This is a genomic window from Vibrio sp. CB1-5 (assembly GCF_059412285.1).
In genome coordinates this window covers 1-56215 of the sequence record NZ_JBJHPB010000010.1, presented here as the reverse complement: position 1 = coordinate 56215, position 56215 = coordinate 1, and the positions used below count along the sequence as shown (strand labels likewise).

Genomic DNA, 56215 nt, shown 5'->3' with positions numbered 1-56215 from the left:
GTAAAGGCACAGCAACTCCCAGTTACTGCCGTCTTCGGGATTGTTGGTATGATCGTGATCTTTATGGTGAACCGTGAGTTCTCGTAGATTGGAATAGACAAACTCGCGCGCGCAACTGCCACATACCCAAGGGTACAACTTGAGCGCTTTCTCTCGGTAGTCACTCTCTTTGCGTGCATAAGCGGCACTGGTACCAAAATAGTCAGAAGACATGATGTTCCTTACTCTTTTAACGTATGAAAGCCAGAATAAATACGTGTAAACGTGGTAAACCAACAGGCAATGCCAAACACAATTGCTATTGGGGCAAAGTACTGCGGAAGCAGGCAAAGTAGCACGAAACAACCAATCGTTTCTGTGCCTTCGGTCAAACCACTCATGTAATAGAGTGATTTGTGTTGATAGACAGGGTTCTCAATGCCTCGTTTGCCTGCCATGACGGCAAAGGCCAAAAAACTGGTGCCAGTCCCGATAAAAGAAAAAATTAAAAATGCACCTGCTACTGCATTCTGGTCCGGGTTCGCCACCACAAAGCCAAAGGGGATCAATGAATAGAACAAAAAATCTAAGCTGATGTCTAAAAATCCACCTGCATCGGTAATTCCTTGTATTCGAGCCAGCGCGCCGTCCAGTCCATCACAGATACGGTTCAGCACAATACACACCAAAGCAAGGTCGTAATGAGCATAGGCAAGGGCAGGGAAGGCTAGGCAACCCAGTACGAAGCCGAATAAAGTGGTTTGATTGGCTGTCACCCCTGCACGGTCGAGCAGTTTGGCGGATTGAGCCAATGGCCAGCGAATAACTTTGATACTCAGTCGATCAAGCATGTGGGTTCTCCCATGGCCATGTCAGTACTTGGCTACCCGGAGGGATGTCATCTTCATCATGAGTCACCATTAGGGTTGGAATATTCGCATTCGCAAGCTGTTCCATTACCCAATCACGAAACTGCATTCGCAGCTCTTTATCGAGCTTGCTAAAGGGTTCGTCGAGGAGGGCTACTTTGGGCTTTGCCAGCAGCATACGAGTCAAACTGATACGTGCTCTCTGTCCTCCAGATAGCTGCTCGGGATAATGATTGGCGACAGGTGAAAGACGAACTTTATCCAGCGCTTCAAGCGCCTGTTGTTTACGTGCCTCACCTTTAACGTCATTGGGAAGAGCAAAAGCGAGGTTTTCCCACACGTTTAAATGCGGAAACAGTAAGTCATCTTGAAACAGGATGCCAACGTGTCGCTTGTGGGGAGCAATGGTATCGATACGTTTATCATCAAGACGAACATGGCCAGTATAGGTAAAGTCAGGCGCTAGATGACCCGCGATCACATCGAGCAAGGTCGACTTACCACAACCACTCGGCCCCATAAGAGTGAGTATTTCACCGGGGTTGATGGTGAAGTGACATTCAGAAAACAGCACCTCGCCATCGCGCTTACAGATGGTGAGGTTTTCTAGCGAGAGTGTCATTCAATAACAATCCTTTTATTTTAATTCGACGATAGCGAGTGTGATAGCGATTAACAATAACCGCGAAAGTGAAAAATAATAGCGGCAATAGTGCTTGGAACAGCGCATAAATGGCGGTGACTCGCCTGTCAAAGCCACTCGATAAGGCAACCGCTTCGGTGGTGACTGTGGCTATTCTACCTGCACCGAGAATAAGGGTAGGTAAATACTGCGCCAAAGAGACACTGATACCGATAGCCCAAGCAAAAACTATTGCAGGTAGCAGCTGCGGTAATTTTACATGTAGCCAAGTGTATATCGGGCTTTTACCAAGACTCAAAGAGAGCTGAGTAAACTTATCGTTGTAGCCACGCCATGGCCCATCTAAGGCGAGATAAACGTATGGAAAGGCGAAGAATACGTGCGACCAACATACCCACAATAGATAGTGCCCATCACTTAGCATTAACGTCGCCACTTGTAACCCAAACAAAATACTGAGCTGAGGGACGAGCATCGGAATAGCAATGACATAGCCTGGCACTTGAAAGCGATACTTAATCCGGTATTCGTGACCAATGACAGCAAGTAGCAGTGCGATGGTCGCAGAGATAAGCGCGATAGTGAGACTTTGTGTCATCACCGACGTCATCCCTTCCCACTCATACTCCCAGAAACGTAATGTATATCGAGAGGGAAAGAGATCAGGAAAGCGCCAGCGTTGGGCAAATGTCCACAAAATTGTAAGTGGTAGCATCGCGGCGACAACGGTAATCAGCGCAATGAATAGTGACTTCCCTGGCAGACGAACGGTGGTGCGCCCTGAATATTGCCAACGATTGGCGAAGTTGATTGCACCAAACTCAATGCCACGAGCGATACCAATTAATATTGATGCTATCGTAAACAACACGACTGCTCCGGCGCTCGCGCGTGGCAGCAACTCGAGATCCGGATCGTTAAACCACTGCCAAACCAAAACCGCAAATGTGGGTGGATTGGTTGGACCAATAATTAGCGCAACATCTACGACCGATAAGCTGTAGGCAATCACAGCGAGCATGGGGAAACGTAGTTTATTGAACCATTGAGGTAGAATGACTTTCCACCAAGCTGCGGAATGTGAATAGCCTAGGGAGGTTGCGATCTTTAAAGATTCGTTAACCTTGAGTTGTCGTAGAATGGGAATACTCATTAGCAGTAGGAAGGGGACTTCTTTCATAGCCAACATGAGTGTTAGTCCTAAACCGTAAGGGTCTTTAACCAGCCAGACCATCTCTTCAATACTGTTTGTCGACTCGATACCCAATAGCTCCACTAACGCTCTTACGCCAAATCCTGTTGGCGCAAATAGGAACGCGAAACCAATAGCAAAGGCGACATGTGGAAGAGCCAGAAGAGGCGACAACGTCAACTCAATTTTATTCCACCAGCGACCGTTCCAACTGCTGGCAAGGATGGCAAAACAGACAAGGCAAGCGAGATAACTGCTCACAAGTGCAGTGCCAATGGTGAGCGTGATGGACATTCCGACGCCTCGCCAAGCGAAGACTTGTTCAAACCCTTCCAGGGAGAACTCAGTCATACTTAGTGGGGGGATGTATCCAAGAGAGGCCACTACCACTCCAAGTAGCCCTGGAATGGTAGGGAGAATGCAGACAACAACCAATGTGGCGTACAACAGTCTTAGCATAATATACGGCTCAATCTCCGGTTAGCTGCCGTAGCGCTTGAGCCATTCTTGCTCGAGCGCGCTTTGCCAGCTCGGATGTGGCTCAGCGACTGACTTAAATTGTTGAGTCTTGGCTGCACTTCCTTTTAGATACTGTTTATTGAGCACCGATGGATCGCCCCAAATATTGATGTCCCCTTTACGAGACTGTGCTTCTGGACTCAATAAGAAGTTAATTGCCACCAATGCCCCTTCTTTGGCATTAGCATTCCATGGTATTGCAAGGAAATGGATGTTGGATAGTGCGCCGCTTTCCATGGCATAAGCACTTGTCGTATCGCTCAGATTTCCACTAGCTTGAGCGGAAAAAACCGCGTTAGGGTTGAATGTGATCGCAAGGTCTAATTGGCCATCATCAAGTAATTGGATGGTTTCTGCTGTGCCTGCTGGGAACTGTTTTCCACCGCGCCAAGCGACTTTATGAAACTCGTCTAGATAGTTCCAAAGAGGCTGGGTAACAATGTCAAAATCCGCCTCTGAAACTGGCTTAGCCAAAGAGGGATCGTTGTCGGTGAGTTCGATTAATAGCGATTTTAGGAAACTGGTACCATGAAACTCAGGTGGTTTCGGGTAACTTAGTTTGTTCGGATAGGCTTTTGCATAGTTGAGCATCTCGGAATAGGAGACCGGCGGGTTATTTAGACTTTGTGTGTCGTGGATAAATACCAACTGACCGACACCCCATGGGGCTTCCAATCCTTCAGTTGGCTCAGAGAAATCGCTGTCAACAGGTAGCGATTTGTCTACATATTGCCAGTTTGGTAGCGTTGAAACGAATGGTCCGTAAAGTAGGGCGTTATCCTTCATCGATTTAAAGTTTTCGCCGTTAATCCACACCATATCGACGCTGCCACCGTCGCTCTTACCGGCCGCTTTTTCTGCTAATAGACGTGAACCTGTTTCTGAGATATCGGTCACTTTGACGTGATTGAAGTCTACGCCATATTGAGTCTTTAGCTCTTTACCTGCCCACTGAAGGTAGCGGTTGATCTCTTGGCTACCTCCCCATGCGTGGAAGTAAACGGATTGACCTTCCGCTTGTTTGACGATGTTTTCCCAAGATTTTTCTTCAGCGAAAGCGTTGGATACGCTGAGAGTTGCGGCGATTAACGCGGCGGAAGAAACCACTGACGTGTTGAACATAGAATTTTTCATGTTGGTGTCCGTATCTTTATAGTGTGTGGCTAACCTTGCCAAAAATGGATGGAACCATTTAGGTGTAAGTAAATGATAGTAAAGGTTAGAGCACGTTTATCAATACCCTTTGCTCTAACAATAGGGCTATCACAAAATTAGAGTCAACGAACGAGACCGTTGCATGATGAACAAAATTTCAAGGTTTGTTGAAAAACCCCTGAAAACAACAATTAATCGGGTTTATTCTGATGCGATTCGTGGGGGACATTGAGATAGGCATGGTCAACTATTGCCAATAATGATGCAGGAGACGTTCGACTCTCGTTTTTGAACTGGTACGAAACGATGAAGCAGAAATACAAGACCAGAGCTATAGAGAAAAAATTTCAGTGGATGGTAGTTGATGTGTCGGAGTAGTTATTTTTCAATAATTCCATTGCGTACTAGACCACGCCTCACGCTACTACATAGTTTAGCGAAGCGGCGAAACTGCTCAAAGTTTGGTGCTATGCCGCGAATCAATGCACTTTCCCAGTAACTGACATCGGTTTCCACCAACTCCATTAATTTCTTAGGGCACCCAATACAGGTATTATTGGGTCCACAAACAAAGGTGTCTTGGTCATACAAAGGCAGTTCTTTTTTGACTTGTTGAATCAGCAGCTGTGTCGCTTCTGCTAGGGTTGGTTTGCGACTCATACGGAGTAACCGAGAAGAAATAGGGGCGACATCATAGGCGATCGACGCTGATGAAAATATTCTCCTTTGGAGTTAAAGCGAACAGTTGTTTTAGACTGTCTCAATTTTGAGTATTTAATTAATAACGGTTATGTTGAGTGGGAGAAGCTTTTGAAACTGATGCAATATGTAATGGAATAAAGATGTGGAGATACACGAATGTCGTTTCGGAAAGTGCAATTCGGCCACTATGATTGCAGTCCAGGTGCGGTAAGGAGGGGAGCTCATGGACAAGCCTATTGCGAGACTCGATGAGTCTATATCGCGTTTGTTCGACGTGACGCCGATTCCAACCGCAATTACCTGCCCAAAAGGCCGTTTACTCTATACCAACCCCGCACTTTGCCAATTTCTTGGATATTCACGCAATGAATTAATGTCTAACGACGTGGTGATGACTCACCCTGATGATTTAGACATTAATCAGCGCATTCGCAGTCAATTGCGTCAAGACCCGTTCACACCCATCCAAATTGAGAAACGTTATCGCCACAAACAAGGCTACACCCTAATTGCTCAGCTCAACATTGCTGCTGATGTTAATGAAGTCGGAAGGGTGCATCATTTTGTTTCTCAGATTGTTGATATGACAGCGATGAGGAAATCTCATGCGGCGGAGCTACTCTTAAATCATATGGTTAAAAAGTGCTCAGATGCAATCTATGTTGCTGAAATAGAATACGGTCATATTCTCAATTGTAACGAGCTTGCCTATAAGAGACTCGGTTACAGCAAGGAAGAGTTGCTTCAATTGTCGGTGATTGATATTAACCCTCGATTTTGCAAAGAGACCACCTGGAGTGAGCATGTTCGTCGAATGAAGCTTCACGGAGAGGCGTGCATTGAGGCAACACACAGACGAAAGGATGGAAAAGAAATTCCTATTGAAGCTAGCGTGAATATGGTTGAATTTGATGGGCAACAGTACTTCTTAGCCATAGTTCGTGACATTTCCGAGCGAAAAGAGAAAGAGCTTAAAACCATTGAAGCACAAAACCTTGACCCACTCACTAATCTACCAAATCGGCGCTTGTTGGAGTCTCAACTCAAGCAGTTAGCCGGTGAGTGCCGTAAAAAGGGCGAGAAAATAGCCTTCATGTATGTAGACATTGATAACTTCAAATCTTTAAATGATCAGCATGGTCATATAGTGGGCGACAAAATATTGACCGAGTTTGCCAAACGGTTGCAAGGTTTTACTCGACAATCTGACTTGGTCGGCCGTTTGGGCGGTGACGAGTTTTTGATTGTATTGCCCGGGCTTAACAGTCGCGAACATGTGTTAAGCATTGCCCGCCACATTCTACAAGTTACTTCACACTCTATTGATGTCGGTGAGTCTGAGCTTATTCCTATTAATGTCAGCTTGGGCGCAACCCTTTGTGATAGCAAAGAACTCAATTGCGTCCGAGCAGTGAGTGTTGCGGACAAAGCGATGTACGTTGCTAAAACGCTCGAAGGTTCCGCCTGTCACTTTCTCGATATAGAACAAGATTGAATCAAGACCGCGAGTAGTGGTGTCTCTCCCTTAGTTGCACTCTATCTCTGAGATGCAGAATTTCTTACAAAAAAACTAAGCCAAGTTGCCGCTTTTATTCTAATTTGTGGATAGAGGTTATCAATTTTTAGCTTCGCGTCCTGCTGCATTCTTAAACCACCAATTTGGCGGCGAGGCTTGACCTTTCAAGCTCGCAGAGACGGCGAAGCACTCACACTATAAGGAGTCCGTGAGATGAGAAAACCAATGTCTGTTTTGCTTGCGTCGTTAGCGCTTTGCTCATCGGCGACGGCTTTCGCGTTGGTCACACCAAACCCACCTTCATTGAATGCCAAAGGCTATGTCCTAATGGACTATCAGTCGGGAGAGATCATTGTTGAAGGCAATCAAGATGCTGCACTCGCTCCAGCGAGTTTAACCAAGCTGATGACGGCCTATGTCGTTGGTATGGAGATAGCATCTGGTCGCACAACCTGGGATAGCAAAGTGGCCGTAAGTGAAAATGCTTGGTCGGTTAAGTTTCCCGATTCTTCAAAGATGTTCATTAAGCCGGGCGATGACGTAACGGTTGCTGATTTGATGAGAGGGTTGATTGTTCAATCGGGCAATGACGCTGCAGTTGCACTAGCGGAGCATATTGCTGGGACAGAAAATGGCTTTGTGGCATTGATGAATCAGTGGGCCATTAACTTAGGTATGAATAGCTCTCAGTTTATCAATGCACATGGTCTGGATGGACAAGGCATTCACACCACGCCGCAAGATATGGCGATATTGATGAGACGTATCATCGAGGATGTACCAGAGGTTTATAAGCTCTACTCAGAGAAGCGATTTGTATGGGCAGACATCAAACAATACAACCGAAATAGATTACTGTGGGACAACTCACTCAATGTGGATGGCGGTAAAACAGGTTATACCTCTGAGGCAGGCTACAGCTTAGTCAGTTCGGCAACACAGGGGCAAATGCGACTGATCTCGGTAGTGATGGGTACTCCTAGTGCACAGACCCGGGTCGAAGCTTCGAGACAATTACTGAACTATGGCTTCCGTTTCTATGAAACAGATCAACTCGCAGAATCGGATGCGACTGAAGTGACGGCAAAAGTATGGAAAGGCACAAGTAGTGCGATTCCTTTAGGCTTTGAACAAGATGTCTACGCTACTTACCTTAGAGGGAATAGCCGTGGCGTTTCTAAGGAGGTCGAGGTATTCGCTCCTCTAATTGCGCCAATCAATCAAGGTGACATTATCGGCAGTGTCACTTGGAAAGTCGGCAACGATGAAATTGCCGCGGAACCTCTAGTCGCTAAGTCTACGGTGGAGCAAGGCTCAATATTCAAGCGCCTATGGGGTACTGTGGTGCTTTGGTTCAAATCGCTGTTTACTGATACCAAAGATCTTTGGGAGCAATAGACAGTTAAAATTAGAGCGGTAGTCACTCGAATTATCGCTCTATTCTTTATTTCATCTCGTTGCCTCGCTAGAATAGCGCGCTCTTTGATAGCAACACCGCAATGGTTATGAGCCCATATCTCAAGTACATCTCAGGTTATCCGCAACATCTTGTCGAGCAGATCGGTGGTATGGTGTCGTCGGGGCGTTTTATTCACTGGTTTGAAAAACGTTTTCCAGAACGTCATCAAATTAAGAGCGAAAAAGCGCTCTTCGATTACACTATGGACATTAAGCAGCGTTACATGAAAAAAACGCCGCCTATCTCGAAAGTCATCTGGGACAATAAGATCCACCTCATCAATAATGCGCTTGGTCTGCACACCTACATCTCTCGTGCACATGGTGGCAAACTTAAGGCAAAGAATGAGATCCGCATAGCGTCCGTGTTTAAAGATGCGCCTGAGCCTCTGCTGCGTATGCTGGTGGTTCATGAGCTGGCCCACATCAAAGAAAAGAACCACGATAAAGCGTTTTATCAACTATGTTGTCATATGGAACCTGACTACCATCAGCTTGAGTTCGATGCGCGCCTTTTTATGATCTACAAAGAGCTACTCAATGACTCGTCAAAATAAATCTAATCTACGATCTCGCAAGCAAGATAAGCTCTCGGCAATGGTTGTCGACAAGCGCAAAGCGAGCGGACTTCATGCAAACAATAAACACCAAGGCCGCTATGACTTTAAACGTCTGATTGAAGCGGAACCTGGATTGGCAGACCATGTTGTGAAAAATCCACATGGCGATATGAGCATTGTGTTTTCCAATTCCGAGTCAGTAAAAGTACTCAATCGCGCTCTGCTAAAAGCGTATTACGGATTGAGCTATTGGGATATTCCAAACGGGTATCTGTGCCCACCGATTCCAGGACGTGCGGACTACATTCATCGACTCAACGAATGGTTGCAACACGACTTAATGCAAGACCGCCCTGCTAAAGCTCGACTTAAAGTGACCGCATTGGATATAGGGGTTGGTGCTAACTGCATCTATCCGATTGTTGGAGCAACTCAATACTATTGGAATTGGGTTGGAAGTGATGTTGATGAAAGCTCGCTAGAAAGCGCTAGAAGCAACGTTGCGTCAAATGACAAACTGACGAGAAAAATTGAGTTAAGGCATCAAACCCAAAGTGAGCACATTTTTGAAGGTGTGATTCAACATGGTGATGTGTTTGTTGTGACAACCTGTAACCCTCCGTTCCATAAGTCAGCGGAAGATGCGCAGAAGGGGACTGATCGCAAGAACGCCAATCTAGCGAAAAATAGACAGCTGCGTGGCGAGTTGTCACAGGAAAATAGTCAGCCAGCAAAAAAGAGTGAAGGGCTCAATTTTGGCGGCCACAATGCGGAGCTTTGGTGTCCAGGTGGTGAGGAAGCATTTGTTCTGAATATGGCAAACGAGAGTAAGGAGTTCGCACACCAAGTGATTTGGTTCTCGACCTTGCTTTCCAAGAAGGACAACATTCGTCCATTGCAAAAACGTCTAGAGAAGCTGGGTGCGACCCATGTACTTATTCAAGAAATGGCTCAAGGACAGAAGAAAAGCCGCTTTGTGGCATGGTCGTTTATGAGTCACGAGCAACGTCTGACTTTGAGTGGTCATTTGTTGTAAGTAGCTATTTATTAATACTATTGGTTACATAAAGCAGCATCATCCTCGTGAAAACGAGGATCTTTGTCAGCGACTGTTGCGGTCAAATTGAGCGAGTTACTCGTTTCAAGAGATCTCCTTTTTCAAGGAGATGACGCGGCTTTGTCGTGAGCTAAGTCTACGCCTGTTAACTATCATCTCCTAAGCCATCTAACAGCGACTGGTACTTTTCCGCCAGAGCTACATTCCCCACCTTTTGCTCCAAATTACGAAGTACAGTTAAGCTCGGTTTTTGATAGCCAAACCTATGATGGAACTTTAAAAGCCGTGCTCGCGCTTTGTTGTAATTGCCGACATTAACTTCAATGGCTGCAAGCTGGATGGTCGCGTTGGGTCGATAAGGATCATGCTCTAATGATTTCTCAAAAAACGTTCTCGCTTCTGTAGGCCGTTCTGCTTTAAGGGCACACAAGCCAGCGTTCTCGTAACTTTCGGCAATTTGGTAGTAATTTGGCTGCTCTGTGGCAGCGATTAGCATGGTTTCAGCTAGATCGTATTTACCGCGTTTACAAAGAAAGGTGCCGTAGTTGTGGTAGACCTCACCATTACTTGGCGCGACTTTTAGCGCGGTTTGATAAGTATCGCGTGCTTGTTGAAACTGACCTACAGCCTCGAAATAATAAGCCATAGAAAGATGGCTTCGGTAATACCTGGGGGCGAATTCGAGCGCTTTTTCGAAGTCTTGTTTGGCACGGCTATATTGCTCTCGTTTCATGTAAGCAAGCCCAAGCTCTATTCGCGTGTCGGCGGCATCAATGGGTGCAGCACTCACCTTGGACTCCTCTCCGACGGTCACGCACCCAGATGTGAACAAAATAATAAGCATAGATAACATTGCTAAGATGAGTTTCATTCGTTTTTGCTCATAAATTAATAGTCGTGTTCATTTTAAAAGCTGGGCTGAAAGGGGGGGACGTGGCGGCATGTTGCTGCGACACACAACACAAACTCTGGCTTGCGAATAACATAATTGTTTATTAAATAAGCGATCAAATTAGAATAATAACTCAAATCTTTAGTCCGCCATCCTTCTTAGATAAAGTAGCTAGGTTGAACTATGAAGGTATGAATTTGATGAGCAATGTGAACCGCAACGGACATAAACCTTGGCTAAAGACCTACCCAAGTGATGTGCCTGAATTTGTTGATGTTGACCAGTACAGCAACATCAATGAGATGTTTAAAGCGCCTTTTGAGAAGTTTGCCGATAACACGGCATTTGTGAACATGGGGCATTCTTTGACATATCGTGAACTGAACGAAAAGAGCGATGCGTTTGCAGCCTATTTGCAAACAGAACTTCACGCTAAAAAGGGCGATCGCATTGCACTGATGATGCCAAACCTTCTGCAATATCCGATTGCTATCTTGGGAGCGCTCAAAGCAGGTCTTGTGGTGGTGAACGTTAATCCATTGTATACACCGCGTGAGCTTGAACACCAACTACGTGATTCAGGTGCCACCATCATTGTTGCCGTAACCAACTTTGGTAATAGCTTGCAGCAAGTGATTGAAAAGACCAGCATCAAGCACGTGATTTTAACCAGTATCGGTGATGCGCTTGCGCCACATAAGCGTACCCTGGTGAACTTTGTCGTTAAGTATGTAAAAAAAATGGTGCCTAAATACAACTTACCAGGTGCCATCTCACTTCGCCGTGCACTGACGGATGGCAAGCAAATGACTTTTGTTGAGCCAGAATTAACCTGTGATGATTTGGCATACTTGCAATATACAGGTGGGACAACTGGGCTCGCTAAAGGCGCGATGCTGACACACCGCAACATTATTGCCAATGTGCTTCAGGTTTTTGGACATTTTGGTCCGCGCACTGCGAAAGAGCAAGAGCGCGCAGTGACACCATTACCGCTTTATCATATTTTTGCTAACTCGGTCAGCATGATGCTGATGATGTACATGGGGGCAAGCAATCTATTGATCACTAACCCTCGTGATCTAAACAGCTTTGTCAATGACTTGAGCAAGTATCCGTTTACCATGATCTTTGGTTTGAATACCTTGCTTGCGGCGCTTAACAAGCATGAGAAGTTTAAAACGCTCGATTTTTCTAACGCAGAATTCACCATTGCTGGCGGCATGGCGACTCAAAAGCATGTTGCAGAGGAATGGCAAAGAATCACGGGAATGCCAATCATTGAGGGCTATGGTCTGACAGAATGTTCACCTGTCGTAGCGGGCGGTGTACATACTCAACAAGCCTACGTGGCAGCGGTTGGAGTGCCGTTGCCAAGTACTGAACTGCGTATTGTTGATGATCAGGGTCAGGCGCTTGGAGTGAATCAAGTGGGTGAAATACAAATTCGCGGCCCACAGGTGATGAAAGGCTACTGGAAGCAAGACGCTGAAACCCAAGCGATCCTCGCAGAAGACGGTTGGCTCTATTCTGGTGATATTGGCCGAATGGATGAGGAAGGCATTTTCTACATTGAAGATCGCAAAAAAGACATGATTCTCGTGTCTGGCTTCAATGTGTTCCCAACAGAAGTTGAAGAAGTTGCAACCCTACATCCGAAAGTGACTGAGGCGGCTGCGGTCGGTATTCCAGATGATATTGCCGGTGAGCGTGTGAAACTGTTTGTCGTTGCAAACGGCAATGTCACCGCGGATGAAATTAAGCAGCACTGCCGTAAACATTTGACCGGTTACAAAATCCCCACGTTTATTGAATTCAGAGATGAGCTGCCAAAAACCAACGTAGGCAAGATCTTAAGGCGCGAACTGCGCGATCAATAGAACTGAATTTTCAGATGAAGAGCCGCTAAACTGGCGCAATACGTACTACTAAGCCACACTTAAAATGTGGCTTTTTTTGTTTGAAGGAGATAGCGATGAGAAACGAACTTGATCCCAACAAAATTCTTCGAGCGTATGACGCAGTGATGGAGAACGGTACAGACACTGAATTTGGCAAAATTTATGAAGGCGTTGAAGCTTGTTCTGACTACGATGGGTACAACGTTTATATGCGGGGTAATGGTGTGGAACTTAAAGTGGGTTTTCACAATACCTATCACCTTGAATATGACCAAGAGCACTTACGTGATAGCTTTTTAAAGAAAGTGGCGATGTTAGCGAAGTGAAATTCCTCACGCGAAATAGCTTATGCCTCCCAGTTTAAAGGGAGGCATAGGGTATCTAGGCTATTAGTCTTTCGTAAACGCGTCTTCACTGAAGTGTTCAAGATCGTATGGCGTTTGTTGGTACACGCAGTAGTTTAGCCAGTTAGCAAACAGTAAATGACCGTGACTGCGCCAACTTGCAACTGGCTTATTGTCAGGGTTGTTGTTCGGGTAATAGTTGATTGGAATGGCAGGTTCCATTCCCTCTCCGAGATCACGCACATATTCATTATGCAGTGTATTGGAGTCATATTCAGGGTGACCGGTGACGAACACATTACGCTTGTCTTTCGTCGCAGCCAAATACACGCCTGCGATATCCGATGTGGCCAAAATATCCAGATCAGTATGAGACTCTAAGTATTCCGGAGAGAAATCAGCATATCGAGAATGGGGCGCTAAGAAGGTATCATCAAAGCCACGCAAGATAGGGTGATACGGTGAGTGAATCTCATGATGGTAGACACCAGAGAGTTTTTCTTTTCGGGTACGCTTTGGCAGGTCGTAAAGTAGCTTAAGGCCAGCTTGGGCAGCCCAGCACACATAGAGTGTAGAGGTGACGTGTTTGCTTGCCCAGTTCATGATGGTCTGAAGGTGTTCCCAATAAATCACATCTTCAAACTGAACCAAACCGAGTGGTGCACCAGTGATGATGAGACCATCGAAATTGCGATTCTTGATGGTTTCAAATTGGCGATAGAAGGTATCTAAGTGTTCAGTTGGTGTATTTTTACTTGGGCGATCATCAATGCGCAGTAGCTCTACATCAACTTGCAGTGGACTATTGGAGAGTAGCCTTAAAAACTGAGTTTCAGTTTCAATTTTCTTGGGCATCAAATTGAGGATCAACACTTTAAGTGGGCGAATTTCTTGGGTCGCCGCACGCGTTTCCGACATTACAAAGATGTTCTCTTGTTGCAATACATTGGATGCAGGCAGTTGATCGGGGATCTTAATTGGCACAGCTTTCTCCCTAAGCTCTGTTTTGGTCTTCTGGACGTCTATACATCTAAACTAACGCAAACGTTATTTCTTGTCGATAATTAATTTTAGCTTACGTCAGACTGTAAGTAAGCTACCAATGGTGGCAAGACAAGGTACAATGTCGCCTTTGCATAAACTGATAGCGGAAACGAGTTTGAAACTAACGCTCATTCGGGGCTTACCTGGTTCTGGAAAAAGTACATTAGCTAAGACTTTTAATGCGGCTCACTACGAGGCCGACATGTATTTTTTGAATGCCGATGGCGAGTATCAGTATGATGCGAGCAAAATCGCGCATGCCCATGCTTGGTGCCAAAAACAAGTGGAATCTGCGCTTGCGGACAATCAAGACGTGGTGGTCGCCAATACGTTTGTTCGCTTGTGGGAGATGAAAGCTTACAAAATACTCGCTAAGCGTTATAAGGCTGAACTAGAGATCATCGTTTGCCGAGGTCGGTATCTAAATATTCATGGTGTTAGTGATGATGTCATAGCGTCTATGCAAAAACGCTGGCAAGATTAACCCCAACCATTAGAACAGAAAAATAAAAGAAAATTTACCATGGCGAAGCGTTCACCTGTCGTAGAAATGACCTCTTATGGCATTTACTCCACTTGGGATTCAGGCTCCAAAGATCTCCCTAAAATTCAAGAATTCACAACTATCGTACCTGCGGATGAGCATATTGAGTTTGGCTTTATTGTGAACATCAAAAAGGCCAAAGGGGAGAAGGTTCGATATTGTATCTATCACCCTGGCGTGCTGAGTAAAAAAGGGCAGGTGTTAGCGCCTTTTGATGGCGATGAACACGTCGGTAGCAATGACTGGGACTTCTACCTTGGCGATACTATTCAGTTACTTGATCCTATCAATGGCTTTGAGAGTAACTTAGGCGATTGGCGCATGGTGATCGAGATGCAGGGTAAAACCATCGCAGAAAAAACCTTTAAAGTCACAGCAAGAGATGAAGGTCAGTTTTGGAAACGTCGCGGTTTTTAGTGTCGGTAAAGCTGAATAGCTTTGTTCACCGCGTTGAAGATAAAGCTATCGTCATGGCCTGTGCTGTGAAGTATGGCTGTACGCTAAAACGTATTAGACGCTCACGCAACTGGACACTGAGCGGAGAGCCTTCTGCATTATTGAAATTTTCCATCGAGGCTAATGTCGGCTGGATTTCTGTTGCGATAAATAAAGTGCTAGATGGCTACAAGTCACCCATTCAAGAAGTCCTTGAGCGGGAGCCTGAGATCACGGTCGCTGATTTGATGTATCAATCTGGGTGCACGCTGGCAGAGGCTCGCGCTGCGATTGATGAATTTGAAGATTTGTGATGATAAAAAAGCCGCTTCGCTGTGAGCAGAGGCGGCTTCTATTTTTACTGTATGATTAAGCGGTTACGTAGCTAATCACAAAGTCGGTGATCTTCACCATGTCATCAACAGCGATGAACTCTTCTGTGGTGTGCACTTTAGACATACCTGTAGATAGGTTTACTGTCGTTAAACCTTTCTCGTTGAAGTTGTTAGCATCGCTGCCACCGCCTGTATGCTTAGTGTTTGCTTCAACACCGTTTGACGCAAACACTTCTTTGATTTTCAGAACGTGAGCATCATCTTCAGCGATAACAAACGCGTCGTAAGCGCGAGTTGACTCAATCTCCACCTCTGCACCAAACTTCTCTGCTGATGCTTGGAATGTCTCAACCATGTGGTTAACTTGAGCAGTAAGTTTGTCGCTATTTAGAGAGCGCGCTTCTGCAACGACTGTTAGCTCAGGCATAACAATGTTTGTTGCTTGACCGCCGTGTACTGAACCGATGTTTGCTGTGGTCTGCTCGTCGATGCGCAGTAATTTCATGTTAGCGATAGCGTCCGCTGCAACCATAGCGGCACTGATGCCTTCTTCTGGCGCAAGACCTGCGTGAGCTGGACGACCTTTGATCTTAGCGACGATTTTTTGCTGACCAGGTGCACCAGTAACGATAGTGCCGATAGGACCGCCTGTATCCAATACGATAGCGTTTTTCGATTGAATGTAAGACATGTCGAAATGCTCAGATCCAAACAGACCACCTTCTTCATGAACCGTGAATGCAACTTCAATCGTTTTGTGTTCGCGGTTTTGCTCCTGTAAGCAACGAACGGCTTCCATCACTGCCGCGATACCTGACTTGTCATCACCACCAAGGATCGTGTCGCCTTTTGAGCGGATGATGCCATCTTCGATGATAGGCTCGATACCGATGCCCGGTGTGACTGTGTCCATGTGAGCACTGAAGACGATGCTGCCTTCTTGTTTGCCCTCTAAGCGTCCGTAGACGTTAAAGCCATTGGTGTATTGCTCTGGTACTGGCAATTTGCTTACCACAAAGCCTAGCTCACCAAGTTGCTCAGCAATCGCTTCAGCAACGGCTTTTTCGTTGCCAGATTCACTGTCGATTTTTACTAGTTCACAAAAATGGTTCACGAGGCGCTCTGTATTTACTTGAGTCATGGGGTCACTTCACGTTATGAAACAGGGAAGACCACTTTACACGTTACTGAACATCCTAAGACCTGAGGTAAATCAATAAAAGTGTCGCCTTGCAGTCAATCTGACTGTCTTTTGGACTATTTTTGTGCTGAAAATTTGTAACAAGCTGCAATCGTAGTGGTTATGACAATGAAGCACCCTAACCATTGCACTGGGGTCATGGTTTCACTTAGGAACAGGCTAGCAAACAGCAAACCAAACATTGGCTCAGTACCCATAAGTAATGATGCCTGACTAGCTGGCAAGTGTTTCACTGCGTAATTTTGTACAAAGAACGCCAGTAATGTGCAACAAAGCGCTAGATAGAGTAGGCTCGCCCAATCCTGACTATTGAGTGTTTGTAGAGTTCTTATCAGTGCGGGTCTCTCTGAATCTAATAGGACGAGACAGAAACTGATAAGCGTAACTACTGACAGTTGAATTAGGGTGATAATTTCTATTTGCAATGGTGTTTTAGTAAATGCTTTACGGCACGTAACGACCATCACGGCTCGAAGTAGGGCTGCGATGATCACCAAACCAACCCCAAGATCTATGCTCAGCTCACTAGGGCTTGCTATCATCACCAGGCCAGTAAAACCTATACTGCAAAACAGCATGATTCCTTTGGGAAGTTTGACTTTGAGCCATGCAGTTTCGAGTAATGGTGTAAAGAGCACGCATAGACTAATCAATACAGCGACTTGCCCAGCTTGAACCAGTTTAACAGCCCACGTTTCGGTTAAGAAAATGCAGCTCAAGATAAGCCCAGTGGAAATGCCGACTTGTAGGTAGCGACGCCACTGAGAAGTGAATACTCTGGTTTGTTGTTTGAAATAGATAACGCTCATTAGGACAGCACAGCTAATGACAAAGCGAACCAAAAGCAGTTCGACAACGGAAAGCTGATTCAGTATCTGTTTGGAGACACCGTAGCTTGTGCCCCAAACAATCGAGACTACGAGTAATCCTATGATTGCCCAATGAAATGAGATCTTGTTAGCGAAATTTGTTTCCATATGTGTTGTTGTAATAAAGTTCAATATAAGTATATGTTCTACTATGCTAGCTTATGAATATAAGCGTGATAATACTTCCAAACCTCATAGGACTTGTGACTCATGGACACAAATAAGCTCATGGCATTACTGCCGGACATCGTGGCGTTTGTCACGGTTGTTGATTCAGGTAGCTTTACAGCAGCGTCGCAAAGATTGGGAGTAACTCCATCAGGTGTTAGCCGTCAGATTAGTCGTCTAGAGGCCGCCTTGAATGCAGATTTGCTAGAGCGTACGACGAGAAAGCAAGTGACAACGGAAATGGGCAAAGTGGTTTACGAATTCAGTCAGAAGATCATTGATTCAGCTGACGATATAGTTCACGTGACGAGCCAAGAGTTAGGTGAGGTGACAGGCGAGTTGCGCATTGCAGCGCCTAAAGCGTTTAGCCGCCGTATCTTACAACCACTGATGCTTGAATTTTTAGCCAAATACCCAAAAGCCAAACTACGTTTGATGGTCAGTGATGAGTTTGTTGACCCGTTTGGGCATAACCTTGACTTTGTGTTTGAACTGACTCACTTCCCGAGGGAAAACCTGGTTGCGAAGTCGCTAGGGCATACTAATGCAGTGTTGTGCGCCAGTCGAAGCTATTTGCAATCGCATGGTATTCCTTTTCATCCAGACAACTTATCGCAGCATGATTGCCTGTACCTTAATGAGCAGCCAAATGACAATGTTTGGCGTTTTTCAAAGGGTGGAGAGGATGTCAAAGTCGAGGTAGAAGGACCATACTCGGTCAACCATTCAGAAATTCGCCTTAACGCAGTTAAGCAAGGGTTGGGAATAGGCATATTCCCAGAATTTGTGGTTGAAGAGGCGATTCAAAACGGTGAAGTCATTCAAGTGCTTCCAGAATGGCGAGTAATCTCACGCTATCAAGGTGAGATCACGTTGCAGTTTCCTCAGTCGAAATTCATGCCGGCTCGAAGACGCGCGTTTATCGACTTTATGGTCGCATCACTAAACCCAGAGCCTTAGATTGACCGGGAAGCGGTAAGTTAAGCTCCGCAGGATCTCGATTAAATAAAGCGCGTTGGATAGTCAGTAAAGATGGCGTCTACTTTATCTAAGTATTTGAACGATTTTGGGTTGTTTACTGTATAGCACCAAATTTCTACTTCAAGTTCACGCAGCATATTAAGGTGGTTAGCGGTTAGCCATTTGTAGTCTAAGTGGCAACTGAATGCGTTGACGTTTTGAATGCTGGCAATGGCTTTGCGGTTCAATCGTTTGGCAAGCACACCAAGACGTGTTCCCAATTTTGCTTCGAACAGTACTTGCATTACTTCAGCGCTGAAGCTGGAGATAATAAGACATTCTCTATCTATAGAATGGATATCCAGTACCGATTTGAGCAAAGAGACAACATGGTTGGCGTCGTGGCGATCGATCTTGACCTCAAGGTTGATGCACATATTGTGCTGGTGACAAAAATCGAGCAATTGTACTAGCGTCATGATGCGCTCTTGCTCAAACGCGTCTGACTTCCAAGCCCCAAAATCAAGCTTACTAAGCTGCTCGAGCGTTTGCTCATCAATGCGTCCCTTTCCGTTACTGCAGCGGTTCACGGTATGGTCGTGACAGACCACTAAAATATTATCTTTGGTTGGTTGAATATCCACTTCAATCCATTGTAATCCTAGCGCGTGCGCCTGTTGAATACTGACCATGGTGTTCTCTGGGTGAGTCCCTGCTACACCTCTATGACCAACATAAATGACACTCATAAATGAACCTCAGAAAGCGATGTCTATCGCTATATATAATAGGCCTTGTTGCAATATTGTTAATGTCGAGTTATCTTGCGACAAGGTAGTCTGACCAGTTAGCAAGGCTTATGAAAATCCATCAGATTTCAGGTTATATCCAACAGATCTATCTCGCTGAGTATCCAGATAAACTGCTGTTACTGGATGGGGCGAGCCGAGCTGATGTCGGTACAATTTTACGCTATATTCGTGACGAACTGAATCGTCCTATTTCTGATTTAAAAGCTATTGTGGTAACACATATGCATCCTGATCACGCGGGGGCGGCTCATAGACTGAAAGCGTTAACAGGCGCAAAAATTGTCTCCAGTGCCCAGCCAAAAGCTTGGTATTCGGGTGTGGATGGAGTGATGATGCATCTGACAGATTTGGTTTTAGCTTGGTATATGGCCAATCGAATGGGAAAGCCCGGACGAAACCTATGGTATCGACGCAAACTCATTGTCGATTATGCGGTAAATGATGGTGACACTGTGCCACATTTTGATGATTGGCAAGTACTCAACACCCCGGGGCATACCGATCGCGATATTTCGGTGTATCACGCTGAGCAATCGACGATTTACGTTGCCGATCTTATGGTGGAAGTGAAGAAGCGACTCATCGCGCCTTTTCCCGTTTTCCACCCTAACCAATACCGAAGCTCGATTGATAGGGTATACAAACTCAATGCTGAGACGGTGTTATTGGCGCATCGTGGGCCGGTAGCCTTCGATGATGAGGCGAGGCTGCATATCCTCGACACAGCACCAAGGAGACCTGTTACTCATTGGCGCGTGACGAAGATTAAACTCAAAAGCTTGGTCAATTCTTTGCTGACTAGGATGTCTTGAGAAATAGCTAGTTAAGCTGTGCTTTATCGTGATTTGGGAAGATCAAGTTGTCGGTAGCAAAACCCGCCTCTTTGGCGCGCTCGACATACTTTTCAAGTTGGCTGGCTTCAATTGTTGGCGTTCGAGACAGGATCCAAAAGTAATTGGAATTGTAGCCACTCACCAAAGCGACAGAGTAGTCCGGTTCTAGGTAATAAACCACGTAACTGCCGTAAAATGGACCAAAGAACGAGACCTTCAAATGAGCAATATCTTCAGACTCAACAAATTTGGCTTTGCCTTCTGCCTCAGACCATTCTTGGTCTTCTGTATCCCAGCCGCGATTGAGTACTTTTACGCTGCCGTCTTCATTGAGTGAGTAAGTGGCAGATACATTGTCTAAACCGCGCTCGAAGCTGTGATCCAATCTTGCGACTTCGTACCATTTGCCGAGATAGCGGTCGAGCTCAAAGTTGTTGACAGGTTTAACGCTCTCCGGCATGCCAGTACAGCCAAGGAGTAATACGCTGATAGAAATCAGCAAACATTGACGTAGTAGTTTCATCCTAAAACCTCTAATAGATTGGTTACTTATTGAATATACGCCATTTTGTGTTGATAAGACTACAAAGATTGCATCTATTGAATATTGCGCTTAATCTGAGCAGGTCTAGATTCTATTGCCGTTGGGTATAACGAAACACATGTTCGAGATTTTTATCGTTTTTGCGTTGCTGGTGGGCTTTTCCATGGCTGCGCTTAAATACTTTGTAAAGCAAGAGGATACAAAGTCCTATCAATACAAGGTAAAAGGACCTATTTTATCGTCCGCGCAGACCGCCTTTTACAATGCATTAAAAGAGGCCGTGGGTGAGCATGGGGTGATCTTAACCAAAGTTAGCATGGCAAACGTCGTGACACCTCAACAAATGAAGAGCAAGAAGCAGTGGTTTATCGCCAACAATGTGATAGCCAAAAGCTACTTTGATTTTGTTGTTTGTGACCCACGAACGATGCAGCCTCGAGTCATTATCGAATATGACAATGGACAAAAGCTCCATAAAGGCAAAATAGAGCGTCAGAAGCTGATAATGCAGGTATGTAAGTCTGCAAACATTCCGCTTATTGGTGCATCGGTCAAACTGAGCTACCAAGTCGGCAAAATTCGCCGTTTGCTTGCCGCTCATATCGACTTAATTGAGCCAGACAAAGAAGTGCGTTTTTGTAAGCGTTGTGGCAGCCCAATGAACATCAAAACGGCGATGCAGGGCGAGTTTAAAGGGCGACGCTTTTTCACATGTAGCCGCCAACCATTGTGCCAGTACACAGAGAACTACAATGTGGTATTCGATGACGAACAATCGGCATAACCAGTCAGTTTAGTTGTTTCATTAATTCGCCAAAGAGCTGATAGGCTTCACATTTTTTCGGCGCTTACGCATAAAAAAGAGTCGAATTGATGGCGAATAGAGCAAACGACACCAAAAACACAAAAATGTGCTTGCACAGCTAAGGTAGTCTGGTTAATATCCTTCTCGTTCCAGAGAGATGGGTCCGTAGCTCAGTTGGTTAGAGTACTACCTTGACATGGTAGGGGTCGGCGATTCGAATTCGCCCGGACCCACCATCCTTCTCTGAATGGTTATTCAGAATGGAACAAAAATTTGGGTCCGTAGCTCAGTTGGTTAGAGTACCGCCTTGACATGGCGGGGGTCGGCGATTCGAGTTCGCCCGGACCCACCAAATTTAACAACAAAGCCAAGCGTTTAGCTTGGCTTTGTTGTATCTGGTGTTTAGCCATTTCTCACCACTTTCAATAATCACAATCCCTCTGAGAAGAACCTTACTTGAGAATGCTTTGTTGCGTAATTCGGTCAGAAAACTAAATAGCCTTAGCTTGAGTGATTCTTACACAATATACTGAGTGTCAGGCATACCAAACCCTGTAAGCTTGTTCAGCGCTTTAATCATGGCGTAAATTTCACCAACCTGAGCATTGTAATTTCTCAGGCTTAACTTCCCACCAAGCAACTGCTTTACACGATACATGGCTGTTTCTGAGAGTGAACGCTTGTGACAACCATACCGCTTTTTCCACTTTTTGTTGGAGCCGTAAAGCTTTTGGCAACCCACAGCCAAATTGCGAGGGTGTCCTTTCTCCCAGAAGGCAGCCCCTTCTCTTGGTGCGCTCGTTTAATCCGTATGGAGTCATGGCAATTTCTTGTGTCGTAAGCACCATCTCCAGATATCTCCAGATATCTCGATGATTTGTAGACGTGTTTGCTTGAGCAAATTAGGAAGGATTTCTGCATCAGTGACATTTGATAAACTCAACTCTGCTGCTACTATCTCCTGAGTGCTAGTATCAACTACTAAATGCAGCTTTCTCCAGACTCTACGCTTCCCGTCAGTACCATGCTTCTACTCACGTATAGCTTCCTCATCAATCCAGAAAGTGAGTGAACCACGGTTGGTTAGGGTTTTGTTATACTGTTTCCAGTTAGTTGTTTTGCAACGAGGTTTTAGCATAAGGCTACGATGGTTAACTGACGTAGTCGATCAGATCGTAAGTTCCTGATTTAGTTCCATCGAATTATAGAAATAACCAAGCTGAGATCAAGCTTTATTTCGGCAATGATGGAAGTAAAGTTTAACTTATTGAATTTATACAAAAACAGCGCCATAAGGCGCTGTTTTGTTTGGAAGGAGTTGCCAGACTATGCGTTGGCTTCTTCGAAAGAGGCTTGTTTTTTCTTGAGTAGACGGCTGGTAATGGTACCCGCTGTCATGGCGCCTGATACGTTTAGTGCCGTACGTGCCATATCAATAAGAGGCTCGATTGAGATCAATAGGGCTGCAATCGTGACTGGAAGACCCATAGCAGGTAGTACAATGAGCGCAGCAAAGGTCGCGCCGCCGCCTACACCAGCAATACCAAATGAGCTGATGGTGATGATAGCAATCAACGAAAGAATAAAGTTAAAGTCCATCGGGTCGATACCAACCGAAGGCGCAACCATGACGGCTAGCATCGCAGGGTAGATACCCGCACAGCCATTTTGGCCGATTGTCGCACCAAATGAAGCTGAAAGGTTCGCAATCGCTGGTGGCACGTTCAGTTTTGTTACCTGCGCTTCCACGTTCAGAGGAATCGTTGCCGCTGAGCTTCGAGATGAGAATGCGAAGGTCAGTACAGGCCAGATCTTCTGGAAGTACTCTTTCGGGCTAACACCAACAAGTGAAACCAGTAGGCCGTGCACAACAAACATTAGGAAGATAGCAAGGTAAGACGCAACGATGAAACCCAGCAGGTTAAGAATATCGCCCGCGCTTGATGTTGCTACCACTTTTGTCATTAGAGCCGCGATGCCGTATGGCGTTAGTGCCATGATCATCTTAACCAAACGCATTACGATCGATTGAGTCGCTTCAACGAAAGTGCGGATTGGTGATTCTAACTCTTCTTTTTCCGCCATCACTTTACGTGCTGCGATGCCTGTTAGAACACCGAAGATCACAACGGCGATAATAGACGTTGAGCGAGACCCCGTTAGATCAGCAAATGGGTTTGTTGGAATAAAGCTCACTAACATCTGTGGAATGGTGAGATCACTTACGCGGTCAACTCGGTTCTCTAGTACTGCGATACGAGCCGTTTCACGAGCGCCTTCAGTCAGTCCCTCTGCACTTAGGCCAAATACTTGGGTAACAACAATACCGATAAGGGCAGAGATAGCTGTCGTTGCCAGAAGAATAGATATTGTCAGGCCGCTAATTTTGCCTAGTGATCCGCCTTTTTCAAGCTTCACGACCGCTGCAATCATAGAGACTAGTACAAGTGGCATTATGATCATTTTCAGCAGACCAACATAGCCGCGACCAACAACGTTGACCCACTCTAGAGTGCCACCAATAGCTGCATGACCTTCACCAAACAGAAGCTGTAGTCCAAGACCAAATGCGCTACCTAAAACCAATCCAAAAAGTACTAAGCGAGAGAGTGTGTGGTTTTTTTGCTGCTGTCCATACAAGAAATAGAGAATGCCCAAAAATACCGCGAGCGACGCGATAACCGCAATTGACATATAAAGAATCCTTTTTTTTCAACTGACGAAGTCCCAACATAAGATGTGGGAAATGGAAGTGTGGATGGCTAAAGTAACGTTTGCAGTGCACAGATGACAATAAGTAAAAGTTATTACTTAGAGGTGTAAGTTATATAGAGCGAGGTTGTTAGATATATTTTACGAGTCAGTTGGCGTATTCGCTCAGTAGATCGCGCATGTTTGCTGAGTTGTATGCGACGGATCTGGCATTGTTAGGCTGTAACACACTGTATAGCATGGCTTTTGCAACAAGCTCTGCAGGGATTGGGGTGAAGGCGCGCAGTGAGCCGAACATAATAGGGGAGATCACCGCGAACAGTTTTTGCACCAGTACTTCGTCGCTACGAATGTCGACTTCACGCCCTGCGAGTGGACCGGGTCTGACAAAGACGACATGCTCAAAGCCCATTTGATTGATGCGTTGTTCCACTTTGCCTTTGCATTTTAAGTAGTGAGAGAGTGAGCGAGGTGAAGCGCCCAAACTGGACACAATAGCGATACGTTTAACACCAATCATCTTCATGGTTTGAGCAACGTCGCAGACTAAGTCGAGGTCGATCTTCTCTAATGCGGCTTTACTGCCGGCTTTATTTAATGTGGTGCCCAAACAGATAAAACCAAGGGTTGGGGTAGGGTGGGTATCATCCCAATCGGTGATCCTAAGCGCACCGTCCATAATTTGGTGTGTTTTATTATGGGTACTTTCAAGCGGGGAGCGGCACAGTGCGTAAACGGTATCGATATGCGATGTTTCCTCAAGTAGGGAAAGCAACTTACCACCAACCAGTCCAGAGCTTCCGGCAATAATCGCATTGTAGTTGTGCTGCATAAAAAAGTCCCACTCATCAAGGTGTAGTGGGACTATAGTCAAAATCTAGCTAACATGTTGTGATTACATAGACATATAGATGAACCTAATCAATTTCCGCCGCCGTTAGATCTTGTTTTCTTAACTTCTCTCGAAGCGTTTCCATTGCCACTTTCTGAATTTGTCGCACTCGTTCGCGTGTCACGCCAACAATACTGCCCACTTCTTCGAGTGTTTTAGGCTCATCATCAAGAAGGCCGAATCGGTGATAGAGAATGGTCTTATGTTTATCTGGCAAGCCATCAACTAAGCTGACCAATTCTTTGTTTAAATTCTGTGTGACAATGTCACGTTCTGGTAGTTCGAACACGTCGTCATCGTCGATAGTTTGCAGGTGATCTTTCTTATCGCCATCGTCATCCCAACCATTGTCGAGGGACAGTGACTGCTCTGATAGCTTAAGTAACTTACTTACCTCGCCTGCAGAGCGGCCAGTTTTCTCTGCAATTTCTGCAAAGGTAGGCTCATGTTTGCCTTCTCTTCGTAGTTGATGGGCGGCCTTGCTGCATTCGCGAATTTGCTTGGTCACATGAACGGGAACGCGGATAGTGCGTCCTTGGTTCATAATAGCGCGGTCTATTGATTGCTGGATCCACCAAACCGCGTAAGTTGAAAAGCGGTAGCCAAGCTCGGGATCAAATTTGTCGACAGCCTGAATGAGACCAATGTTGCCTTCGTTAATGAGGTCATAAAAATCGAGTCCGCGATTGGCGTAGCGTTTTGCGGTTTTGATGACTAGGCGTAAATTGGCGTTTATCAAACGCTGTCTTGCTTCTACATCGCCCGTGCGAGCCTTTCGAGCTATAAGTCTTTCTTCTTCGGCGGTGAGCAGGTTGTGGTTAGATACCTGTTTAAAGTAGCTAGTACCAATATTGGCAGCATCATCCTTGTGTGTGGAGCTTCGTTGAGCACGGTTGTCTTCAAGTTTCACATTAACTCCTTACCAACTGCGTCATTGGTTTATTATTAGTCTTATAATTGATGTGAATGCATGCTCACATCAATACTGTAAATTACTATAACTTCGTAACAATGAACAGCGTACGCTTATCAAGTAATTGCACATATTTGCAACATTCGCGTGCGTGCTAGGGTGAATATTTGTTTGTTTATAGAAAATAAGAATCGTTCTTATACGGGTTGTATTTTTGACTGATAAAAATGTTGATTTGTATCATGTTGAAATAACAGCTTATTCGACTATTTATAAATATGATTATTAACTTTAAAAACCATAAAGGATGATTACTGATGCTGTTGTAAACTTGAGTTTTCGGAATTGGTTTACAGGAGGTTGAGTCGTGGTGGTTTAGGGTGTACTGTTATACACTTGAGATACGTTGGAGTAATTGACTGATTTTTTTGTGGTTAAGTCTGGTTTTTAGGTCATGAAAGTGTCATGGGTAGTGGTTTCGACTGTAATTAAAGCTATTGTTTATTTATGTGATTTTAAGTCAAAAAAGCAATGCAACAAACAGTCTGTTACTTAGTGTCTTTACAAAGATTTTACAGTCCGAGTGTAATTTATAAATTTATTGTCAAAGTCGAAAAGACGAGTCTTCTATCATTTTTCTACAATAGTGAGTGCTATTAACACATTTCATTAAACTTTAGTCTAAGCTAGCGTTAAGAATAATAAATAATAGTTTGGACACAACAGAATGAATACAGAACTCAAACAAAAAATCGAAGAATTATTGTTGCTCGCTAAGTCTCAAGGCGTTTCAATTATTGGTGTTGTTGATTCCCCCGAAAGCGATGATTGTCGTATTTTTAAGTCACTAGAGTTGGACTGTAAAGCGGGTACTCGCAATTTAGACAGTTTGTTGATGGGGCAGCACTGCAAAATGGATAAGGAGTGCTGTAAAACGTGTAACTTGGCGAAACCTCGAGTCTCTGATTACGGTTTGGCGATCCTGTTTTCAGAGTTACGCGAAGAGGAAACGGTTTAGCTTTTGATTTCGTACTCTATGTGAGTAAGCGACTAACGCAAACGTCTGGCAAACGTGCGTAGCTATGTCGTTACGATGCCAGATCTGTTGTTCGCTTACTCTTTAACTGTGAAAGTCAAACTCCTACTATCTCCCTGCTATTGAATTCTTTTCATGCACTTACAGACCTAACTTCAGTTGGTTTGAAAGCCCGATACGCGTACACTAGTAAGCAAACCATCAAGGATTAGGCGAGAGCAGATCTTGCTTGAGACCAACCTAGCGAAATGGACACCATGCTAAGCAACCAATTTGACCCTCAGATTAAAAATCACATCGAGCAAAAAACCAAACCACTCGGCGCTCTTGGTGAGTTAGAACACGTCGCCGCGCAGCTCGCCAGAATTCAAAGTCACTCCCGTGGCCAGTTTGTAAATACAATAGCCCTGTCTAACCCCAAGGTAGTGGTGTTCGCAGGCGATCACGGCATCGCAGAGCAGGGCGTGAGTATTGCGCCGAGTACGGTGACACAGCAAATGGTGACAAACTTCCTTGCTGGTGGGGCAGCGATCAACTGTTTTTGTCGAGCGAACGATATTAATTTTCAAGTGGTCGACTGCGGCATGTTAGCACCTATGGAAACCCAGTCTTCTCAGTTAATACTCAGCCGTCTTGGCTGTGGAACCGCAGACTTTTCAACTCAGCCAGCAATGAGCGCATCGCAGCTTGCTCAAGGTATTGAGGGCGGACGCGAGACTGTGAATCAGTGCGTGGAGAGCGGAGCTGATTTATTGATTTTTGGCGAGATGGGGATTGGCAATACCAGTTCAGCATCCGCTCTGCTTTCCGCGTTGACCGATCTTTCGGTTTCAGAAAGTGTTGGTCTTGGCACTGGTATTAATCCAGAACAACTGTCGAGAAAGACGGCTTTGGTTGAACAAGCGCTGTCTCGCTTTGATGAGCGAGACGTAATGACGGTTCTAGCGCAGCTAGGCGGATTTGAAATTGTCCATATGGTTGGTGCGTTTTTGGAATCAGCTAAACAGCAGGTTCCGGTATTGGTCGATGGCTTTATTGTCTCAGTTGCCGCGTTAGCCGCATGTAAGCTTGAGCCGTCAGTGCGTGACTATCTGATTTTTTCTCATGTCTCTAATGAAGGTGCGCATCGTTTTGTTTTGGATGAGCTTAACGCATCACCGTTACTGGATTTGTCTTTGCGCCTTGGTGAGGGCACAGGTGCAGCATTGGCACTGCCTCTCATTCGTTGTGCGGTTGAATTTTACAATGAAATGGCGAGCTTTGAGAGTGCTGGAGTAACGGTGTGAGTGAGCGAGTCTCGTATTGGCGCTATCAGTGGCAACTGTTCTGTTTGGCGCTGAGTTTTTTCTCAAGGCTGCCGATACCCGCTAGTACCCCATACTCTACTGAAAGAATGAATCGAGCTGGGCGCTATTTCGCTTTGGTTGGTGTGCTATTAGGTGCCTTATGCGGAGGATTTTTTACGCTTGTTAGCGGGCTTTTTCCAGTCAGTATCGCAGTCGTCATTACCATGGTGTTTAGCCTGCTGCTCACCGGTGCGTTTCACGAAGATGGGCTAGCAGACATGGCCGACGGTATTGGCGGAGGGATGACGCAAGAGCGCCGCCTAGAGATCATGAAAGACAGCCGTCTTGGCACTTATGGTGTGGCGACCTTAGTCATGTCTCTGCTTTTGAAATATACCGCTTTGGTCGAGCTGTCCACACAAGTTAACCTATTTGCTGTTTTCATTATCGGTTACTCGTTCAGTCGCGCTGTTGCCGCTTCGCTTATTTCCGCGATGCCTTATGTGTCCGATCCGAAAGGGAGCAAGAGTAAACCCCTTGCCAATACACAGACCCCAGGTGAACTGGTATTTTTGGCACTGTGTGGCGTGTTGCCTGCCTTGATGTACGACATGACGTTGGCGGCGTTACTGATTGCTTTTGCCTTGGTATTTCGATTCGTATTTACTAAATGGCTTCTGGCACGTTTAGGTGGTTTTACGGGGGACTGCTTAGGTGCCGCGCAGCAGTTGGTTGAGCTCATGACCTACGTGCTAATGTTGATGGTTTTGAGGGTGTAGAGAGATAGCGATGACGGTAGAGTTAGTGTTGGGCGGTGCCCGTTCTGGTAAGTCGCGCTTTGCAGAGCAAAGAGTCCTCTCATTATGTGAGCCGGGTGAACGTAACCAGTGTGTTATGACCAAACATTATTTAGCAACCTCTGAACCGTTGGATGAGGAAATGCAGCGACGCATTGCTCATCATCAGCAGCAGCGCGGTGATGGCTGGACAGAGTGGGAAGTCCCCCTAGAGTTGTCGGCCGCACTGATGGCATTTTCCAGTCGTGATGTGGTCTTGGTCGAATGCTTAACCTTGTGGCTCAACAATGTCATTTATTATGCACAGCAAAGCGGCGGTGACGTAGAGCGAGAGATTGAGCGTGCTATTGCATCGTTGGTCGAAAGCCTAGAACGTTGTGAGGCCCACATTGTATTGGTATCTAATGAAGTTGGCCTTGGTGTGGTGCCGTTGGGCGAAGTTTCACGTTTGTTTGTCGACAATGCCGGAAGAATGAATCAGCGCGTCGCTGCGATCGCGCAGCAAGTGACGCTGGTGGCGGCTGGATTGCCTCTGATGCTAAAGGGAGCTACTCAATGAAAGTGAACGTGTTTCTACTGCGTCACGCGAAAGTCGATGGTGACGCTGCCCTTTATGGTCATACTGATGTTGGTGTGAAGGCTGAGCAAAATAGTCAGGCGCTACAAGCTTTATTGAATAGTTCTCTTGATGTAAATCGAGTCATTAGTTCACCATTGTCTCGATGTATGAGCCTCGCAAAGCCCTTCACCGAACAATCTGGCATTGATCTTAGTATCGAACCAGCATTCGCTGAAATGGATTTTGGTGATTATGATGGCGTGCCTTTTGACCGTATGTCAGAAGAAGAGTGGCAAACGCTAGAGCCGTTCTGGTCGACCCCCGCAACGTGCCAGTTACCCAATGCAGAAACCCTTGACGATTTTCACTTGAGAGTGAGCAGGGCTTGGCATAGGCTCATTCAAACCAATCAACACGCCCTTCTTGTCTGTCACGGCGGAGTCATTCGCCAAATTTTAGCAGATGTGCTCGACCTTGATTGGCGCAATCCTAAGCTTTACGCGGCGCTTGCGATTGGTAATGCGACCGTGACACAGCTGCAGTTTGATTCGCGCTATCCGTCGATAATCAATGTTAAGGTGATTGGGCAGCCGATCGCTTCTTTTGCGTAGATGGATTGAATCTGAAGCCACCTAATCTAGTACCACAGAATCTTCCTAACTGATTGAAAATTATTAAGCATTGATAATGGGTGTGACTGTCTCCATATTAGTTCGTATATGTATTGCTATTTGCACAGTCACATAACGATCTACTAGGGAAAGCTTATGAAAAACGCGGTTTGGGATTTATCGATTGCCTATCAAGGATTGAATGACCCCAAGGTTGAACAAGACATTGAGCTGATTCAACGCTCTATTTCATTACTGACTCATCATCAAGAAGAACGCCAGCACGTGGTTGCGATGCAAAACGCGATTCAGACCATGGAAGCGGCGAGCACCTTGCTTAATACGGTAAGCACTCTGGCAAACTGCTATGCCTCGACCAATGCCCAAAACACCCAAGCTAAACAGCTGATTGGCCGATTGTCTCAATTGAGCTCGGAACTGGAACAAGCATTCAGCCCTTATGAAAATGTTCTAGCATTTGCCGACGTCGCTTTTATTCAGCAAGTCCTCGATCACGATAACCCCTCGGTAGCGGGTCAAGGTTTTCAAATTGAGCTTCTCCAGCGTAAAGCACAAACTCAACTGAGTATTGCTGAAGAGCAGTTGCTGTCAGCAATGCAGGTTGATGGTCGCGACGCGTGGGGACGTCTCTATGACAACATTACTGGATCACTCAGCATCACGATTGAAACTGAGCAGGGCACTGAAACGTTAGGCTTCTCAGCGGCGGCTAGCCTTTTGTATGGTGGCGATTTTGCGAAACAAGAAGCGGCTTGGAAAGGGATTCAAGCTGCAATGAAGGCGAACGACACTTCTTTTGCAGCCATCGTGAATGCGCTAGCTGGCTGGCGACACAATGAGGGGAAAAAGCGCTCTCACAATAGCGAAGAGCACTTTCTCGATCCAAGCCTAAGAGCGAATCGCATTCAACGTGAGACCTTAGAAGCAATGATGTCGGTGGCAAAAAGCCATCGTGCTATTGGCCAAAAAGCAGGTAAGCTGATGGCGAAAGTCCATAGCCTGCCAAAAATGACGCCGTGGAACCATCTTGCTGCTATGCCGCCATTAGGTAACGGCGAAGCCAAAGTCTACGAGTTTGCAGAAGGCATTGAAGTGATCAAATGTGCCTTTGAACAAGTGAATCCAGAGATGGCTGAGTTTGTACAAACGATGGTCGATAACGGTTGGATAGATGCTGAGCCATCAGAAAACCGTCGCCTTGGCGCTTACTGCACGCAGCTTGCTGCCACTCGTACACCTCTTGTGTTCATGACTTGGGGTGGCAGTCGCTCTGACCTACTGACGCTTGCTCACGAACTTGGCCATGCATTCCACAATTGGGTGATGCGTGATTTGCCGCTATGTCGCACTAGCTATCCAATGACCCTCGCGGAAACGGCCTCTATCTTTGCTGAAAATATCGTGCGTGATTATCTGCTGGAACAAGCAAAAACCAATGAAGAAAAGCTGGAGATGTTGTGGGAGGAGTTGTCGTCTGCTTATGCACTCACCATCAATATTCCGGTTCGTTTTGAATTTGAAAAAGCGTTCTATCAAGCACGCCAAGAGAGTGAGCTTGATGCAGAACAGTTATGTGATTTGATGTCGACAACCTGGTCGGAGTGGTACGGTGACTCGATGGAGGGTACTGACCCTTACTTCTGGGCGAGTAAACTGCACTTTAGCATCTCTGAACTGAGCTTTTATAACTACCCGTATTTATTTGGCTACTTGTTTAGTCAGGGCGTGTATGCGCAGCGTGAGCAAAAAGGGGATAGCTTCTATCCTGATTATGTGGCGCTGCTTCGAGATACGGGTTCGCATCTTGCGGAAGATGTGGTGTTCAAACATATGAACAAAAATCTTACGCAAGCGGAGTTTTGGGAACAAGGCATGCAAAGCTTATCAATGAAAATTGATGAGTTTGAAGCACTTCTTAACGAGATTGGTCGATAGCACTGCTTAGCCCTCATCAGTATTATGGTTTTACCGCTGATGAGGGCAAACTGGCTTTAAGTGGCCTGTTTTTTGAGCAGTTTGGGGTTTTTCTCCCCAAGTAACGCGACTTACTTCGATAAACGCGATCATATTCGTATAATTTTCTCTCTTGTTTCATTACCATACCGCTGTTAGATAGGGAGCAGCGCATGACGAAATCGTTTTTTCGCCAGTCATTTCTAAAAGATACTTTAGAAACCGAAACTGAATTCACCGCAATATCAAGAACGACCGACGACGGAGTAGAGTTCAATCACCGCTATCGTGGTGTCTTGGAAATCACACCTTGTGAGCTTGACGAGGACAGTGAGAACATCATCATTTCCTGTGGCATCCACGGTGATGAAACCGCGCCAATGGAGCTGGTCGATAAGATCGTTGACGATATTGAATCGGGTTTTTTAAAGCTCAAGGCGCGCTGTTTGTTTATCATCGCACATCCAGAAGCGACCAACCGTCACACACGTTTTATCGATGAGAATCTGAACCGTCTTTTCGGTAATCAAGAGGGCACTGTGAGCCGCGAAGTCGCAATAGCCAAGCACCTTAAAAAGCTTGTGAACGACTTTTATCAAGATACGGCGGTTGAGCGTCGCTGGCACCTTGATTTGCATTGTGCTATCCGCGAGTCTAAGCACTATTCTTTTGTGGTGAGCCCTAAAACTCGACATGCAGTGCGCAGTAAAGCCTTATTTGATTATGTGTCCAGCGCTCATATGGACGCTGTGCTGCTGTCTAACGCTCCGTCGAGTACTTTCAGTTGGTTCTCAGCCGAGAACTACGGTGCACAGGCGCTGACAATGGAACTAGGTCGCGTGGCTCGCATTGGCGAGAACGATCTGACCAAGCTTCTAGCATTTGATTTAGCAACCCGAGACTTGCTGGCTGCTGAGAAACCTGAACACTTGGCCAAGACACCTATCATCTATCGTGTTTCTCGCACTGTTGTTCGTCACCATGACGACTTCGACTTCTTATTTGACGATGATGTCGAGAACTTCACTGAATTTAAGCATGGGGAAGTATTCGGTCATGATGGTGACAAACCGTTGATGGCGAAAAATGATCACGAAGCGATCGTATTCCCAAATCGCAAAGTAGTGATAGGGCAAAGAGCGGCTCTCATGGTGGTTAAAGTGGCAACTCGCTATGAGGATGACCAACTGGTCTACGATTAACAGAAAATCAGTGGCGTTCTTAAGCGCGGCTGTTATGCTCCTCTAATGGAATTCAATCAGTTACTGAATCAAAACCAAAGACGCTGGCACATCCTAATGATAGTGATGTCAGGCGTCTTATTTACTTGCGCGCTACTTCACCTTTCTGTTGGCGAAGTGTTCATCAATCCTTTTTCTCCGCAATCTGCGCTAGAGTCTCGTCTTCTATACGATCTGCGTATGCCTAGGCTATTTGCCGCAGCCGCGATTGGCGCTGCGCTGGCGCTATCTGGTGCTTCGCTTCAAGTTTTATTGGGCAATGTGTTGGCCGAACCGGGTGTGCTCGGTATTTCTGGTGGTGCTAGTTTAGGCATGGTGCTGGTGCTGTTTGCTTTTCCTGCTGCAGCGACGCCGTTAGGATTTATGCTCGCTGGCGTTCTTGGGGCACTTGGCTTTACGCTTATTCTTGTCTCGATGGCAAAAACGCTGCGACTGACCACGACTCGCTTGTTGTTAGTTGGGGTGGCATTAGGTATTTTGTCCGGTGCTGTAGTGACGTGGGCGTTTTACTTTAGTGATGATTTGAGCATTCGTCAGCTCATGTATTGGCTTATGGGCAGTGTTGGTGGCGTGAGTTGGTATCAGCACACTCTCACGATTGCCATGATTCCAGTGGCTATTTGGCTATGCAGCAAAGGCGCAGCGCTCGATAAGCTTATGGTTGGGGAAATCCACGCTAAGCAACTCGGTATCGATGTACTTCGGATCCGGTGGCAATTGATACTCGCCGTCTCGTTGTTGGTGGGTGGCTCTGTCGCACTCGGTGGCGTTATCAGCTTTGTAGGTTTGGTCGTGCCGCATCTTTTGCGCTTGGCCTTCGGTACTGAGAATCGATACTTGCTGCCGCTATCAGCGCTGACTGGCGCGGCTTTATTGGTGGTCTCCGATATCTTAGCGAGAACGGTGTTAGACTCTGCAGAGTTGCCCGTTGGCGTCATGACGACGACTATCGGTGCTCCTGTGTTTATTTGGATGTTGCTAAGAAACCATGATTCAAGTTCATAACCTCGCCATTGGTACTCGACTTTTGCCCGCTAGTCTTTCATTTCCAGAAGGGCAGCTTACCCATGTTATCGGTCCAAATGGCAGTGGTAAGAGTACCTTGCTGGCTGCGCTAGCCGGTGTGCTTAACTATGAAGGGCAGGTGGACATTGCTGGCATGGACTTAGCTGGGATGTCACTCCCTGGTATGGCGACGATACGTGCTTATTTACCACAGGCTGCGCGCCCTGCCTTTAACATGCCTGTGTATCAGTATCTGTCGTTATCCATTCCTAATGAGCAGAATAGTTCTAACGGAAAGGATGGTGAAGCAGTACTGAACCAAGCCATCTCTGATATCACTGAGCTTTTAAAGCTCGATATCATGCTGTCGAGGACGGTGCATCATTTGTCGGGTGGTGAGTGGCAACGAGTCAGGCTCGCTGCATGCTGCTTGCAGATCTGGCGCCCATTGAATCCTCATTCAAAAGTCTTGATTCTTGATGAGCCGGCGGCGCCCCTTGATGTTGGGCAAGAGAAATACCTCAATCAGTTAATTGAGCTTGTGACGTCTCAAGGGCTTTCAGTGGTGGTGGCGAATCACGATTTAAATACCACGCTTAGACGTGCGGATCATGTAGTGATGCTCAATAATGGTGTCGTTGAAGCCGTCGGAACAGGCGATGAAGTTCTGACGCCAGAGAATATTGGGTCCGTATATCAAACCTCGGTCAGCAAGATAGAAGTGAACGGCAAGCCGTTATTGATCTTCAATGAATGAAGCTAAAATTGAAGTGGTTGGAGAATCGATAAGATTAAAAACGGCCTCTGTTGAGGCCGTTTCTTTAGAAGGTTTTACACAAGCGGTGACAAGTCCGCAGGGCGGTAGTAGACCGACTTTAACACTTTGCCTTTACGAATAGTCTTCGCTTCTGAAACGAAGTCTTCTGCGCATTTAGCGATAATGTATTCGCCTTTAGTCACGGCCATCAGCTTGATGCCTTGCTCAGCGTAGTGCGCTTCTGTTTCTTGGTATTCTTTTTCGTTGCGGCACACTTTACTCATGTTGCTTGAGTGAATTTCATCCCAGCATTTGATGAACTCGATGTCGCGGTTTGCTGCAACGTGCAGAAGCAGTTCAATTAGGTAGCTGATCGCAACGTTATCTTCTACTTTGCTGTCGCCAAGATGAACCAAACGACCCATCAAAACATACACTGAATCGATGATTGCGTCCGCTTGTTCAACTTTCGAGTCCGCTTCTGCAAGCTCTGTCATTTCTTCGATAGCCAGTGAGCTATGAAGCGTGTCTGCTGCATCATCTAGTGATCTAGCATCATTAACTGGAAGATCAAACGTCGTACGGAACTCGGTAATATCGCGGTATAGGTGATCAAAGATCGGTTGGGTAAGTTTGGTTAGTTTCATCGATTTTGCTGTTTGATAATTGGTGATGAGATCCTATCAGAGCAGAGGTTTATGCGCTACACCGATGGTCATTTTCTTGAGACGCGAATATCGACCAACGCGCACTCTTTTACTCTGATATTGTTTTTAGGCGCGAATAAAGGTAGCATTCTTACACAATTCAATTGGTTGACTGAATTGTAAATATCGCCAATACGTCTATTTGGGTGATGACCTAGTCGCTTGTGTCATCATGCCAACAGTTTCAAAGAGTACGCGTACTTTTTGGAAAACGTCGTTTCGGATTAGGGTCCCGAGTCGTCGTATTAAAAGGCCACCTTTCGGGGTGGCCTTTTAACCGTTTTCTTAGACTAGAGTTCTTGGAACTAGTTTTCTTGGAACTGATGATAAAACGTATCAAACTGTCCCCACATCTCAAGCAGCAGTCTAACGTAACGAGTATCGATAAACTTACTGTCGATATGATTGCGACCTTCCATAATCACTAAGTAGTGTAGGGTTACTTCTGAAGCACTGGGTATTTTATCCCAGATTTCGACTGCGTGTGTTGCAGAGGGTGCCTGATAACTTGCTAGCTCGACACCAGTTTTGCCAACGTTAGTAAATATCGTGAGCGCCAGACTCATTGGGCGTCCTTATCGCTTGGTGTGCCTCATTCTTCAAGATTATCAATTGAGCCGTAATTCTTAAAGTAAAGGAATGTAAGAGTTTCATCGATTCCCCACACTTAAGCTGATTTTGCTCGTTGTGTAGGGAAGCTGTTGAGAATCACGACTTAGCGTGAAGAGCAAATGGTGGGTAGGTAGTTTGCTCTGTGGGTGGTTACTCAGGACTTGCTTGCTTTGCTACCGTTTGTGAAACGACGACTTGCTGTTCAGCCGCTTGGCTGTGGTCGTACTGATCGATGACATCATAAATAACGACATAGCCGACCAAAAGGCAAAGCGGGATAAATTTGATCCAAGGTTTCATGGTGATGCTCTCAATAGGTGAATATCGATACCTTAGCAGCGACAGGCGCCATTGAGTATCGACATTATCGTAACCTAATATTGAGCCGATCTATTGCCATTACCCGCCATAGAGTCGATGACTTAAGAGAAAAGATACGGGAACAAGCGTTTTCTCTCGTGCTCATCAAGTTCACTGACTCTCGCAATGTTGTTGTCCGGAATTGCTTCTGGATCGGGGTAGTGCTTAAGAACACGTTCCATGCTCTCTTCACGGATAAGATGAAAGATTGGGTATGGAGAGCGATTGGTCAGATTTTCCGGATCTTCAGGCTCCGCGCCGCCGAAGCAATAGTTTGGATGGAAGGTCGCTACCTGATAAATGCCTTCCCAGTCATTTTGCTTAATAAGGGCTTCGACCCAGTCGATGAAGAAGTTGTAGTCAACAAAGTCATGCAGCATCTTAGGGACGACCACGAGTGTGGTTTCAAGATCTTTCGCATCGGTTTGTTCAAGCAGCATGAGCTCACTGAGAATATCTTCAAGAAGGCCTTCTTCTTTATCAGCAAGGCTAACAAAAGTCTTGATCTGCTTATTGCGCTCTGGCTTGGCAGCGAATGGACATAGGTTTAAACCAATGACCACATCCTTGAGCCATTGTTGAACTTGTTGTTCAATCTTTACTACTTCTTCACGTAACGACATAACATTTACCACATTTAACACAACGGCAATTATATGCTGCTATGACGTCGATAGCGAACGTAATCTTTCTGGTTTACTCTAAATCGAGGTCAAACTAAATCACACTAGCTTACTAAGACGGATGATTAATAGTTTTATCGGCAACTAGGCTGCGCTGGTCGATATTATAAAGCTTGTAGCAAAGCCCAAATAACGCGGCATAAAGTAATGCGCCACCTTCAACAACACCCGGCCAACGACCTACCTGCCAACAATAGAGTAAGAAAAATCCGCCTAAACTACCGCCAATGTAGTAGTGCACCAGATAGAGGGCGGTGGCAGTCGCTTTTGCTTGTGTCGCCTTTTGGCTTACCCATGCATAGGCCAGCGTATGTGTGAAGAATGCGCCGCCACTGATGAGCAGCAGTCCAAGTAGCATCATGGGGATTGATTCAAACAATGCGACAAGCATCCCTAGTAGGCTCAAAAAGGTTCCGAATACCATGCCCGTAATCGGTGAGAACTTTTTGCGCCAATTGGCACTGAGCTTGGATGACAGCGTGCCCGCCAAATAACATAAGAATATAAGTGAGCTAAGCGCAATGGGCAGGTTGTGCGGAGCCTCGACCAAGCGAAATCCCATCACTGAGTAGAGGTTTACGAACAGCGCAAAGTTAATGCCACCAATGAGCATTGCCACCCATACCGTTGGGTTTGAGATGTGCGTGACTAAACTGCGGTTGTGATGGTAGAACAGCCCTCGAGCAGGTTTAAAGTGCTGCTGTTTAGGTAGCATCGCGATGACCAGCAAAGCGGATATTAATGTAAAAGTGGCGATAACAAACACCGCTGTTTTCCAGTCAAAATAGTCGGTCAACACCCCACCTGCGACTCGCCCAGCAATACCACCTAAAGAATTTGCAGCAATATAGCCGCCAATTGCTTTTGTGAACGCATCGGGAGACAGTTCTTCTACCATGTAGGCGACGGCAACAGAAGCAAATGCCGCGAGCCCAACGCCCATCGCCGCTCTTAATAAGACAATGGCGGTTAGGCTGTCGGTCAACATCATCGTATAGCCGATGACCGGCAGCGATATTAAGCCACCAATCATTACAGCACGGCGGCCAACACTTTCTGACGTGATTGCCCAAGGCACCAAACATAGGGATAGTGCGAGAGTCGAGGCAGCAAATACCCAGTTGATTTCCGTTTCAGACACCTCAAAGTGACTACTTAACTGCGGTAAGATCGGCTGAAACACATAAAGATTGCAAAACACCAAAAACGAGCCCAACGCGAGCGCGAGAGTAATACGTCGATATTGAGGAGAGTGCAATTCAATCACGGTGAAGCCTTACTTCAAAATGGTTAACTATGTGATCAAACTAGCATTGCGCTTTGGATTAATGAAATATATTAAAAATATGGTTTGAATATATTTTGTTAATAATGGACGTAAAGCAGCTCACCCACTTTCTTGCCGTGGTCGACCACCAAAATTTTACCCGAGCCGCGCAAGCCGTGATGATCGCGCAGCCTGCACTGAGCATTTCTATCCGTAAATTCGAGCAGCAGCTTGGTATCCAACTATTCACTCGAATCGATAAACAAGTGCGTCTTACGCAAGAAGGGCGAGCACTTGAGCCTCACGCTCGTAAGGTGTTGCAGCAAATAGAAGATGCCAAGCTTGCTGTAGATGAAATGAAAGGCCTGTTAAAAGGAGAAGTTCGCCTAGGGACGCCAAGTATGATGGGATCGTACTTTTTCCCGGAAATCGTGATGGCGTTTAAAAGTGCTTATCCCCACCTCAAAATGACGGTGGTTGAGGCGGGCACTCAGGATATTCGTCGGATGCTGTTAAGTGGTGAGATCGATCTCGGTGTCATTAGAAACAAAGACGTTCCAGATGATCTCGAAGTGGATCAGATTTTCCGCTCTGAAATGGTGGCTGTCGTTAGCCAACATCATCATTTTGCTAGCCGAGACTTATTGGATTTTGATGAGTTTTTTGATGAAGAGCTGGTGATGTTTAAACCGGGGTATTTTCATCGAGATTTTATTGATGAAGAGCGAAAACGCAGGCAGATTGAGGCCAAGTTTTCATTTGAAACGAACTTGTTGCCTATGATCCTTTCCATCGTGAAACATGAGTACGCGATCACTGCGCTCCTTGAATTGGTGACGGAACATGAGCCAGAAGTGAAAGGCATTTCATTTGAACCGCCCGTGTTTGTTGATTTGGCTTTAGCGTGGCGGAAAGATGGGTATTTATCGCGGGCGGATAGAAGCTTTATCGATTTCATTAAGAAGCAGATGCAGTACAGAGCTGACTAGGCTCTAATCGGCGCAGTGGCGCCTCGATCGGCGTTACATGATAATACGTACTGCCATTGTGTTTACTACTGCTGGTAACTATGCCGACTAGGGTGTTTGTCGCACCAATTTGGCTGATAACAGGCGTACCAGCGATGAGCTCACTCATTTCGTCGCAGTTGCTCAAGGTGAGCTGTTTATTTTCATTGGAATCTAGTAGACAGGTTTCTACCGACAGAGCATCGCGAGTCTTATCCCAAACAGCCAGTTGAACAGGCTCTGACTGCCAGCCTTGTTCAGGTATTGCCAATAGTGAATGCAACTGCTGGTGGCAGCCTAGTTCTATGTTGACCTCCAATATTGCCCAATCTTGCTCTGTCGTGACTTGTGTCAACTTGTGATGATCGGTGGTGACAGACACCACATGAGCATAGGAATAGCGTTCATCTTGGGAGAATAGCGGCGTAAGACGAAGATGTCTCAGAGGGTAGAGCGTGGCGTCTGATTTTGAGACCAAGCAGTGTGCAGGGGTTACCAGAGTTTTATTGCCGATTTGAATCGCTAAGCAATTTAACGACGGATCGTTGGCCTCATTGAACTGCAACATGTAAAGCCGTTGATTGGCAATTCGAGCTTCATCGAGGGGGAGCGTAGCGCTTGCTAAGGGGCTTGTTCGGGCAATGGTTACTGCGCCTAAGAGACGTGTCAGAAACCGAGCTGGAAAAGAATGGTACATCCAATGCCCCTAGTGATTAGCGAGTTGCTTTATGAGATAGGGGCAGTATAGGAAATCGTCAGTTAATTGCTGTTATACATTTTCTCAAAATTGTTTGGATTCCAGCCAATCATATAGCGGTCGCCAATTTTCAGTACAGGTAACGAACGAGCGCCGATGGCGTCGAGCTCTTTACGGCCGCGCTGCATTTTTGCGTTAGTAAGACGATATTTATAGCCTTTGCTGTCAAGGTAGCGTTGGGCATCTTTGCAATGTGGGCATTTGTCTTTAACGTAGAGGACAAGTCGTTTCATGTTGATCGCGCTGTAATGAAAAAGTGGCCGTATGGTACGTAGTTCGACTAAGAACCTCAAGCCACTTTCGATTTTTAATCGTTCGGTTAACCTTGTTTCGCGAGGCTAGCTAATCTGTGTTGTTTAACCGCTTGCAGTGTTTGCGGAACCAAAGACATCATGATCATGCCAATCATCAGTGCGTACTGGGTTTGCGTAAACGACTCTCCAAGCAGCACCATGCCGCAGACAATACCCGCGATAGGGTTGGCGATGCCGCCAAAGGTAAAGTCGACCACACTCATGCGCTGCAGCAACCAAACGTACATGCCGTAGCTTAAAGCGGTATTAAGACCTACAACCCACAGCAGCCCCATTAAGTTCTGAGTCGAGAAATTGTCGATAACCGAGACATAGAGTTGCGGCTCAAGCGCTGCGTGAAAGCCAGATGCGAGACTTAGTACTGCGCCGCCTAAGATCAGCTGCCAAGTTAGAATCGTCCACCAATGGATGCGATTACCCAGCGTTTTAGTCATGCCGCTGCCAACAACAATACACATAATGGCGGCCAGCATGGCACCCAGTCCAATCGGATTAAGCGAAATCGAGCCTGGTGAGAACAGGAAAAATGCAAACAGCACCAACGCAAATCCACTCAATGTTTGTAGCCAGCTTGGGCGTTTACGGTTCACTAACCATTGATACAACATGGCAAACACGGGTACAGACACCATGCCAACACCGGATATGGTTGAAGGTAGCGTTTGTGCCATCACAAAGATAAGGCCGAAGAAGGTGGCGATGTTGACCGTACCGAGAATGAACAAGGTTCGCCATTCACCTTTCTTTGGTAATGATGGTTTAACGAGTAGCAATAGCAAACCCGCTGGTAGTGCGCGAAGTGCACCCAGCAAAATTGGCGGCCAGTCAGGAAGGGTAAACTTAGTGACCGCGTAGGTTGTGCCCCAGAAAAAGGCGGGGATCATTGCTAGAAGTATGTTCATGTAATTTATCTTTACGTTAAGATATCTGCCGACACTTTAACCATCTTTGAGCTGTCTGTAAAGTATCTTTATGTTAAGCTAGTTTTATTGAGCCTTGTATTCTTATAATTAAACAGCGAGAACATATTGGAATGGACGCAATAGATCGAGTGGTCGAACAGTGGGCAAAGCAAAAGCCAGAGCTGGATACAGATCCGATGGCAATGATGGGACGACTGATGCGCATTGCCAAATACATGGAAACCAAAGTGGCAGACTTGCACAAGAAGTACGACCTAAAGCTTGGGGAGTTTGATGTGTTGGCGACGCTTCGCCGCAGTGGAAAACCTTATCGATTAACGCCTTCCGAGCTGATTGATACCATGATGCTCACATCTGGTGCGATGACGAATCGCCTTGATAAGCTTGAGAATAAAGGGTTAATTTCCCGAGAGCACAGCAAGGAAGACCGACGCAGTGTCACCGTACAATTAACCCAAGACGGTTTGGCACTGATTGATAAGTTGATTGAAGAACATGCCGATGTGCAAAAGAGTCTAGTGAAATCCATGACCGCGGCTCAGAAGAAACAAGCCAATCAATTGCTTAAGGTATGGTTGAGCCAATACGAGTAGCATCGGTGAAATTGAATAGAAAAAGAGGTCCCAGAAACTAGGTCTAGGAAACTAGACCTCTTTTTTTGTCTTGATGTAAATTGGTATCATGCAGCGAGCTCGTCACTAAACAAGTTTGCCGCAGCGATACCGACTAATGCACAGCGCTCATCGGTATCGGACAAGTCGCCACTGACACCAATTGCGCCAATAACATGCTTGTCCTTGTCCCGAATCAGCAGTCCACCGGGCACGGGAACCATGTTGCCATCTGCCAAAACATTTATAGCAGAGATAAACGCTGGTCTTACATCGGCATCTTGTGCCAACTTTCTAGACGAACAACCAAGAGCGAGCGCCCCCCAAGCTTTTGCAATGGCGATATCTGGTCTCATCATACTGGAGCCATCTTGGCGCTGTAGAGAGATAAGCTTGCCGCCGCTATCCAGTACTGCTGCAGTTAATGGTGCGCACTCATTGCTTTTTCCTGCATTGAAGGTGGCGTTAATAATCGTCAGTGCTTGGTATAGAGTTAAACTTCCCATGTTGTTTCCTCGTCGTCTAGTCGCTTGCGCTTTTCCCGATTGATAGTGAGCTCCCTCAAAACAAGTGCGCTCACTATCAATGCTTAGAGCAGGGAATAGCTTGGTAAGGTCAGGAAGCTAGCGAACTGTTTAGATGTCGACAGCTCGTAGAAAAGGTCAGCGGTTTCGTTAAAGCGTCCGGCATAGTAACGGGTATCGCCCACTTCCTGTTGAATGGTGTTGAGCTCTTGATAGAGCCATGTATGAAAGAGATCTGCGGTAAAGGGTTGGCCATCGTCGAGTGTGATCCCGTGGTGAATCCACTGCCAAATATTGGCTCGGGAGATCTCTGCCGTTGCCGCATCTTCCATCAGCCCATAGATAGGGACGCAGCCTTGGCCTTGGATCCACGCTTCAATGTAATAGAGCGCGATACGAATGTTCTTGCGAACACCGGCTTCGTCACGGGTTCCTTCGCATGGCTCAAGGAGTGTTTCCGCAGTTATCTCAGTATCCGGACTTACGAAGTCGAGCTGATTAATTTTTCCTTTAAGATGTTCATCAAACGTCGACATGGCTAAGTTAACCAGAGCAGGGTGCGCAACCCAAGTACCGTCATGGCCGTTTTGAGACTCACGCTGTTTGTCTTCTATCACTTTTGCAGTGACGCGCGCCATTTCTTGTGGCTCTTTCGCTGGAATAAAGGCAGACATGCCACCCATCGCAAGCGCGCCTCGAGCGTGACAAGTTCTCACTAATAATTGGCTATAGGCATTAAGAAAGGCTTGATCCATACCGATACCGTGACGATCTGGCAAAATACGGTCTTGATGATTCTTAAGCGTTTTGATGTAGCTAAAAATGTAGTCCCAGCGGCCGCAGTTCATGGCAACAATGTGGTCTTTCATTGCGTACAAAATCTCGTCCATTTGGAATACAGCAGGGAGCGTTTCAATCAGCACTGTGGCTCTGATGGTGCCGGTAGGTACGCCAAAATAGGTCTCAGTGAATGCGAAGACATCATCCCACCATTTGGCTTCTTCCATGTTTTCTAGTTTGGGAATGTAGTAGTACACACCAAGCCCTTTGTCGGCGCGTGATTGATGGTTGTGAAAGAAATACAGTGCAAAATCCATCAAGCAACCGGCGATCGGTTTGCCATCAAATACAATCGATTTTTCTGGTAAATGGAGGCCTCTTGGGCGTGCGATAAGAAGAGCAGGATCGCTACTTAGCGTGTAGTGCTTGTCTTTATTCTCATCGTAATGGCTGATGTTACCTAGGTTGGCATCTCTAAGGTTGATTTGGCCTTCAATCATGTTTGCCCAGGTTGGTGCAGAAGCGTCCTCGAAGCAGCACATAAATACTTTGGCGCCGGAGTTAAGTGCATTAATGACCATTTTTCGATCGACCGGCCCGGTTATCTCCACGCGGCGATCCAGCAATGGCTCAGGAATAGGGTTCACGCGCCAGTTTTTATCGTTGCGAATCGACTCAGTATCGCTGCGAAATCCAGGCAGCTCTCCCTTATCATACGCCGCTTGCTTAATGTCTCTTTGTGCGAGTAGTTGATCTCTACGATCACCAAAGTGCTCTACAAGCGTAGAGAGAAACGCGACGGCTTCTTCACTGAGTATTGTTTGGTAATCACGATTGTTCATCGCGCCTGTTACATTGAACCGATTTGCAGCGGTAGTGTTCATTCCTTCGATTACGGCCATTGCCTGTCTCCTTTACACAATATTATTATTTTTTGTATACAAAGATGTATCTCACTTCTACTTATATGAGAAAAGTTACAAATGATCAAAGACTATTTTTCATTAATTTAACGCACAGATTTTTTAAAAGTATTTTTACGTTAAGATAATTTATGTAAAGTGTTTGTATTCAGTATATACAAGGTAAGCAACCCCTTAGTGCATGTGCTCTATGTGAAAAAATTGTGAATTTAATACTTGCGAATACCCGGAATTGGTTCATAGTACACAAAGTGATCGAAAATTGTACACAATCCAATGGAGGGGTTGGAATGGCAAGAATGAAAGCAATAGAAGCAGCAGTAGCGGTACTTAAAAAAGAAGGGGTTCAAATCGCGTTTGGTGTGCCAGGTGCCGCTATTAATCCAATGTATGCAGCAATGAAAGCGTTGGGTGGTATTGAACATGTCTTAGCTCGCCATGTAGAGGGTGCCTCGCATATGGCAGAAGGATTTACGCGTACTGATCAAGATAATATTGGTGTGTGTATCGGAACATCGGGTCCTGCTGGTACGGATATGATTACTGGCCTTTATTCTGCGTCAGCGGACTCGATCCCTATTCTTTGTATCACAGGTCAAGCCCCGAGAGCGCGTCTGCACAAGGAAGATTTTCAGGCTGTTGATATTGAATCCATTGCTAAGCCTGTGACTAAGTGGGCGACAACCGTACTTGAACCTGCTCAGGTACCACGCGCATTTCAAAAAGCATTTCATATCATGCGTTCGGGTCGCCCGGGACCGGTTCTCATCGATTTACCTCTCGATGTTCAATTAGCAGAAATTGAGTTTGATATTGATAGCTATGAACCTCTAGCAGCGTTTAAACCTTCTGCTAGTCGTGAACAAGTCGAGAAAGCGTTAGACATGTTGGCAGCATCGGAGAAACCAGTAATTGTCTCTGGCGGCGGAGTTATTAACGCGGGAGCCTCTGAACTGTTACAACAGTTTGCCGAGCTGACAGGCGTTCCTGTGATCCCAACTCTTATGGGGTGGGGCTCTATCCCTGATGATCATGAACTCATGGCTGGCATGGTTGGGCTACAAACGGCGCATCGTTACGGTAACGAGACGTTGCTTGATTCCGATTTTGTTTTTGGAGTCGGTAACCGCTTTGCCAATAGACATACCGGGTCTCTCGACGTTTACACTCAAGGCCGAAAGTTTGTTCATATTGATATTGAACCCACGCAGATTGGCCGTGTGTTCTGCCCGGATCTCGGTATTGTTTCCGATGCTAAAGCTGCCCTTGAGCTGATGGTTGATGTCGCTAAAGAGCGAGTGAAAAAGGGCACGCTTCCAGACAGATCAGCTTGGGTTGGAGAATGTCAGCACCGCAAAGCCACCATGCTTCGCAAAACGCATTTCACCGACACGCCGATTAAACCAATGCGTGTGTATGAAGAGATGAATCAAGCCTTTGGTACCGATACTTGCTACGTCAGCACGATTGGTTTGTCCCAGATTGCGGCGGCACAGTTCCTTCATGTTTATAAGCCAAGACATTGGATTAATTGCGGACAAGCAGGGCCGCTAGGTTGGACGATTCCTGCGGCGCTTGGTGTAAAAGTGGCGGATCCGCAGCGCGATGTTGTCGCGATTTCCGGAGACTATGACTTTCAATTCATGATTGAGGAGTTGGCCGTAGGGGCACAGTTTAATCTGCCGTACATCCATGTTGTGGTTAACAACTCTTACCTTGGGTTGATACGACAGGCGCAGCGTCAGTTTGATATCGACTATTGCGTGCAACTGGCGTTTGAAAACCAAAACTCCCCAGAAATTGAAGGCTACGGTGTCGATCACGTGAAAGTGGTTGAAGGACTGGGCTGTAAGGCGATTCGCGTGACCGATCCAGCCAAAATACAAGATGCGTTTGCTCAGGCACGCTCTTTAATGGCGGCGCATCAAGTGCCGGTTGTCGTGGAAGTGATCTTAGAACGCGTGACCAATATTTCCATGGGAACAGAGATCAATGCCATCAATGAATTTGAGCCACTTGCTGACAATGACAGTGATGCGCCGACCTCGATGGCGTCTCTTAAATTGTCACAGTAGTCGTTGTCCACCAAACGTTTATCAAGGAGAGAGCAATGCCAAAATTTGCTGCCAACTTATCGATGTTATTTACTGAGTTTGATTTCTTAGAACGCTTTGAACAAGCAGCGCAAGCAGGCTTTCGTGGGGTCGAGTATCTATTTCCTTATGATTTTGATGCCGAGACCATTAAGTGCAAGCTAGAAGAAAACAACCTCGAGCAAGTCTTATTTAACTTACCCGCAGGCGATTGGAATGCAGGGGATCGCGGTATTGCGGTTGACCCGAATCGAATTGAAGAGTTTCAACTCGGTGTCGAAAAAGCAATTGAGTACGCGAAAGTATTGGGCAACACACAAGTGAACTGTCTTGCTGGCATTGTTCCCCAAGGGGTGACGAAACGGGACGCGCATACAACCTTTGTTATCAATCTTCGTTACGCTGCCCAGCAGCTTGAAGCGGCGGGCATCACCTTAGTCATTGAAGCCATCAATACCCGAGATATCCCTAGCTTCTTTTTGAACACGACAGAGCAAGCTCAATCAGTCATCGCTGAGGTGGGGAGTGACAATGTATTTGTTCAATACGATATCTACCATATGCAAATCATGGAAGGTGACTTATCGCCAACGATTGCAAACAACTTACCGAAGATAGCGCATATCCAATTGGCGGATAACCCTGGCCGACATGAGCCAGGTACTGGGGAAATAAACTATGACTTCTTGCTACCTCATATTGATGAGCTTGGCTATCAAGGGTGGATTGGGTGCGAATACAAACCAAAGGCTGGTACTCACCAAGGGCTGTCGTGGTTAAACGCTTTTCAGTAATAGAGAACATTAAGGAGAATATTCTATGAAAGTTGCATTTATCGGAACCGGTATCATGGGACTGCCAATGGCGAAGAACCTGCAAAATGCAGGCTATGAACTTGTACTTTCTGATCACTTTACACCGCCACCTGCTGAACTAGTCGCACGCGGGGCTACTGTGAGCCACTCACCGAAAGAGGCGACTCAACTCGCTGATATTACGATTCTTATGCTGCCAAATACGCCGCAAGTTGAAGACGTCCTATTCGAAACCGACGGTGTGGAAGCGGGTCTTGTAGGTAGCGGCAATAAGCTGGTCATTGACATGAGCTCTATCTCCCCGATGGCGACTCAATCTTTTGCTAAGCGCATTAAAGAGAGCGGTGCGCAATACTTAGATGCGCCGGTATCAGGTGGTGAAGTAGGGGCGGTGAATGCGACACTGAGCATTATGGTTGGTGGCGATCAGCCAGCCTTTGATGCGGCGAGACCTCTATTTGAAGTGATGGGCAAAAATATCACGCTGGTGGGTGACAGCGGCGCAGGACAGACTTGTAAAGTAGCGAACCAAATCATAGTGGCGCTGAACATTGAAGCGGTGTCTGAAGCGTTAGTGTTTGCGTCGAAAGCCGGAGCGGATCCAGCGCGCGTTCGCCAAGCTTTGTTGGGTGGTTTTGCAAGTTCGAAGATTCTTGAAGTTCACGGCGAAAGAATGATTGAAGGTAGTTTTCACCCGGGCTTTAAAATTACACTGCACCAAAAAGATCTTAACCTTGCGCTTAGCGGTGCTAAGGAACTTGGTGTTGCACTGCCAAATACAGAAACGGCTCAAACGCTCTTTGATGAGTGTGCTGATCAAGGTGGTGAGAACTGGGATCATTCCGCGCTGATTAAAGCGCTTGAAATGCGCTCTGGCCACTCTATTCGTAAAGATTGAGGAGCAGTAACTAAAGGTAATCTATCCAAAACGTTTCCGTCTTAATCGCGTAGTTTTGTCTCCTTTTATACGCGTTCCCGAAGTTATTCCACTGCGTTGAGGTTTACGGCTTCAAACTTCAATAATCAGACGCAGTTGGTATTGGCTTCGGGATTTTTTATGTCTTGCACTCACCTAGATTTTAACTCCTCAAACTTTGTACTTACTATTTAAATTCATTAAGATAGACCAAGGACCAAGGACCAAGGACCAAGGACCAAGGACCAAGGACCAAGGACCAATCATTGAATAACGATAGTAAGGACAAGCATGTCGCGCATTAGACGGAAGAATCAAGACTTGATCATTGAAGTGGCCAGTGAGCAGTTTGCAACTCACGGGTACGCGGCGACAAAAATGGTCGACATCGCCAAGGCGGCGGATATTCCTAAACCTAATGTGTTTTACTACTTCAGTTCGAAAGATAAACTCTATTACGCGGTGCTAGAAACCGTTACCCAACCCCTTCTTGAAGCATCATTGCCGATCGAACAGCTCGATGATCCAGTTGAAGCGCTCACCCAATACATTCGCACCAAGCTAATGATTTCCAGAGACCACCCGCATGCATCCCGTGTGTTTGCCAGTGAAGTGATGTCGGGTGCTAAGGTGTTGCCTGAGGGTATTCGCTCTAAGTTGTTTCAACAATCACAACTTATTTTAGAGAAGTTCGCCAATTGGGCTGAGCAAGGGCTCATGGATAACGTACCGCCGCATCACCTCATGTTTGCCATTTGGTCGGCGACTCAAACGTACGCAGACTTTAGCTGGCAGATATGCAGCGTTCTCGACAAGCCAGAGCTTACCGACAGTGATTTTGATGAGGCGGCAACGTTTTTAACTAAGATGGTGATTCAAGGATGCGGAGTGAAAAGCCGCTAGTTCGTGGCTTTGGTATACAGAATTACCCCAATTCACGATGAGCCCTAGAAAAGCGGCAAACGAAAGAAAAGCGGCAAACGAATGTACGTTTGCCGCTTTTTGCTTTTCTGTTTATCTCATTTTGAAAACAACAGATTAGCCAATAAAGACCAACTTCGCGATGAACACGGCGCTCAGGATATACATTGAGATCGAGACATCTTTCGTTTTGCCAGTGGCAACTTTTAGCACTGTGTAGGTGATAAAGCCAAGTGCAATACCATTAGCTATTGAGAAGGTCAGCGGCATCATGAGTGCTGTAATGGCAGCAGGTGCGCCGTTAGTAAAGTCTTTCCAATCAACATGCTGCATACTACTCATCATGACAAAGGCAACGTAAATAAGAGCGCCAGCGGTCGCGTAAGCGGGGATCATACCTGCAAGAGGCGATAGGAAAATAGCCGCAAGGAATAGTACAGCAACAACAATGGCCGAGAGACCGGTTCTCGCCCCAGCAGCGACACCTGCAGCACTTTCCACATAACTGGTTACCGGTGGACAACCTACGCAAGCGCCCGCGACACTAGAAATACTGTCCGCTTTGAGTGCTTTGCTTAAGCCTTCGATTTTACCGGTTTCTTTGTTAACGAGATTTGCACGCTCAGCCACGCCCATAAGCGTACCAGCAGTATCAAACATGTTGACGAATAGGAACGCTAGGATAACGCTCACCATAGAAACATTAAGCGCACCGGCAATATCCATAGCTAGGAAGGTTGGTGCAATGCTTGGAGGTGCTGAGAAAAAGCCATTGTATTGAACTATTCCCATCATCATGCCGATCATAGTGACACTTAGAATACCGATAAGTACAGCGCCGAAAATGCGGCGCTCACTCAGCACAGCAATGATCAGGAACGCCACGGCAGCGAGCAAAGCGTCTGGTTTAGTAAAGTCACCTAAAGAGACCAATGTTGCGGGGTTTTCGACGACAATGCCTGCAGTTTTAAGACCAATCAGACCCAAGAATAGACCGACGCCTGCGGTCATTGCGTAACGAAGACTTTCGGGGATACTCTCAATAATCCATTGTCGTATCTTGTAGAAACTCATCCCTACAAACAACACACCTGAGATAAATACCGCACCTAACGCCACTTCCCAGCTATAACCCATTTCACTTACGACGGTAAATGAGAAAAACGCATTGAGCCCCATGCCCGGCGCCAAGCCCACAGGCCAGTTGGCAAATAAGCCCATGAGCAAACAGCCGATGGCTGCACCAATACAGGTCGCGACAAACACCGCCCCTTGATCCATGCCCGATGCGGCCATGATACTCGGGTTCACAAAGATGATGTAGGCCATGGTAGCAAAGGTGGTGACGCCACCTAAGAGTTCGTTTTTAACACTTGAACCGTGTTGCTTAATCTTAAAATAGCGCTCTAAGAGGCCGTTTTGGGATGCTTCATTGAGCACTTCTGCTTTGGTTTCATTCATTTGAGTAAGTCCTTTTCGCATTACCCTTGAAGGTTGAGTGGGTAAAATTACTATTGCTTATCCTTAAATTGAAAACAGCAGTACCCCTGACTCCGCATAGACACAATAAGCGCAAGCAAAGAGCCATGCCTCTAGTGAGGTGGTTCATTTCAATTTGTTGGTGGTGCGCATTTGATTGATGCGCCGCTCATACAAAGCTGTGTTGACAACTTTTAAGAGACGAGTGACACCGAGTTAGCTGCCTCGGTAGGTCGAAAAACTGTAAGGGGAAACCAACAAAGGCACGTGATAATGGGCATCTTCATCATTGAGGCCAAATCGGATCACCACATCATCTAAAAACGGAATCTCGTCCAGCTGAATGCCTTTTGTTTGATAATAGGACGCGACATGAAAGACGAGCTGATACTTTCCGGCGACAAAGGCTTCACCCTCCAAAATTGGCAAGTCAGTTCGCCCATCGGAGTTGGTGTGAACACGCTTGATGAACTGAAGCGTGTCGCTTTGCACACGAAACAGCTCTACTTGGATCTCGGCACCCGGAACGCCATTGGTCGTATCCAATACATGTGTTGTCAGTCTTCCCATATCACTTTCGTACTTTCGTACGCTCCTTCATTTGATCATTCCATCTTGTATACAACGAGGTCGTACCAAGACCTTTATTGATATTAATATGTACACAATTAGCTCGATTAGTAAAGTTCTACGTTGCAAAAATGTTGAATCTTTTCTCTGCTTTGTGATGGTGCAGCATGCACTAGAACGGAGCGTTCAACAAAGAAATCTGATTTAACTCATTGATTTTAATTGATCGGCGCTGAAAATATAATTCAATAAACAAAATCTTTACATTAAGATAAATTATTGTATACAATTAAGTTAGCGAAATGAGTAATGAACATGCAGTGGCAAGTTCATCGAGATGGTAAAGGAGTCAGTGGATGAATAAGGACTATTCGCGCAACCTCATCGGCTATGGAGCCAACCCTCCACACCCCAAGTGGCCGAACAATGCTCGAATCGCCGTATCCTTTGTATTGAACTACGAAGAGGGTGGAGAGCGCTGCATTTTACACGGTGACGATGAATCGGAAGCGTTTCTTTCTGAGATCCCAGCGGCAACACCGATAAAAGGTGAGCGTCACATCAGCATGGAGTCTATTTACGAATATGGTAGTCGCGCAGGTGTTTGGCGTGTGCTTCGATTGTTTGAACAGTACGATATCCCTCTCACCATTTTTGCTGTTGCCATGGCCGTTGAGCGCTACCCAGAGGTGGCCAAGGCGATGAAGGAGGCAGGGCACGAGATCTGCAGCCACGGTTATCGCTGGATTGATTATCAGTATATGGATGAATCTGAAGAACGCGACCACATGGCAAAAGCGATTTCGATTATTAAAGAGGTCACTGGTGAGCGCCCTGTGGGTTGGTACACCGGACGTACCGGTCCTAATACTCGTCGACTCGTCGCTGAAGAAGGCGGCTTCTTGTATGACTCAGATGCTTACGATGATGACCTTCCGTACTGGCATACAGAGACAGGCCGACCTCAGTTGGTGATCCCCTACACACTAGACGTGAACGATATGCGCTTTGCTACGGCGCAAGGTTTTAACTCTGGTGAGCAGTTCTATCAGTATCTCAAAGATACCTTTGACACTTTATACGAAGAGGGCGAACACGCACCGAAAATGATGTCGGTTGGCTTACATTGTCGTTTGATTGGTCGCCCAGGAAGAATCGCTTCTCTTCGACGCTTTTTAGACTATGTCAGTCAGCATGAAGACGTATGGCTATGCCGCAGAGTCGATATTGCCAAGCACTGGCATCAGCATCACCCGCACAACCCGAATCAATAACAACAATCACAAGGAGCAAAGTGATGACGCAATTTAAACGCTGTAAGCCAACGGAAATGGTTCGAGATGAGTTTGTCTCATGCTTTGCGGATATTTATGAACACAGTCCCTGGGTTGCTGAGTCTGTATTTGATTCAGGACTTGATCCAGACGACGACCACATTGAAAGCCTGCATTTAAAGATGTCGATGGCGCTACTAAATGCAGCCGAGTCTAAACAGCTCGATTTGATTAATGCTCACCCAGACTTAGCTGGACGAGCTGCCATAAATGGCGAATTAACCGCGGCCTCGACGGCTGAACAAGCTGGTGCCGGAATTGACCAGTGTTCAGAGGAAGAGTTTGCCAAATTTACTACCTACAACAACAGCTACAAAAGTCGCTTCAACTTTCCCTTCATTATGGCAGTCAAGGGAGCCAATCGTTACCAAATTCTTGAGTCGTTCGAGATGCGATTAGGCAATGATAGTGAAACTGAGTTTGTTACGGCGCTTAACGAAATCAACAAGATTGCGTTGTTTCGCTTAAGAGATATGTAAGTCAGGGAAACGGCAGCTATCTCTCTCATTTTATTATTTATTGAATAATTGAACTGGATGACAACAAATGTCTTTGAAAATTGAACAATACATTAATTTAGCAGATGACAAACTGGGCGCTGAAGCGCTCTACGCCACGGATGACTTTTTTGCAGACAAGAGCCGCTTGCTCAGTCGACTAGACCCGGTATGGAAAGATGATGTCTACGACGATAACGGTAAGTGGATGGACGGCTGGGAGAGTCGTCGTAAGCGTGGTGAAGGTTATGACTACTGTGTCGTTAAACTTGGCTTAGCAGGCACCATTTCTGGCGTGGACATTGATACCTCCTTTTTCACGGGTAATTATCCTCCATCAGCTTCAATCGATGCTATTTACAGCCCGGAAGCGGATCCGACGAACTCTGAAGAATGGGAGGAGATTTTGCCGTCTCAGAGCTTATCTGGTGACGAGCACCATATCAGCGAGATCGTGAGTGAGAAAGTCTACACCCACGTGAGACTGAATATCTATCCCGATGGTGGTGTGGCACGTCTGCGTGTTTATGGTACGCCAAGCGTTGACTGGGATGCTATCGATGAACTGCAACAAATTGATCTCGCTGCCGTAGAACATGGTGGAAGAGCGTTAGCATGTAGCGACGAGCATTACGGGAATAAGTCAAACATCTTAGGTCCTGGCCGCGGCGAAAACATGGGTGATGGCTGGGAAACCGCACGTCGAAGAACGCCTGGCAATGATTGGGTCATCGTAGCATTAGGACATGCTGGCAATGTCGGTCGCGTGGTGGTCGACACTGCCCACTTTAAAGGTAACTACCCAGACAGCTGCTCGATTCAAGCGGCGTATGTGAAAGGGGGAACCGATGATCAAGTGGCGACCCAAAGCTTGTTCTGGAAAGAACTCCTGCCCTCGCAAAAACTCCAAGCTCATTCGATTCATGAGTTTGTCTCTGAGGTGAATGAGATAGGCCCTATCACCCATGTACGACTGAACATTTTCCCTGACGGTGGTGTTAGCCGATTGCGCCTCTTTGGCACCAAGGCTGACTAAACTTAGTAGAGGGGTTTTATATGAGTAATGGTATTAATCGAATCAAAATAGAGCTTCTGGACAAGCGCACATTTGCTGAGTTTGGCGATGTGATAGAGGTGGATAATAGCGACTACTTTATGATCAATAACGGGTCGACACGTCGTTATCACAAGCTTGCCGAGGCTGACGTAGAAGAGCAAGGTGGCAAGGCCATCATCAGTATCTTTCAAGCGACGCCTCTGCAGTATCCACTCACGATTGAAATGCTAGAAAGGCATCCTTTGGGGTCGCAAGCATTTATACCATTACTTGGGCAACCGTATCTTATCGTCGTCGCGCCAAAGGGGGATAACCCGTCTTTAGCGAACAGCCGTGCATTTATCAGTAACGGTAGGCAAGGGGTGAACTACCACAAAGGTGTTTGGCATCATCCAGTATTGGCTCTCACAGACCAAGACCAGTTCTTGATTGTCGATAGAGCCGGGGATGGTAACAATTGCGATGAAGTTTATTTCAGTGAAGGACTGGTTCAATTGAGCCTAGATGACTTACCCAGCTTCGCCGATAAGATGCAACAAGATAAGGATGAGCAGCAAGTCTCTGTCTAAGCTGCTGACGAGGAGTGTGTTATGGATCCGCACGTAACAGAATGGCTGAACCTGATTATTCGTTGGGTTCACATGATAGTAGGGATCGCATGGATTGGTGCGTCGTTCTACTTCGTATGGTTAGAGAATAATTTGAATCGCAGCAACCCCCGAGATGGTTTATCGGGCGATCTCTGGGCGATTCACGGTGGTGGTATTTACCATCTTGAAAAGTACAAACTCGCGCCCCCAAAGATGCCAGAGAACTTACACTGGTTTAAATGGGAAGCGTACTTCACTTGGATCACCGGCGTACTGCTGTTGGGCGTAGTGTACTACCTGAACGCAGAAATCTACCTAGTCGCACCAGGCTCAGGTATCGATCCAACCAGCGCGATTATGATTGGTGTAGCCTCACTTGTTGCAGGCTGGGTCATTTACAATCTACTGTGTAACTCGCCTTTAGGAAAAACACCAATTGTCCTAGGTATTGTATTGTTTGCAGGCCTAGTGGCAGCGGCGTACGGACTTAGCCAAGTCTTCAGTGGCCGCGGCGCTTATATACATGTTGGTGCCATCATCGGGACTATCATGGTTGGTAATGTCTTCTTCGTTATCATGCCGGCTCAGCGTAACTTGGTGAAAGCGATTGAAAACAATCAAGAGCCAGACCCAGCGCTACCAGCGAAAGGACTGCTGCGTTCAAGACACAATAACTACCTAACGCTGCCTGTGCTGTTCATTATGATCAGTAATCACTTTCCGAGCACCTACGGTCATGAGTACAACTGGGCGATTCTAGCGGGCTTGTCGGTGTTTAGTATTTTGGTGAGGCACTATTTCAATACACGCCACGGAAGCCAGAAGTTTGCATGGACAATTCCTGCTGCTGCATTGGGTATGGTGACACTTGCATTCGTTTCATCACCGTATGCGAATAAAGCATCAACGCCGGTTGTTAAAGCGCCAGTGACACAAACAAGCTCTGAAGAGGCGCAAACGGACAGTGAACAGATGGCGCAATCATCAGCGCATGATGGATCCATTCCGTTTTCACAGATTAATCAAGTGATTCAAGAACGCTGCTCGGTCTGTCACTCGGCAACCCCAACGCATGCCGCGTTTCAAACAGCGCCAGGTGGTGTAATACTCGACACGCCAGAGGAGATAAAAGTGAATGTCCCCCGCATTGTCGCTCAAACGGTCACCACTAAAGTCATGCCACTTGGTAACTTGACTCAAATGACCGATGAAGAACGCGCTCTAATTGGAGAATGGGTGGAGCAGGGGGCTCAGTTACAGTAAAGGTAATAAAAAGCAAGAAGCCGCTCTTCGTGAGAGCGGCTTTTTTGTTTGCCCAGCGAAGCTGGCAAACCCGTCAGGTTGAAAGAAACCTG

The 56215-nt window shown here is 46.3% G+C and carries 59 protein-coding genes, 2 tRNA genes and 1 pseudogene (1 of these 62 cut by a window edge); 34 read left to right on the top strand and 28 right to left on the bottom strand.

What is annotated here, in order from left to right; translation table 11 throughout:
- The 6 genes from ACJB0T_RS09645 to ACJB0T_RS09620 all read right to left on the bottom strand — a co-directional run.
- Positions 1–213: the 5' portion of a YajD family HNH nuclease gene (locus ACJB0T_RS09645; protein WP_479290536.1), read on the bottom strand. Its footprint begins 135 nt before the window's first position; only the first 213 of its 348 coding nucleotides appear in the window; it begins with the start codon at positions 211–213; the stop codon falls past the left edge of the window.
- 8 nt (positions 214–221) lie between these two features.
- Positions 222–830, bottom strand: coding sequence for a CDP-alcohol phosphatidyltransferase family protein (locus tag ACJB0T_RS09640; protein WP_479290534.1), 609 nt, complete (start codon positions 828–830; stop codon positions 222–224).
- Positions 823–1470 carry an ATP-binding cassette domain-containing protein gene (locus tag ACJB0T_RS09635; protein WP_479290532.1) on the bottom strand — a complete coding sequence of 216 codons (648 nt, stop codon included), beginning with the start codon at positions 1468–1470 and terminating at the stop codon, positions 823–825. Before ACJB0T_RS09635 ends, ACJB0T_RS09640 begins: the two co-directional genes overlap by 8 nt.
- On the bottom strand, positions 1436–3142 hold the full coding sequence (locus tag ACJB0T_RS09630) for an ABC transporter permease (RefSeq protein ID WP_479290530.1): 1707 nt from the start codon (positions 3140–3142) through the stop codon (positions 1436–1438). The genes ACJB0T_RS09635 and ACJB0T_RS09630 overlap by 35 nt, the downstream gene beginning before the upstream one ends.
- Before the next feature lie 21 nt (positions 3143–3163).
- Complete coding sequence (locus ACJB0T_RS09625) at positions 3164–4336, bottom strand: ABC transporter substrate-binding protein (RefSeq protein WP_479290529.1); 1173 nt, start codon at positions 4334–4336, stop codon at positions 3164–3166.
- Positions 4337–4735: 399 nt separating this feature from the next.
- Positions 4736–5017 (bottom strand): hypothetical protein, encoded by a 282-nt coding sequence (locus ACJB0T_RS09620; protein ID WP_479290528.1) that lies wholly within the window; start codon positions 5015–5017, stop codon positions 4736–4738.
- A gap of 265 nt (positions 5018–5282) precedes the next feature.
- Between ACJB0T_RS09620 and ACJB0T_RS09615 the strand changes: the two genes are divergently transcribed.
- The 4 genes from ACJB0T_RS09615 (at position 5283) to rlmF (ending at position 9629) form a co-directional block, all read left to right on the top strand.
- Entirely contained in the window at positions 5283–6554 is a 1272-nt protein-coding gene (locus ACJB0T_RS09615; protein ID WP_479290526.1) for a sensor domain-containing diguanylate cyclase, read from the top strand.
- A gap of 234 nt (positions 6555–6788) precedes the next feature.
- Positions 6789–7973, top strand: a complete 1185-nt coding sequence (locus ACJB0T_RS09610) for a D-alanyl-D-alanine carboxypeptidase family protein (protein ID WP_479290524.1) — start codon at positions 6789–6791, stop codon at positions 7971–7973.
- 107 nt (positions 7974–8080) lie between these two features.
- The gene (locus tag ACJB0T_RS09605; protein WP_479290522.1) at positions 8081–8590 is read left to right on the top strand and encodes a M48 metallopeptidase family protein; all 510 of its coding nucleotides are present in this window, start codon (positions 8081–8083) and stop codon (positions 8588–8590) included.
- Complete coding sequence (gene rlmF / locus ACJB0T_RS09600) at positions 8574–9629, top strand: 23S rRNA (adenine(1618)-N(6))-methyltransferase RlmF (RefSeq protein ID WP_479290520.1); 1056 nt, start codon at positions 8574–8576, stop codon at positions 9627–9629. Before ACJB0T_RS09605 ends, rlmF begins: the two co-directional genes overlap by 17 nt.
- Before the next feature lie 166 nt (positions 9630–9795).
- Here rlmF and pilW read toward each other — a convergent pair whose 3' ends face one another.
- Positions 9796–10521, bottom strand: coding sequence for a type IV pilus biogenesis/stability protein PilW (gene pilW / locus ACJB0T_RS09595; RefSeq protein WP_479290518.1), 726 nt, complete (start codon positions 10519–10521; stop codon positions 9796–9798).
- 221 nt (positions 10522–10742) lie between these two features.
- On the opposite strand from pilW, the gene ACJB0T_RS09590 reads away from it, so the two are divergent.
- Together ACJB0T_RS09590 and ACJB0T_RS09585 are read left to right on the top strand one after the other, a co-directional pair.
- The gene (locus tag ACJB0T_RS09590) at positions 10743–12422 is read left to right on the top strand and encodes an AMP-binding protein (RefSeq protein WP_479290516.1); all 1680 of its coding nucleotides are present in this window, start codon (positions 10743–10745) and stop codon (positions 12420–12422) included.
- Between the two features lie 95 nt (positions 12423–12517).
- Entirely contained in the window at positions 12518–12769 is a 252-nt protein-coding gene (locus ACJB0T_RS09585) for a DUF3081 domain-containing protein (protein ID WP_479290514.1), read from the top strand.
- Positions 12770–12832: 63 nt separating this feature from the next.
- Here ACJB0T_RS09585 and metA read toward each other — a convergent pair whose 3' ends face one another.
- Positions 12833–13771, bottom strand: coding sequence for a homoserine O-succinyltransferase MetA (gene metA, locus ACJB0T_RS09580; RefSeq protein WP_479290513.1), 939 nt, complete (start codon positions 13769–13771; stop codon positions 12833–12835).
- A 139-nt stretch (positions 13772–13910) separates the two neighbouring features.
- Between metA and ACJB0T_RS09575 the strand changes: the two genes are divergently transcribed.
- Genes ACJB0T_RS09575 through ACJB0T_RS09565 form a run of 3 tightly spaced genes read left to right on the top strand, consistent with a single transcriptional unit; the run spans position 13911 to position 15124 of the window.
- Positions 13911–14315, top strand: coding sequence for an AAA family ATPase (locus ACJB0T_RS09575; RefSeq protein WP_479292273.1), 405 nt, complete (start codon positions 13911–13913; stop codon positions 14313–14315).
- Between the two features lie 39 nt (positions 14316–14354).
- Complete coding sequence (locus ACJB0T_RS09570) at positions 14355–14792, top strand: DUF3859 domain-containing protein (RefSeq protein ID WP_353496418.1); 438 nt, start codon at positions 14355–14357, stop codon at positions 14790–14792.
- Positions 14792–15124, top strand: coding sequence for a ribosome recycling factor family protein (locus ACJB0T_RS09565; RefSeq protein WP_353496417.1), 333 nt, complete (start codon positions 14792–14794; stop codon positions 15122–15124). Before ACJB0T_RS09570 ends, ACJB0T_RS09565 begins: the two co-directional genes overlap by 1 nt.
- Before the next feature lie 55 nt (positions 15125–15179).
- Here ACJB0T_RS09565 and ACJB0T_RS09560 read toward each other — a convergent pair whose 3' ends face one another.
- Both ACJB0T_RS09560 and ACJB0T_RS09555 read right to left on the bottom strand, forming a co-directional pair.
- Positions 15180–16286: a M20/M25/M40 family metallo-hydrolase gene (locus tag ACJB0T_RS09560; protein WP_353496416.1), complete on the bottom strand. Its 1107-nt coding sequence runs from the start codon at positions 16284–16286 to the stop codon at positions 15180–15182.
- A 116-nt stretch (positions 16287–16402) separates the two neighbouring features.
- Positions 16403–17323 carry a DMT family transporter gene (locus ACJB0T_RS09555; RefSeq protein ID WP_479290511.1) on the bottom strand — a complete coding sequence of 307 codons (921 nt, stop codon included), beginning with the start codon at positions 17321–17323 and terminating at the stop codon, positions 16403–16405.
- 102 nt (positions 17324–17425) lie between these two features.
- On the opposite strand from ACJB0T_RS09555, the gene ACJB0T_RS09550 reads away from it, so the two are divergent.
- Entirely contained in the window at positions 17426–18343 is a 918-nt protein-coding gene (locus ACJB0T_RS09550; RefSeq protein WP_446648346.1) for a LysR family transcriptional regulator, read from the top strand.
- A gap of 41 nt (positions 18344–18384) precedes the next feature.
- Here ACJB0T_RS09550 and ACJB0T_RS09545 read toward each other — a convergent pair whose 3' ends face one another.
- Positions 18385–19092, bottom strand: coding sequence for a glycerophosphodiester phosphodiesterase family protein (locus ACJB0T_RS09545; RefSeq protein WP_479290507.1), 708 nt, complete (start codon positions 19090–19092; stop codon positions 18385–18387).
- A gap of 110 nt (positions 19093–19202) precedes the next feature.
- On the opposite strand from ACJB0T_RS09545, the gene ACJB0T_RS09540 reads away from it, so the two are divergent.
- Positions 19203–19967, top strand: a complete 765-nt coding sequence (locus tag ACJB0T_RS09540; protein ID WP_479290504.1) for an MBL fold metallo-hydrolase — start codon at positions 19203–19205, stop codon at positions 19965–19967.
- 7 nt (positions 19968–19974) lie between these two features.
- On the opposite strand, the gene ACJB0T_RS09535 is transcribed toward ACJB0T_RS09540, so the two are convergent.
- Complete coding sequence (locus ACJB0T_RS09535; protein WP_479290503.1) at positions 19975–20511, bottom strand: lipocalin family protein; 537 nt, start codon at positions 20509–20511, stop codon at positions 19975–19977.
- A 139-nt stretch (positions 20512–20650) separates the two neighbouring features.
- Between ACJB0T_RS09535 and ACJB0T_RS09530 the strand changes: the two genes are divergently transcribed.
- The 3 genes from ACJB0T_RS09530 to ACJB0T_RS09520 all read left to right on the top strand — a co-directional run bounded on the left by ACJB0T_RS09530 (position 20651) and on the right by ACJB0T_RS09520 (position 21689).
- Positions 20651–21316, top strand: a complete 666-nt coding sequence (locus tag ACJB0T_RS09530) for a DUF2726 domain-containing protein (RefSeq protein ID WP_479290501.1) — start codon at positions 20651–20653, stop codon at positions 21314–21316.
- 180 nt (positions 21317–21496) lie between these two features.
- A tRNA-Val gene (locus tag ACJB0T_RS09525) sits at positions 21497–21573 on the top strand.
- A 39-nt stretch (positions 21574–21612) separates the two neighbouring features.
- Positions 21613–21689: transfer RNA gene (locus ACJB0T_RS09520), tRNA-Val, on the top strand.
- Positions 21690–21854: 165 nt separating this feature from the next.
- Here ACJB0T_RS09520 and ACJB0T_RS09515 read toward each other — a convergent pair.
- From ACJB0T_RS09515 to ACJB0T_RS09500, 4 genes and pseudogenes are all read right to left on the bottom strand, one after another.
- Positions 21855–22475: pseudogene (locus tag ACJB0T_RS09515) on the bottom strand (IS5 family transposase).
- 188 nt (positions 22476–22663) lie between these two features.
- Positions 22664–24031: an L-cystine transporter gene (locus tag ACJB0T_RS09510; protein ID WP_479290499.1), complete on the bottom strand. Its 1368-nt coding sequence runs from the start codon at positions 24029–24031 to the stop codon at positions 22664–22666.
- 166 nt (positions 24032–24197) lie between these two features.
- Positions 24198–24881, bottom strand: coding sequence for a Rossmann-fold NAD(P)-binding domain-containing protein (locus tag ACJB0T_RS09505; RefSeq protein ID WP_479290497.1), 684 nt, complete (start codon positions 24879–24881; stop codon positions 24198–24200).
- Between the two features lie 85 nt (positions 24882–24966).
- Positions 24967–25851 carry a sigma-70 family RNA polymerase sigma factor gene (locus ACJB0T_RS09500; protein ID WP_479290495.1) on the bottom strand — a complete coding sequence of 295 codons (885 nt, stop codon included), beginning with the start codon at positions 25849–25851 and terminating at the stop codon, positions 24967–24969.
- 730 nt (positions 25852–26581) lie between these two features.
- Here ACJB0T_RS09500 and ACJB0T_RS09495 point away from each other — a divergent pair.
- The 9 genes from ACJB0T_RS09495 to btuD all read left to right on the top strand — a co-directional run bounded on the left by ACJB0T_RS09495 (position 26582) and on the right by btuD (position 35120).
- Positions 26582–26872: a hypothetical protein gene (locus ACJB0T_RS09495; RefSeq protein WP_479290493.1), complete on the top strand. Its 291-nt coding sequence runs from the start codon at positions 26582–26584 to the stop codon at positions 26870–26872.
- A gap of 275 nt (positions 26873–27147) precedes the next feature.
- Positions 27148–28176 carry a nicotinate-nucleotide--dimethylbenzimidazole phosphoribosyltransferase gene (cobT, locus tag ACJB0T_RS09490; protein ID WP_479292272.1) on the top strand — a complete coding sequence of 343 codons (1029 nt, stop codon included), beginning with the start codon at positions 27148–27150 and terminating at the stop codon, positions 28174–28176.
- Positions 28173–28955, top strand: a complete 783-nt coding sequence (locus ACJB0T_RS09485) for an adenosylcobinamide-GDP ribazoletransferase (RefSeq protein ID WP_479290492.1) — start codon at positions 28173–28175, stop codon at positions 28953–28955. Before cobT ends, ACJB0T_RS09485 begins: the two co-directional genes overlap by 4 nt.
- A gap of 10 nt (positions 28956–28965) precedes the next feature.
- Positions 28966–29532 carry a bifunctional adenosylcobinamide kinase/adenosylcobinamide-phosphate guanylyltransferase gene (gene cobU, locus ACJB0T_RS09480; protein ID WP_479290490.1) on the top strand — a complete coding sequence of 189 codons (567 nt, stop codon included), beginning with the start codon at positions 28966–28968 and terminating at the stop codon, positions 29530–29532.
- Positions 29529–30143 carry a histidine phosphatase family protein gene (locus tag ACJB0T_RS09475; RefSeq protein ID WP_479290488.1) on the top strand — a complete coding sequence of 205 codons (615 nt, stop codon included), beginning with the start codon at positions 29529–29531 and terminating at the stop codon, positions 30141–30143. The genes cobU and ACJB0T_RS09475 overlap by 4 nt, the downstream gene beginning before the upstream one ends.
- Before the next feature lie 156 nt (positions 30144–30299).
- Positions 30300–32099: a M3 family oligoendopeptidase gene (locus ACJB0T_RS09470; RefSeq protein ID WP_479290487.1), complete on the top strand. Its 1800-nt coding sequence runs from the start codon at positions 30300–30302 to the stop codon at positions 32097–32099.
- 191 nt (positions 32100–32290) lie between these two features.
- Positions 32291–33319, top strand: a complete 1029-nt coding sequence (locus ACJB0T_RS09465; RefSeq protein ID WP_479290485.1) for a succinylglutamate desuccinylase — start codon at positions 32291–32293, stop codon at positions 33317–33319.
- Positions 33320–33364: 45 nt separating this feature from the next.
- Complete coding sequence (btuC, locus tag ACJB0T_RS09460; protein ID WP_479290483.1) at positions 33365–34363, top strand: vitamin B12 ABC transporter permease BtuC; 999 nt, start codon at positions 33365–33367, stop codon at positions 34361–34363.
- On the top strand, positions 34347–35120 hold the full coding sequence (gene btuD / locus ACJB0T_RS09455) for a vitamin B12 ABC transporter ATP-binding protein BtuD (protein WP_479290481.1): 774 nt from the start codon (positions 34347–34349) through the stop codon (positions 35118–35120). The genes btuC and btuD overlap by 17 nt, the downstream gene beginning before the upstream one ends.
- A 74-nt stretch (positions 35121–35194) precedes the next feature.
- Here the strand turns inward: btuD and ACJB0T_RS09450 are convergent, their stop codons facing one another.
- The 5 genes from ACJB0T_RS09450 to ACJB0T_RS09430 form a co-directional block, all read right to left on the bottom strand.
- Positions 35195–35767 carry a nucleoside triphosphate pyrophosphohydrolase family protein gene (locus ACJB0T_RS09450; RefSeq protein ID WP_479290480.1) on the bottom strand — a complete coding sequence of 191 codons (573 nt, stop codon included), beginning with the start codon at positions 35765–35767 and terminating at the stop codon, positions 35195–35197.
- A 365-nt stretch (positions 35768–36132) separates the two neighbouring features.
- Positions 36133–36393, bottom strand: a complete 261-nt coding sequence (locus tag ACJB0T_RS09445) for a hypothetical protein (protein ID WP_479290479.1) — start codon at positions 36391–36393, stop codon at positions 36133–36135.
- 196 nt (positions 36394–36589) lie between these two features.
- Positions 36590–36739 carry a hypothetical protein gene (locus ACJB0T_RS09440; protein WP_446648285.1) on the bottom strand — a complete coding sequence of 50 codons (150 nt, stop codon included), beginning with the start codon at positions 36737–36739 and terminating at the stop codon, positions 36590–36592.
- Positions 36740–36861: 122 nt separating this feature from the next.
- Positions 36862–37422, bottom strand: coding sequence for a DUF1415 domain-containing protein (locus ACJB0T_RS09435; RefSeq protein ID WP_042499681.1), 561 nt, complete (start codon positions 37420–37422; stop codon positions 36862–36864).
- A 112-nt stretch (positions 37423–37534) separates the two neighbouring features.
- Entirely contained in the window at positions 37535–38749 is a 1215-nt protein-coding gene (locus ACJB0T_RS09430; RefSeq protein WP_479290477.1) for an MFS transporter, read from the bottom strand.
- Between the two features lie 104 nt (positions 38750–38853).
- Between ACJB0T_RS09430 and ACJB0T_RS09425 the strand changes: the two genes are divergently transcribed.
- Positions 38854–39738, top strand: a complete 885-nt coding sequence (locus tag ACJB0T_RS09425) for a LysR family transcriptional regulator (protein ID WP_479290475.1) — start codon at positions 38854–38856, stop codon at positions 39736–39738.
- On the opposite strand, the gene ACJB0T_RS09420 is transcribed toward ACJB0T_RS09425, so the two are convergent.
- From ACJB0T_RS09420 to ACJB0T_RS09410, 3 genes are all read right to left on the bottom strand, one after another.
- Complete coding sequence (locus ACJB0T_RS09420; protein WP_479290473.1) at positions 39707–40453, bottom strand: hypothetical protein; 747 nt, start codon at positions 40451–40453, stop codon at positions 39707–39709. The genes ACJB0T_RS09425 and ACJB0T_RS09420 overlap by 32 nt on opposite strands.
- Before the next feature lie 62 nt (positions 40454–40515).
- Complete coding sequence (locus ACJB0T_RS09415) at positions 40516–40746, bottom strand: glutaredoxin family protein (protein ID WP_112461130.1); 231 nt, start codon at positions 40744–40746, stop codon at positions 40516–40518.
- Between the two features lie 86 nt (positions 40747–40832).
- Positions 40833–41729 carry a DMT family transporter gene (locus ACJB0T_RS09410; RefSeq protein WP_479290470.1) on the bottom strand — a complete coding sequence of 299 codons (897 nt, stop codon included), beginning with the start codon at positions 41727–41729 and terminating at the stop codon, positions 40833–40835.
- A gap of 131 nt (positions 41730–41860) precedes the next feature.
- Here ACJB0T_RS09410 and ACJB0T_RS09405 point away from each other — a divergent pair, with 131 nt between their 5' ends.
- On the top strand, positions 41861–42343 hold the full coding sequence (locus tag ACJB0T_RS09405) for a MarR family winged helix-turn-helix transcriptional regulator (RefSeq protein WP_479290468.1): 483 nt from the start codon (positions 41861–41863) through the stop codon (positions 42341–42343).
- 86 nt (positions 42344–42429) lie between these two features.
- Here the strand turns inward: ACJB0T_RS09405 and ACJB0T_RS09400 are convergent, their stop codons facing one another.
- Both ACJB0T_RS09400 and aceB read right to left on the bottom strand, forming a co-directional pair.
- Positions 42430–42867, bottom strand: a complete 438-nt coding sequence (locus tag ACJB0T_RS09400; protein ID WP_479290466.1) for a GlcG/HbpS family heme-binding protein — start codon at positions 42865–42867, stop codon at positions 42430–42432.
- Between the two features lie 83 nt (positions 42868–42950).
- Positions 42951–44549 carry a malate synthase A gene (gene aceB / locus ACJB0T_RS09395; RefSeq protein ID WP_479292270.1) on the bottom strand — a complete coding sequence of 533 codons (1599 nt, stop codon included), beginning with the start codon at positions 44547–44549 and terminating at the stop codon, positions 42951–42953.
- Between the two features lie 329 nt (positions 44550–44878).
- Here aceB and gcl point away from each other — a divergent pair, with 329 nt between their 5' ends.
- The 4 genes from gcl (at position 44879) to ACJB0T_RS09375 (ending at position 49315) form a co-directional block, all read left to right on the top strand.
- Positions 44879–46663, top strand: a complete 1785-nt coding sequence (gcl, locus tag ACJB0T_RS09390; protein WP_479290465.1) for a glyoxylate carboligase — start codon at positions 44879–44881, stop codon at positions 46661–46663.
- Positions 46664–46698: 35 nt separating this feature from the next.
- Positions 46699–47475 carry a hydroxypyruvate isomerase gene (gene hyi / locus ACJB0T_RS09385; protein WP_479290463.1) on the top strand — a complete coding sequence of 259 codons (777 nt, stop codon included), beginning with the start codon at positions 46699–46701 and terminating at the stop codon, positions 47473–47475.
- A 25-nt stretch (positions 47476–47500) separates the two neighbouring features.
- Positions 47501–48394 (top strand): 2-hydroxy-3-oxopropionate reductase, encoded by an 894-nt coding sequence (locus ACJB0T_RS09380; RefSeq protein ID WP_479290462.1) that lies wholly within the window; start codon positions 47501–47503, stop codon positions 48392–48394.
- A gap of 309 nt (positions 48395–48703) precedes the next feature.
- Positions 48704–49315: a TetR/AcrR family transcriptional regulator gene (locus tag ACJB0T_RS09375; protein WP_479290460.1), complete on the top strand. Its 612-nt coding sequence runs from the start codon at positions 48704–48706 to the stop codon at positions 49313–49315.
- 135 nt (positions 49316–49450) lie between these two features.
- On the opposite strand, the gene ACJB0T_RS09370 is transcribed toward ACJB0T_RS09375, so the two are convergent.
- Positions 49451–50794, bottom strand: coding sequence for an NCS2 family permease (locus ACJB0T_RS09370; RefSeq protein ID WP_479290459.1), 1344 nt, complete (start codon positions 50792–50794; stop codon positions 49451–49453).
- Between the two features lie 234 nt (positions 50795–51028).
- The gene (uraH, locus tag ACJB0T_RS09365) at positions 51029–51382 is read right to left on the bottom strand and encodes a hydroxyisourate hydrolase (protein ID WP_479290457.1); all 354 of its coding nucleotides are present in this window, start codon (positions 51380–51382) and stop codon (positions 51029–51031) included.
- Positions 51383–51738: 356 nt separating this feature from the next.
- Between uraH and puuE the strand changes: the two genes are divergently transcribed.
- The 5 genes from puuE (at position 51739) to ACJB0T_RS09340 (ending at position 56123) form a co-directional block, all read left to right on the top strand.
- Positions 51739–52656, top strand: a complete 918-nt coding sequence (gene puuE, locus ACJB0T_RS09360) for an allantoinase PuuE (protein WP_112461136.1) — start codon at positions 51739–51741, stop codon at positions 52654–52656.
- 23 nt (positions 52657–52679) lie between these two features.
- Positions 52680–53195: a 2-oxo-4-hydroxy-4-carboxy-5-ureidoimidazoline decarboxylase gene (gene uraD, locus ACJB0T_RS09355; RefSeq protein WP_479290455.1), complete on the top strand. Its 516-nt coding sequence runs from the start codon at positions 52680–52682 to the stop codon at positions 53193–53195.
- Between the two features lie 67 nt (positions 53196–53262).
- A complete protein-coding gene (gene alc, locus ACJB0T_RS09350) occupies positions 53263–54249 on the top strand; it encodes an allantoicase (RefSeq protein ID WP_479290453.1) in 987 nt (328 codons plus the stop codon).
- 20 nt (positions 54250–54269) lie between these two features.
- Entirely contained in the window at positions 54270–54839 is a 570-nt protein-coding gene (locus tag ACJB0T_RS09345) for an ureidoglycolate lyase (RefSeq protein ID WP_479290452.1), read from the top strand.
- Between the two features lie 21 nt (positions 54840–54860).
- Entirely contained in the window at positions 54861–56123 is a 1263-nt protein-coding gene (locus ACJB0T_RS09340; RefSeq protein WP_479290450.1) for a urate hydroxylase PuuD, read from the top strand.
- Positions 56124–56215 lie beyond the last annotated feature (92 nt).

Coding starts and splice junctions, on each gene's coding strand:
- ACJB0T_RS09640 (WP_479290534.1), bottom strand. CDS start 830: ATGCTTGATCGACTGAGTATCAAAGTTATTCGCTGGCCATTGGCTCAA.
- ACJB0T_RS09635 (WP_479290532.1), bottom strand. CDS start 1,470: ATGACACTCTCGCTAGAAAACCTCACCATCTGTAAGCGCGATGGCGAG.
- ACJB0T_RS09630 (WP_479290530.1), bottom strand. CDS start 3,142: ATGCTAAGACTGTTGTACGCCACATTGGTTGTTGTCTGCATTCTCCCT.
- ACJB0T_RS09625 (WP_479290529.1), bottom strand. CDS start 4,336: ATGAAAAATTCTATGTTCAACACGTCAGTGGTTTCTTCCGCCGCGTTA.
- ACJB0T_RS09620 (WP_479290528.1), bottom strand. CDS start 5,017: ATGAGTCGCAAACCAACCCTAGCAGAAGCGACACAGCTGCTGATTCAA.
- ACJB0T_RS09615 (WP_479290526.1), top strand. CDS start 5,283: ATGGACAAGCCTATTGCGAGACTCGATGAGTCTATATCGCGTTTGTTC.
- ACJB0T_RS09610 (WP_479290524.1), top strand. CDS start 6,789: ATGAGAAAACCAATGTCTGTTTTGCTTGCGTCGTTAGCGCTTTGCTCA.
- ACJB0T_RS09605 (WP_479290522.1), top strand. CDS start 8,081: ATGAGCCCATATCTCAAGTACATCTCAGGTTATCCGCAACATCTTGTC.
- rlmF (WP_479290520.1), top strand. CDS start 8,574: ATGACTCGTCAAAATAAATCTAATCTACGATCTCGCAAGCAAGATAAG.
- pilW (WP_479290518.1), bottom strand. CDS start 10,521: ATGAAACTCATCTTAGCAATGTTATCTATGCTTATTATTTTGTTCACA.
- ACJB0T_RS09590 (WP_479290516.1), top strand. CDS start 10,743: ATGAGCAATGTGAACCGCAACGGACATAAACCTTGGCTAAAGACCTAC.
- ACJB0T_RS09585 (WP_479290514.1), top strand. CDS start 12,518: ATGAGAAACGAACTTGATCCCAACAAAATTCTTCGAGCGTATGACGCA.
- ACJB0T_RS09575 (WP_479292273.1), top strand. CDS start 13,911: ATGTCGCCTTTGCATAAACTGATAGCGGAAACGAGTTTGAAACTAACG.
- ACJB0T_RS09570 (WP_353496418.1), top strand. CDS start 14,355: ATGGCGAAGCGTTCACCTGTCGTAGAAATGACCTCTTATGGCATTTAC.
- ACJB0T_RS09560 (WP_353496416.1), bottom strand. CDS start 16,286: ATGACTCAAGTAAATACAGAGCGCCTCGTGAACCATTTTTGTGAACTA.
- ACJB0T_RS09555 (WP_479290511.1), bottom strand. CDS start 17,323: ATGGAAACAAATTTCGCTAACAAGATCTCATTTCATTGGGCAATCATA.
- ACJB0T_RS09550 (WP_446648346.1), top strand. CDS start 17,426: ATGGACACAAATAAGCTCATGGCATTACTGCCGGACATCGTGGCGTTT.
- ACJB0T_RS09545 (WP_479290507.1), bottom strand. CDS start 19,092: ATGAGTGTCATTTATGTTGGTCATAGAGGTGTAGCAGGGACTCACCCA.
- ACJB0T_RS09540 (WP_479290504.1), top strand. CDS start 19,203: ATGAAAATCCATCAGATTTCAGGTTATATCCAACAGATCTATCTCGCT.
- ACJB0T_RS09535 (WP_479290503.1), bottom strand. CDS start 20,511: ATGAAACTACTACGTCAATGTTTGCTGATTTCTATCAGCGTATTACTC.
- ACJB0T_RS09530 (WP_479290501.1), top strand. CDS start 20,651: ATGTTCGAGATTTTTATCGTTTTTGCGTTGCTGGTGGGCTTTTCCATG.
- ACJB0T_RS09510 (WP_479290499.1), bottom strand. CDS start 24,031: ATGTCAATTGCGGTTATCGCGTCGCTCGCGGTATTTTTGGGCATTCTC.
- ACJB0T_RS09505 (WP_479290497.1), bottom strand. CDS start 24,881: ATGCAGCACAACTACAATGCGATTATTGCCGGAAGCTCTGGACTGGTT.
- ACJB0T_RS09495 (WP_479290493.1), top strand. CDS start 26,582: ATGAATACAGAACTCAAACAAAAAATCGAAGAATTATTGTTGCTCGCT.
- cobT (WP_479292272.1), top strand. CDS start 27,148: ATGCTAAGCAACCAATTTGACCCTCAGATTAAAAATCACATCGAGCAA.
- cobU (WP_479290490.1), top strand. CDS start 28,966: ATGACGGTAGAGTTAGTGTTGGGCGGTGCCCGTTCTGGTAAGTCGCGC.
- ACJB0T_RS09475 (WP_479290488.1), top strand. CDS start 29,529: ATGAAAGTGAACGTGTTTCTACTGCGTCACGCGAAAGTCGATGGTGAC.
- ACJB0T_RS09470 (WP_479290487.1), top strand. CDS start 30,300: ATGAAAAACGCGGTTTGGGATTTATCGATTGCCTATCAAGGATTGAAT.
- ACJB0T_RS09465 (WP_479290485.1), top strand. CDS start 32,291: ATGACGAAATCGTTTTTTCGCCAGTCATTTCTAAAAGATACTTTAGAA.
- btuC (WP_479290483.1), top strand. CDS start 33,365: ATGGAATTCAATCAGTTACTGAATCAAAACCAAAGACGCTGGCACATC.
- btuD (WP_479290481.1), top strand. CDS start 34,347: ATGATTCAAGTTCATAACCTCGCCATTGGTACTCGACTTTTGCCCGCT.
- ACJB0T_RS09450 (WP_479290480.1), bottom strand. CDS start 35,767: ATGAAACTAACCAAACTTACCCAACCGATCTTTGATCACCTATACCGC.
- ACJB0T_RS09445 (WP_479290479.1), bottom strand. CDS start 36,393: ATGAGTCTGGCGCTCACGATATTTACTAACGTTGGCAAAACTGGTGTC.
- ACJB0T_RS09440 (WP_446648285.1), bottom strand. CDS start 36,739: ATGAAACCTTGGATCAAATTTATCCCGCTTTGCCTTTTGGTCGGCTAT.
- ACJB0T_RS09435 (WP_042499681.1), bottom strand. CDS start 37,422: ATGTCGTTACGTGAAGAAGTAGTAAAGATTGAACAACAAGTTCAACAA.
- ACJB0T_RS09425 (WP_479290475.1), top strand. CDS start 38,854: ATGGACGTAAAGCAGCTCACCCACTTTCTTGCCGTGGTCGACCACCAA.
- ACJB0T_RS09420 (WP_479290473.1), bottom strand. CDS start 40,453: ATGTACCATTCTTTTCCAGCTCGGTTTCTGACACGTCTCTTAGGCGCA.
- ACJB0T_RS09415 (WP_112461130.1), bottom strand. CDS start 40,746: ATGAAACGACTTGTCCTCTACGTTAAAGACAAATGCCCACATTGCAAA.
- ACJB0T_RS09410 (WP_479290470.1), bottom strand. CDS start 41,729: ATGAACATACTTCTAGCAATGATCCCCGCCTTTTTCTGGGGCACAACC.
- ACJB0T_RS09405 (WP_479290468.1), top strand. CDS start 41,861: ATGGACGCAATAGATCGAGTGGTCGAACAGTGGGCAAAGCAAAAGCCA.
- ACJB0T_RS09400 (WP_479290466.1), bottom strand. CDS start 42,867: ATGGGAAGTTTAACTCTATACCAAGCACTGACGATTATTAACGCCACC.
- aceB (WP_479292270.1), bottom strand. CDS start 44,549: ATGAACACTACCGCTGCAAATCGGTTCAATGTAACAGGCGCGATGAAC.
- gcl (WP_479290465.1), top strand. CDS start 44,879: ATGGCAAGAATGAAAGCAATAGAAGCAGCAGTAGCGGTACTTAAAAAA.
- hyi (WP_479290463.1), top strand. CDS start 46,699: ATGCCAAAATTTGCTGCCAACTTATCGATGTTATTTACTGAGTTTGAT.
- ACJB0T_RS09380 (WP_479290462.1), top strand. CDS start 47,501: ATGAAAGTTGCATTTATCGGAACCGGTATCATGGGACTGCCAATGGCG.
- ACJB0T_RS09375 (WP_479290460.1), top strand. CDS start 48,704: ATGTCGCGCATTAGACGGAAGAATCAAGACTTGATCATTGAAGTGGCC.
- ACJB0T_RS09370 (WP_479290459.1), bottom strand. CDS start 50,794: ATGAATGAAACCAAAGCAGAAGTGCTCAATGAAGCATCCCAAAACGGC.
- uraH (WP_479290457.1), bottom strand. CDS start 51,382: ATGGGAAGACTGACAACACATGTATTGGATACGACCAATGGCGTTCCG.
- puuE (WP_112461136.1), top strand. CDS start 51,739: ATGAATAAGGACTATTCGCGCAACCTCATCGGCTATGGAGCCAACCCT.
- uraD (WP_479290455.1), top strand. CDS start 52,680: ATGACGCAATTTAAACGCTGTAAGCCAACGGAAATGGTTCGAGATGAG.
- alc (WP_479290453.1), top strand. CDS start 53,263: ATGTCTTTGAAAATTGAACAATACATTAATTTAGCAGATGACAAACTG.
- ACJB0T_RS09345 (WP_479290452.1), top strand. CDS start 54,270: ATGAGTAATGGTATTAATCGAATCAAAATAGAGCTTCTGGACAAGCGC.
- ACJB0T_RS09340 (WP_479290450.1), top strand. CDS start 54,861: ATGGATCCGCACGTAACAGAATGGCTGAACCTGATTATTCGTTGGGTT.